The organism is Pseudoduganella rivuli, assembly GCF_009674485.1.
GTDB classification, from domain to species: domain Bacteria; phylum Pseudomonadota; class Gammaproteobacteria; order Burkholderiales; family Burkholderiaceae_D; genus Rugamonas; species Rugamonas rivuli_B.
Genome location: NZ_WKJJ01000007.1, coordinates 286,520 through 344,190 on the forward strand (window position 1 = coordinate 286,520; position 57,671 = coordinate 344,190).

Annotated in this window: 45 protein-coding genes (2 of these 45 running past the window's edge); 25 read left to right on the plus strand and 20 right to left on the minus strand. The window is 65.0% G+C overall.

The annotated features are described in order from the left end of the window. The 3 genes in view from xylB to GJ700_RS13390 are tightly spaced (at most 2 nt apart) and all read left to right on the plus strand, a layout consistent with a single transcriptional unit that may run on beyond the window. A protein-coding gene (gene xylB / locus GJ700_RS13380) for a D-xylose 1-dehydrogenase (protein ID WP_154374650.1) crosses the window boundary here: on the plus strand, positions 1-406 show its 3' portion. It extends 380 nt beyond the left edge of the window; only the last 406 of its 786 coding nucleotides appear in the window; the start codon falls outside the window, past its left edge; its stop codon occupies positions 404-406. A 2-nt stretch (positions 407-408) separates the two neighbouring features. Then, positions 409-1,284 carry an SMP-30/gluconolactonase/LRE family protein gene (locus GJ700_RS13385; protein ID WP_154374496.1) on the plus strand — a complete coding sequence of 292 codons (876 nt, stop codon included), beginning with the start codon at positions 409-411 and terminating at the stop codon, positions 1,282-1,284. Between the two features lies 1 nt (position 1,285). Next, on the plus strand, positions 1,286-3,070 hold the full coding sequence (locus GJ700_RS13390; protein WP_154374498.1) for an IlvD/Edd family dehydratase: 1,785 nt from the start codon (positions 1,286-1,288) through the stop codon (positions 3,068-3,070). 120 nt (positions 3,071-3,190) lie between these two features. On the opposite strand, the gene GJ700_RS13395 is transcribed toward GJ700_RS13390, so the two are convergent. After that, entirely contained in the window at positions 3,191-3,895 is a 705-nt protein-coding gene (locus GJ700_RS13395) for a hypothetical protein (RefSeq protein WP_154374500.1), read from the minus strand. A 98-nt stretch (positions 3,896-3,993) separates the two neighbouring features. On the opposite strand from GJ700_RS13395, the gene GJ700_RS13400 reads away from it, so the two are divergent. The 3 genes from GJ700_RS13400 (at position 3,994) to GJ700_RS13410 (ending at position 8,654) form a co-directional block, all read left to right on the plus strand. Continuing rightward, the gene (locus GJ700_RS13400; protein WP_154374502.1) at positions 3,994-4,839 is read left to right on the plus strand and encodes a hypothetical protein; all 846 of its coding nucleotides are present in this window, start codon (positions 3,994-3,996) and stop codon (positions 4,837-4,839) included. Between the two features lie 51 nt (positions 4,840-4,890). Further along, complete coding sequence (locus GJ700_RS13405; protein ID WP_154374504.1) at positions 4,891-7,119, plus strand: acylase; 2,229 nt, start codon at positions 4,891-4,893, stop codon at positions 7,117-7,119. A gap of 68 nt (positions 7,120-7,187) precedes the next feature. Then, positions 7,188-8,654, plus strand: coding sequence for a hypothetical protein (locus tag GJ700_RS13410; protein WP_154374506.1), 1,467 nt, complete (start codon positions 7,188-7,190; stop codon positions 8,652-8,654). A 53-nt stretch (positions 8,655-8,707) separates the two neighbouring features. Here GJ700_RS13410 and GJ700_RS13415 read toward each other — a convergent pair whose 3' ends face one another. Together GJ700_RS13415 and GJ700_RS13420 are read right to left on the minus strand one after the other, a co-directional pair. Then, complete coding sequence (locus tag GJ700_RS13415; RefSeq protein WP_154374508.1) at positions 8,708-9,880, minus strand: trans-sulfuration enzyme family protein; 1,173 nt, start codon at positions 9,878-9,880, stop codon at positions 8,708-8,710. Next, complete coding sequence (locus tag GJ700_RS13420; RefSeq protein WP_154374510.1) at positions 9,881-11,254, minus strand: pyridoxal-phosphate dependent enzyme; 1,374 nt, start codon at positions 11,252-11,254, stop codon at positions 9,881-9,883. 197 nt (positions 11,255-11,451) lie between these two features. Here GJ700_RS13420 and GJ700_RS13425 point away from each other — a divergent pair, with 197 nt between their 5' ends. From GJ700_RS13425 to GJ700_RS13440, 4 genes are all read left to right on the plus strand, one after another. After that, on the plus strand, positions 11,452-12,021 hold the full coding sequence (locus GJ700_RS13425) for a thymidine kinase (RefSeq protein WP_154374512.1): 570 nt from the start codon (positions 11,452-11,454) through the stop codon (positions 12,019-12,021). Between the two features lie 11 nt (positions 12,022-12,032). Continuing rightward, positions 12,033-12,572: a hypothetical protein gene (locus GJ700_RS13430; protein WP_154374514.1), complete on the plus strand. Its 540-nt coding sequence runs from the start codon at positions 12,033-12,035 to the stop codon at positions 12,570-12,572. Between the two features lie 190 nt (positions 12,573-12,762). After that, positions 12,763-15,021, plus strand: coding sequence for a carboxy terminal-processing peptidase (locus GJ700_RS13435; RefSeq protein WP_154374516.1), 2,259 nt, complete (start codon positions 12,763-12,765; stop codon positions 15,019-15,021). Between the two features lie 300 nt (positions 15,022-15,321). Next, positions 15,322-17,421, plus strand: coding sequence for a response regulator (locus tag GJ700_RS13440; protein WP_154374518.1), 2,100 nt, complete (start codon positions 15,322-15,324; stop codon positions 17,419-17,421). A gap of 6 nt (positions 17,422-17,427) precedes the next feature. On the opposite strand, the gene GJ700_RS13445 is transcribed toward GJ700_RS13440, so the two are convergent. Further along, entirely contained in the window at positions 17,428-20,334 is a 2,907-nt protein-coding gene (locus tag GJ700_RS13445) for a ligand-binding sensor domain-containing diguanylate cyclase (RefSeq protein ID WP_154374520.1), read from the minus strand. Positions 20,335-20,563: 229 nt separating this feature from the next. Here GJ700_RS13445 and GJ700_RS13450 point away from each other — a divergent pair, with 229 nt between their 5' ends. The 10 genes from GJ700_RS13450 to GJ700_RS13490 all read left to right on the plus strand — a co-directional run bounded on the left by GJ700_RS13450 (position 20,564) and on the right by GJ700_RS13490 (position 29,659). After that, positions 20,564-20,830 carry a hypothetical protein gene (locus tag GJ700_RS13450; RefSeq protein ID WP_154374523.1) on the plus strand — a complete coding sequence of 89 codons (267 nt, stop codon included), beginning with the start codon at positions 20,564-20,566 and terminating at the stop codon, positions 20,828-20,830. A gap of 89 nt (positions 20,831-20,919) precedes the next feature. Then, complete coding sequence (locus tag GJ700_RS13455; RefSeq protein WP_154374524.1) at positions 20,920-21,297, plus strand: nuclear transport factor 2 family protein; 378 nt, start codon at positions 20,920-20,922, stop codon at positions 21,295-21,297. A 55-nt stretch (positions 21,298-21,352) separates the two neighbouring features. Next, positions 21,353-21,541 (plus strand): thioesterase family protein, encoded by a 189-nt coding sequence (locus tag GJ700_RS36270; RefSeq protein WP_371867946.1) that lies wholly within the window; start codon positions 21,353-21,355, stop codon positions 21,539-21,541. Positions 21,542-21,671: 130 nt separating this feature from the next. Next, entirely contained in the window at positions 21,672-23,912 is a 2,241-nt protein-coding gene (locus GJ700_RS13460) for a gluconolaconase (RefSeq protein WP_371867940.1), read from the plus strand. Between the two features lie 210 nt (positions 23,913-24,122). Beyond that, the gene (locus GJ700_RS13465) at positions 24,123-24,923 is read left to right on the plus strand and encodes a glycine-rich domain-containing protein (RefSeq protein ID WP_154374526.1); all 801 of its coding nucleotides are present in this window, start codon (positions 24,123-24,125) and stop codon (positions 24,921-24,923) included. A 137-nt stretch (positions 24,924-25,060) separates the two neighbouring features. Then, positions 25,061-26,251 (plus strand): acyl-CoA dehydrogenase family protein, encoded by a 1,191-nt coding sequence (locus GJ700_RS13470; RefSeq protein ID WP_154374528.1) that lies wholly within the window; start codon positions 25,061-25,063, stop codon positions 26,249-26,251. 9 nt (positions 26,252-26,260) lie between these two features. After that, positions 26,261-27,406, plus strand: a complete 1,146-nt coding sequence (locus GJ700_RS13475) for an acyl-CoA dehydrogenase family protein (protein WP_154374530.1) — start codon at positions 26,261-26,263, stop codon at positions 27,404-27,406. An 8-nt stretch (positions 27,407-27,414) separates the two neighbouring features. After that, entirely contained in the window at positions 27,415-27,891 is a 477-nt protein-coding gene (locus tag GJ700_RS13480) for a MaoC family dehydratase (protein ID WP_154374532.1), read from the plus strand. Beyond that, entirely contained in the window at positions 27,884-28,336 is a 453-nt protein-coding gene (locus GJ700_RS13485) for a MaoC family dehydratase (RefSeq protein WP_154374535.1), read from the plus strand. Before GJ700_RS13480 ends, GJ700_RS13485 begins: the two co-directional genes overlap by 8 nt. A gap of 126 nt (positions 28,337-28,462) precedes the next feature. Beyond that, complete coding sequence (locus GJ700_RS13490; protein WP_154374537.1) at positions 28,463-29,659, plus strand: DUF4382 domain-containing protein; 1,197 nt, start codon at positions 28,463-28,465, stop codon at positions 29,657-29,659. Here GJ700_RS13490 and GJ700_RS13495 read toward each other — a convergent pair. Continuing rightward, positions 29,643-30,098: a GNAT family N-acetyltransferase gene (locus tag GJ700_RS13495; RefSeq protein WP_154374539.1), complete on the minus strand. Its 456-nt coding sequence runs from the start codon at positions 30,096-30,098 to the stop codon at positions 29,643-29,645. The genes GJ700_RS13490 and GJ700_RS13495 overlap by 17 nt on opposite strands. A 194-nt stretch (positions 30,099-30,292) precedes the next feature. Between GJ700_RS13495 and GJ700_RS13500 the strand changes: the two genes are divergently transcribed. The 5 genes from GJ700_RS13500 (at position 30,293) to GJ700_RS13520 (ending at position 41,254) form a co-directional block, all read left to right on the plus strand. Beyond that, positions 30,293-33,544, plus strand: a complete 3,252-nt coding sequence (locus GJ700_RS13500; RefSeq protein ID WP_195763889.1) for a ligand-binding sensor domain-containing diguanylate cyclase — start codon at positions 30,293-30,295, stop codon at positions 33,542-33,544. A gap of 211 nt (positions 33,545-33,755) precedes the next feature. Next, positions 33,756-35,549, plus strand: coding sequence for a patatin-like phospholipase family protein (locus tag GJ700_RS13505; RefSeq protein WP_195763890.1), 1,794 nt, complete (start codon positions 33,756-33,758; stop codon positions 35,547-35,549). After that, positions 35,504-39,388 (plus strand): non-ribosomal peptide synthetase, encoded by a 3,885-nt coding sequence (locus GJ700_RS13510; RefSeq protein ID WP_154374545.1) that lies wholly within the window; start codon positions 35,504-35,506, stop codon positions 39,386-39,388. Before GJ700_RS13505 ends, GJ700_RS13510 begins: the two co-directional genes overlap by 46 nt. After that, entirely contained in the window at positions 39,378-40,070 is a 693-nt protein-coding gene (locus GJ700_RS13515; RefSeq protein ID WP_195763891.1) for a TVP38/TMEM64 family protein, read from the plus strand. Before GJ700_RS13510 ends, GJ700_RS13515 begins: the two co-directional genes overlap by 11 nt. A 68-nt stretch (positions 40,071-40,138) precedes the next feature. Further along, positions 40,139-41,254 carry an acyltransferase family protein gene (locus GJ700_RS13520; RefSeq protein WP_154374549.1) on the plus strand — a complete coding sequence of 372 codons (1,116 nt, stop codon included), beginning with the start codon at positions 40,139-40,141 and terminating at the stop codon, positions 41,252-41,254. Between the two features lie 2 nt (positions 41,255-41,256). Here the strand turns inward: GJ700_RS13520 and rodA are convergent, their stop codons facing one another. The 15 genes from rodA to GJ700_RS13595 form a co-directional block, all read right to left on the minus strand. Continuing rightward, positions 41,257-42,354, minus strand: coding sequence for a rod shape-determining protein RodA (rodA, locus tag GJ700_RS13525; protein ID WP_154374551.1), 1,098 nt, complete (start codon positions 42,352-42,354; stop codon positions 41,257-41,259). Between the two features lie 26 nt (positions 42,355-42,380). Beyond that, on the minus strand, positions 42,381-42,527 hold the full coding sequence (locus tag GJ700_RS13530; protein ID WP_154374553.1) for a hypothetical protein: 147 nt from the start codon (positions 42,525-42,527) through the stop codon (positions 42,381-42,383). Positions 42,528-42,627: 100 nt separating this feature from the next. Then, on the minus strand, positions 42,628-43,551 hold the full coding sequence (locus GJ700_RS13535; RefSeq protein ID WP_154374555.1) for a diguanylate cyclase domain-containing protein: 924 nt from the start codon (positions 43,549-43,551) through the stop codon (positions 42,628-42,630). Next, a complete protein-coding gene (locus GJ700_RS13540; RefSeq protein ID WP_371867942.1) occupies positions 43,551-48,104 on the minus strand; it encodes a PAS domain-containing protein in 4,554 nt (1,517 codons plus the stop codon). Before GJ700_RS13540 ends, GJ700_RS13535 begins: the two co-directional genes overlap by 1 nt. A gap of 145 nt (positions 48,105-48,249) precedes the next feature. Next, positions 48,250-49,509 (minus strand): acyl-CoA dehydrogenase family protein, encoded by a 1,260-nt coding sequence (locus GJ700_RS13545; protein WP_154374559.1) that lies wholly within the window; start codon positions 49,507-49,509, stop codon positions 48,250-48,252. A gap of 12 nt (positions 49,510-49,521) precedes the next feature. Beyond that, the gene (locus tag GJ700_RS13550) at positions 49,522-50,589 is read right to left on the minus strand and encodes a phosphotransferase (RefSeq protein WP_154374561.1); all 1,068 of its coding nucleotides are present in this window, start codon (positions 50,587-50,589) and stop codon (positions 49,522-49,524) included. Between the two features lie 85 nt (positions 50,590-50,674). Then, positions 50,675-51,268 carry a prepilin-type N-terminal cleavage/methylation domain-containing protein gene (locus tag GJ700_RS13555; protein ID WP_154374563.1) on the minus strand — a complete coding sequence of 198 codons (594 nt, stop codon included), beginning with the start codon at positions 51,266-51,268 and terminating at the stop codon, positions 50,675-50,677. A gap of 24 nt (positions 51,269-51,292) precedes the next feature. After that, positions 51,293-51,973 (minus strand): hypothetical protein, encoded by a 681-nt coding sequence (locus GJ700_RS13560; protein ID WP_154374565.1) that lies wholly within the window; start codon positions 51,971-51,973, stop codon positions 51,293-51,295. After that, complete coding sequence (locus GJ700_RS13565) at positions 51,973-52,746, minus strand: ABC transporter permease (RefSeq protein WP_154374567.1); 774 nt, start codon at positions 52,744-52,746, stop codon at positions 51,973-51,975. The genes GJ700_RS13560 and GJ700_RS13565 overlap by 1 nt, the downstream gene beginning before the upstream one ends. After that, a complete protein-coding gene (locus GJ700_RS13570; protein ID WP_154374569.1) occupies positions 52,743-53,456 on the minus strand; it encodes a type II secretion system protein in 714 nt (237 codons plus the stop codon). The genes GJ700_RS13565 and GJ700_RS13570 overlap by 4 nt, the downstream gene beginning before the upstream one ends. Before the next feature lie 2 nt (positions 53,457-53,458). After that, positions 53,459-54,190: a hypothetical protein gene (locus tag GJ700_RS13575; protein WP_154374571.1), complete on the minus strand. Its 732-nt coding sequence runs from the start codon at positions 54,188-54,190 to the stop codon at positions 53,459-53,461. Beyond that, complete coding sequence (locus tag GJ700_RS13580; RefSeq protein ID WP_154374573.1) at positions 54,177-54,611, minus strand: hypothetical protein; 435 nt, start codon at positions 54,609-54,611, stop codon at positions 54,177-54,179. Before GJ700_RS13580 ends, GJ700_RS13575 begins: the two co-directional genes overlap by 14 nt. Continuing rightward, positions 54,608-55,324, minus strand: coding sequence for a hypothetical protein (locus tag GJ700_RS13585; RefSeq protein ID WP_154374575.1), 717 nt, complete (start codon positions 55,322-55,324; stop codon positions 54,608-54,610). The genes GJ700_RS13580 and GJ700_RS13585 overlap by 4 nt, the downstream gene beginning before the upstream one ends. Further along, positions 55,321-56,928, minus strand: coding sequence for a hypothetical protein (locus GJ700_RS13590; RefSeq protein ID WP_154374577.1), 1,608 nt, complete (start codon positions 56,926-56,928; stop codon positions 55,321-55,323). The genes GJ700_RS13585 and GJ700_RS13590 overlap by 4 nt, the downstream gene beginning before the upstream one ends. Before the next feature lie 14 nt (positions 56,929-56,942). After that, positions 56,943-57,671 carry the 3' portion of a type II secretion system F family protein gene (locus GJ700_RS13595; protein ID WP_229506984.1) on the minus strand. 483 nt of this gene lie beyond the right edge of the window, so the window shows 729 of its 1,212 coding nt (coding positions 484-1,212); its start codon lies beyond the right edge, outside the window; its stop codon occupies positions 56,943-56,945.

A 57,671-nucleotide genomic window follows, 5' to 3' on the forward strand; every position in this document is an offset into this window, starting at 1 on the left:
CCACCAATTCTTTTGCGCGCAAGCCGTGGCGCCGGGCATGAAGGCGGCCGGCACCGGCGTGATCCTGAATTTCGGTTCGATTTCGTGGTACCTGGCGCTGGGCAACCTGACGTTGTACATGACGGCCAAGGCCGCGATCGAAGGCTTGACACGGGGACTGGCGCGCGACCTGGGCGCGGACGGCATCCGCGTCAATTGCGTGATCCCCGGTTCCGTGCGCACGGAACGGCAAATGACGCTGTGGTATTCGCCGGAAGCGGAACAGCAAATCCTCAACGCGCAATGCCTGCCGCAGCGGGTGGAACCGGAAGACGTGGCGGCGCTGGCGCTGTTCCTCGCCTCCGATAACGCGGGCCGCTGCTCGGGCCGCGATTACTTCGTCGACGCGGGATGGTACGGCGCATGAGCATGAACAGCCATATCCCGGAATGTATCTGGCCGCTGGGCGCGACACTGGCTGAAGGGCCGTTCTGGCACGCGCAGCAGCGCGCGCTGTATTTTGTCGACATCAAGGGCCATACCGTGCACCGCTGCGCCGAAGACGGCAGCGCGCGCACCACGTGGACCTTGCCGGACCAGGTGGGCTTTGCGCTGCCGATGATCGATGGCGGCCTGCTGTGCGGCTTGCCGGGCAAGGTGGTGCGCTTCGATCCGGCCAGCGGCGAATTGCAAACGCTGTTCACGCTGGAAGCGGACATGCCGGGCAACCGCAATAACGATGGCTATATCGATACGGCCGGACGCCTGTGGTTCGGCACCATGGACAACGGCGAAAAGGCCGCCACCGGCGCGCTGTACCTGTGGGATGGCAAGCGCCTGCAGCAAAAGGATGACGCGTACATCATCACCAATGGCCCGTGCGTCAGCCCCGACGGCCGCACGTTTTACCACACCGACACGCTGGCGAAGCAGATATACGCCTTCGACCTGGCGCCGGATGGTACGCTGTCCAACCGCCGCGTGCTGATCCGCACTGCCGCACCGGGCCACCCGGACGGCACCGCCATCGATGCGGAAGGCACGCTGTGGGTGTCGATGTTCCGTGGCGCCCGCATTGACCGCTATGCGCCCGATGGCACGCTGATTGGATCGATCCCGATGCCGTGCTCGAACATCACCAAGATCACGTTCGGCGGCGCCGATTTGCGTACGGTGTTTGTCACCACCGCCCGCAAAGGGCTGACCATCGATGAATTGAGCCGCGAACCGCTGGCCGGCGGCATTTTCCGCTTCCGCGCGGATGCGCCGGGTCTTCCACAAAACCATTTTTTGGCAGAACACTGACATGACCGACAATAACAAGCCAGCGCGCCGATTCCGCTCGCAAGACTGGTTCGATAATCCCGACCACATCGACATGACGGCGCTGTACCTCGAGCGCTTCATGAATTACGGCATCACCCCGGAAGAATTGCGCTCGGGCCGCCCGATTATCGGCATCGCGCAAAGCGGCAGCGATATCAGCCCGTGCAACCGCATCCACCTGGAACTGGCCAAGCGCGTGCGCGACGGCATCCGGGACGCCGGCGGCATCGCGATGGAATTTCCCTTGCACCCCGTGTTTGAAAATTGCCGCCGTCCGACCGCCGCGATCGACCGCAACCTCGCGTATATGGGACTGGTGGAAATCCTGCACGGCTATCCGATCGACGCGGTGGTGCTGACCACCGGCTGCGACAAGACCACGCCGGCGCAGCTGATGGCGGCCGCCACGGTCGACATTCCCGCCATCGTGCTGTCCGGCGGTCCGATGCTGGACGGCTGGATGGACGGGGAACTGGTCGGTTCCGGCGCGGCGATCTGGAAAGGCCGCAAGCAACTGGCGGCGGGACAGATCGATAACGAAAAATTCCTGCAGATTGCCGCCGCGTCGGCGCCGTCGGCGGGCCACTGCAACACCATGGGCACGGCATCGACGATGAATGCGCTGGCCGAGGCGCTGGGCATGTCGCTGACGGGCTGCTCGGCGATTCCCGCGCCCTACCGCGAGCGGGGGCAGATGGCTTATGAAACCGGCAAGCGCATCGTCGCCATGGCGCATGAGGATTTGCGGCCATCGAAGATGCTGACGCGCGACGCGTTCCTGGACGCCATCGTCGTCAACGCGGCGATCGGCGGCTCGACCAATGCGCAGCCGCACATCATGGCGATGGCGCGCCACGCGGGGGCGGAACTGCATCCGGACGACTGGATGGCGTACGGCCACGACGTGCCGCTGCTGCTCAACATGCAGCCTTCCGGCAAATTCCTCGGCGAGCGCTTCCACCGCGCGGGCGGCGTGCCCGCCATCATGTGGGAGCTGGAACAGGCGGGCAAACTGCGCTCGAACCGCCCGACCGTGACGGGCCGCACGATGGCGGAAAACCTGTCGGGCCGCGAAACCAATGACCGCGAAGTGGTGTATCCGTATGCCGCGCCGCTGCGCGAACATGCCGGTTTCATGGTCTTGAAGGGCAACCTGTTCGACTTTGCCATCATGAAGACGTCGGTGATATCCGAACAGTTCCGCTCGCGCTACCTGAGCCGTCCAGGCCATGAAAACGTATTTGAATGCCGCGCGGTCGTGTTCGAGAGCTCGGACGATTACCACCAGCGCATCAACGATCCGGAACTGGGCATCGATGAAAATTCGATCCTCGTCATCCGCGGCGCGGGGCCGGTGGGCTGGCCCGGTTCCGCCGAAGTGGTCAACATGCAACCGCCGGATGCGCTGATCAAGCGGGGCGTGATGAACTTGCCGACCCTGGGCGATGGCCGCCAGTCGGGCACGTCGGATAGCCCGTCGATCCTGAACGCGTCGCCGGAAAGCGCCGTGGGCGGCGGACTGGCGTGGCTGCGCACGGGCGACATCGTGCGCGTGGACTTGAACCAGGGCAGCTGCAATGTGCTGGTCAGCGACGAGGAACTGGCCGAACGCAAGAAAGCCGGCGTGCCGGCCGTGCCGCCGAGCCAGACGCCGTGGCAGGAACTGTACCGCGCGACGGTGGGGCAACTGGCCAGCGGCGCCTGCATGGAACTGGCGGTGCCGTATCGCGGTGTCGCGGAGAACATGGCGCGGCACAACCACTGACGGTAGTCACTGACGCACCGTGTCAACGTAGGGCGGTTTCCGCGCAGCGGAACCCGCCGTGCACGCGTCGCGTTGACGCATGCTGGCGGCTTTGTAAAAGCCGCCCTACCGAGTGACGTCTCACTTGAGGAAGCGGAACGTCGGTTCGATATTCTTTGAGTGCAGGTATTGCACGATCTCTTCCAGCGTGGCGTCTTTCAGCAACAATCCGGCCGGAGCAACGCTGCGCACCGGCGCGGGTGCCGGCGCTGAACCACGTAGCTGTCCCCACAAATCGGCAAACTGCCCGGCGGAGATGCTGTGCAATCCCTCAATGAACGCCGCCTGTCCGGCCAGCGGCGGCGCAATTTCCAGTCCGGACCCGTCGGCGAACGACGCTCCCATGCCCGGGTGTATGAACGCGCTCCAGCGTTCCGTGTCCGGGTGCTGGCACGGCGGCAGCGGGACCTCGGCGTCCACGGCTGGAATGTCCGGCATCACGGCGGCGCGCAGCGACGCCACCAAAGCCCGCATCTCCGCCTCGGTAACCGGCTGTTCCAGCGACAGCCACAAACAGTAACCGTCGTCGCCCGACACGCTGACAGCGGGGGCGGGCAGGCCGAACCGGGTTTGCAATTCATTGGCCACGTCGCACAGGCGGCTCCAGTGGTGGCCTTCGCCGTGGTCGCGCATGACGGGGAAGGACAGGGCGGCGGCGCGCACGCCGCCATTCGCGTCCGCCAGGGCCAGCGGCGCCAGGCCTGCCATGTGCGCCTGCAACGCGTCCTCGGAGACGGCGCCCGAGGGCAGGTACAGCCTGGCCAGCTCTGAGTTCAATTTTTCCATGGGCGAAGCATAACACCGGCCGCCAAATGTCGTATCATGCCGGTCGACATCCGGCGGCTCATCTAGACAACTGCCGCCGCAGCTTTTTGTGAACATTTATGCAAATCCAAATCAACGATACCCTGCGCGCCTATATCGATCCACTGACCGAGGCGGAATATACGGCGCTCGAACGCAGCATCCTGGCCGAAGGCTGCCGCGATGCGCTGGTGCTGTGGAACGACGTGCTGGTGGACGGCCATAACCGTTATGCCATCTGCCAGCAGCACGGCATCCCGTTCAAAGTCACGCAAAACACCACATTCCGCAGCATGGAAGACGTCATGCTGTGGATGATCGACAACCACCTGGGCCGCCGCAGCGTGACGGATTTCCAGCGCGGCGTCCTGGCGCTGCGCCGCAAGGATATCCTGGAAGCCCGTTCGGCCGAGGCGGCCGCGCAAAACGCCGAGGAAGACGCAAAGATCGCGCCGCCGGAACCGACCGCGGCGGAAGAGGCGGCCGTTCCCGCCAAGGTGCGCACGTCGCGCGAAGACGTGGCGCGCGCGGCGCGGCTGTCGACCGCGACCATCAGCCAGATCGAAAAAATCCAGAAGCAGGCCACGCCGGAACTGGTGGAGGCGGTCCGCGCCGGCACCATTTCCATCAATGCCGCCGCCACCGTTGCGTCGCTGCCGCAGGAAGAGCAAGTGCTGGCGGTCGCAGGCGGTAAAAAGCAATTGCAACAGGCCGCCAAGGAAGTGCGCGAACAGCGCGCCGCCAACCGTCCCGCCAAACAGCCGAAGGAAGACAGCGCGGAAGCGCTGGCCGCGCCGGCCGCATCGCTGTCCGAAGTGGAGTTGCTGCGCGCCGAAGTGGCCCGCCTGACCGAGCGTAACGCCCAGTTGCGCGCGGAAAACGCGGAACTGCGGGAACGCATCGCGTCGCTGGTCGACGCGTCGTAATGACAGGCCGGCAGCCAGCGCCGGCCATGTTCTGATCCAGGGAGCCGTCTGATGGCGAAACTGCCGACACTGGGCCCGGTGCTGCTGTGCGCGCTGGCTGCCGTTTATTCTTCCCATGCCGCCGCGCAGGATGGCCGTGTCGGCCATAGCGGGGTGCATGCACCGGCGGCCGCCGGCAAGGCCGAGGCGGCGCGCCTGCGGGGGCTGGCGCAGCGCGTCACCATCGTGCGCGACAAGTGGGGGATTCCCCACGTATTCGGCAAGACGGATGCGGACGCCGTGTTCGGGCTGTTGTACGCGCAGGCGGAGGATGACTTCCGCCGGATCGAACTCAATTACATCAATGCGCTGGGTCGCCTGGCCGAAGTGCAGGGCGAGAGCGAGATTTACCGCGACTTGCGTATGAAGCTGTTCATCGATGAGGACAGCCTGAAAGCGCACTATGCGGCCAGCCCCGCGTGGCTGAAGCAATTGATGAATGCCTTCGCGGACGGCTTGAATTATTACCTGCTGACGCATCCGCAAGTCAAACCGCAACTGATTACCCGTTTCGAGCCGTGGATGGCGCTGAGCTTCACGGAAGGGTCGATTGGCGGCGACATCGAATCGATCGACGTCAAGGCGCTGGAACGGTTTTACACGAAAGCGCCGGTGCCGCAGGACGCGCTGCTGAAGCGGGAGAGGGAACCTGCCGGTTCCAACGGCTTCGCCATCGCGCCGGCCATCAGCAAGTCCGGCCACGCGCTGCTGATGATCAATCCCCATACGTCGTTTTACTTCCGCCCCGAAGTGCACATGGTCAGCGAAGACGGCATGAATGCGTATGGCGCCGTCACGTGGGGCCAGTTCTTCGTTTACCAGGGGTTCAACGACCGGCTGGGCTGGATGCATACGTCCGGCGGCGGCGACGTGATCGACGAATTCGTGGAAACCGTCAGCGCCAAGGATGGCAAGCTGACTTACCGCTATGGCAAGGAAGAGCGTCCCGTGCGCGCCGTGCCCGTGCGGCTGCCTTACCGCACGGCGTCCGGCATGGCGGAAAAAACCGTGTCTGCGTATTACACGGTGCACGGCCCCGTGGTGCGGGAAGCGGATGGCAAGTGGATCAGTGTCAGCCTGATGAACGAACCGCTGAAGGCATTGCAGCAATCGTACCTGCGCACCAAGGCCCGCAATTTCGCCCAGTTCCGCCGGGTGATGGACTTGCGCACCAATTCATCCAACAACACCGTGTATGCGGATGCGGACGGCAATATCGCTTATTTCCACGGCAATTTCATGCCGATACGCGATGTGCGCTTCAATTACCGCAAACCGGTCGATGGCAGCGACCCGGACACCGCATGGAAGGGATTGCACCCTGTATCAGAGACGATCCAGCTGTTCAACCCCGCCAACGGCTGGATCCAGAACACGAATAACTGGCCGTTTTCCGCCGCGGGCGCCTACAGCCCGAAACAATCCGACTATCCGGCGTACATGTCCGTGTACCCGGAAAATGCGCGCGGCATCCACGCAGTGCGGGTTCTGGAAAACAAAAAAGACTTCACCTTGGACAGCCTGATCGCGGCGGCCTATGACAACCAGCTGCCCGCGTTCGAGCCGCTGTTGCCGAAACTGTTCGCGGCATGGGAAGCGCTGCCCGATGGCGATACGCTGAAGTCCGGCATCGCACCGCAGGTGCACGTGCTGAAACGGTGGGACATGCGCTATGCGCTGAACTCGGTACCGACGTCGCTGGGCGTGTTCTGGCTGGAAGACTTGAAGAAAATGTTCGAACCGGCCGCGAAAGCGCTGGATATGCCGTTGACCGTGTTCATCGAGACCCGGCTGGCGCCGCAGGAACTGGTGTTTGCCATGGCGCGCGCCAGCGCAAAGCTGGCAGCGGATTTCGGCACGTGGCAGACGCAATGGGGCGAAATCAACCGGTACCAGCGGCTGACGGGCGACATCGTGCAACCGTTCGATGACAGCAAGCCCAGCATTCCCGTGCCGTATGTGTCGGGTAACTGGGGCGCGCTGGCCGCGTATGGCATGACGTCGCCGCAAAAGACCAAGCGGATTTATGGCGAGCGCGGCAACAGCTTTGTCGCGGCCGTGGAATTCGGCAAGCGGGTCCGCGCGAAAAGCATCCTGGCCGGCGGCCAGAGCGGCGATCCCGCATCGCCGCACTTCAGCGACCAGGCGGAAATGTATGCCCGTGGCGAGTTCAAGGATGTGCTGTTTTACCCTGAAGACATCGATAAGCACGTCGAGCGGCGCTACCATCCGGGCGAGTAATCTGCGATTGACGGGGCGCAAATGCGCGAATGAGCACGGGGCCATGCTGTGGACAGGAGGACCGCGCCATGGCAACCCTGGAAGACCAACGCGGCGGTACGCGGCCGCTCGATATCCGCGACTTCATCTTTGTGCGCGAGCTGGCCGAAGTCTACCTGCTGCTCGACCATATCTCCGGCCGCTGGGACAAGCCGCTCGATGCGGAAGGCGAGCAATTGCGCGCCGCCGTCTGCGCCATCGGCTGGCCGCCGAACGGCAGCCGTCCCGACGCGGCGGAACAAGCGACGACATTGTTGCGGGCCAAAGACCGCTTGAATGCGCTGGCCCGGCCCGCCAGCGGCGCGACCATCGCCTTTACGTTGCTGGTGGTGGGGGAGGAAGATCCGCGCCGGCAGCACCGGCGGTGGTGGCGCCGTCTGTGGCGGTGGGGATGGCCGGGGAAACGGCGCTGCGAGTGGCGTGCCTTGCCGCATGGCGGTGCCAAGTCTGTGGCTCCGCCGATTACGCCGCAGGGCGCAGTGGGAGCCGCTGCTGTGGATGGCGCCGTGGCTCAGACGCCGATCCCGCCGTTTACCGCGCCAACGAATGGCGATTTGATCGTCCCCGGCTGCGGCTTCACCCGCCCGCCCACGCGCATGTCGCTGGCCCGCACCGCCTTTCCCGGCCTGATCGGCCCGGCCGGGCACTTCAACCGGGGTATCTGGCGCATCGTGCTGTTTCTCGTCATGTGGATGGTGCTCACTTGCGTGCTGTCGTGGGATATCACGGCGGGCAACGTGGTGTTGACGCACCTGGATACGCTGCGTACCCAGCAAGGCGAACTGGCGCGCAAAATATCGTCCGCCGAAGCAGCCGATGAACTGGCGCGCCGCAGCAAGGCGGGGCCGGCCGCGGCGGTGGAGTTGCCGCCGGTGCAATTCTGCGAACCCGTCATTCCCAGCGCGCCGCGCAAATACCGCACCGTCGAAGAGCTTCAACTCTGCACCGACAAGGAACGCCTGGAAAACGAGCGGGTCGTCACCCAGCGCAACCTGCACGTGTGGATCAAGCCGTGGGAAAAGCTGTACCGCCTCGTCACGTTCGAGCCGTCGCCCGGTGCGCCACCGCAGCGCGCCGGCGGCATACCGGATTTCGCCGGACCCTATGGCGGCGATGAGGAACCCGCGCGGGTGCTGACCCACGTCATCGGCTGCGCCGTGCTGCCGCTGTGCTACGGCATTCTCGGCGCGGGCGCGGCCGCCGTGCGCAACCTGTGGGCCAAGCTGCGCGAGAGCATGCTGATGCCGCGTGACTACACGCTGGCGCTGGGCCAACTGGCGCTGGGCGCCACCATCGGCGCTTGTATCGGCTTGTTCGTGAATCCTTCCGGCTCGTCGTCCGGGGCGGGGGCGGCGCTGGCTAGCAGCTGGACCTTGAGTGGATCGGCGCTGTCGTTCATCGCGGGGTTTGGTGTCGAAGGGGTGTTTTTAGCGCTGGAAGCGTTCGTGCGGCGGGTGTTTGGTGTGGCGGGGCAGGGCGATGGGCGGCGCACCTGAGTAAGTGGAATGCGCGTGGAACGGCAGGTTCCACGCGTGTCGTGCCGATAACGTTAAATCGCGTCCAGCGCCGCCTGCAAATCCGCCCGCAAATCCTCCACGTCCTCGATCCCGACCGACAGCCGGATCAAGCCGTCGCCGATGCCCAGCACCGCGCGCTGTTCCGGCGGAATCGTCGCGTGGGTCATCAGGGCGGGGTGCTCGATCAGGCTTTCCACACCGCCCAGGCTTTCCGCCAGCGCGAACACTTCGCACCGTTCCAGGAAGCGGCGCGCCCCGGCCAGGTCGGTGTCGAGCGTGATGGAAATGATGCCGCCGAAACCGTCCATTTGCCGTTTGGCCAGCGCGTGCTGCGGATGGGTTTCCAGGCCCGGGTAATAAACCTTGGCGACTTTCGGCTGGTGCGCCAGCCATTGAGCGAGGTCCAGCGCGCTGGCGTTGTGGCGGGCGATGCGCACGGCCAGGGTTTTCACGCCCCGCAGCGCGAGGAAACTGTCGAACGGGCCGAGGATGGCGCCGACCGCGTTTTGCAAGAAGCCCAATTGCTCGCGCCACGCCTGCTGGTGCGGTTCATTGCCCACCACTGCCACGCCGGCGATCACGTCCGAATGGCCGTTCAAATATTTGGTGGCCGAGTGCACGACGATGTCGAAGCCGTGTTCCAGCGGGCGCTGCACCAGCGGGCTGGCAAACGTGTTGTCGGCTACGGCGATGATGCCCCGCTCGCGGCAGATTTTGCCAATCGCGGCCAGGTCCGCCAGTTTCAGCATCGGGTTGGTCGGCGTTTCCACCCACACCATGCGCGTGTCGGGACGCAGCGCGGCCAGCAGGTTTTCCGGGTTGGTCAAATCCACGTAGGAAAACGTATGCCCGGCGCTGCGCTTGCGCACCCGTTCAAACAGGCGATAGCTGCCGCCATACATGTCGTCGCCAGCGATGATGTGCGAGTTGGCGTCGGCCAGTTCCAGCACGGTGGAAATTGCCGCCAGGCCGGACGCGAAGGCAAAACCCTGCGAACCGCCTTCCAGGTCGGCAAGGCAGCGCTCGAAGGCCCAGCGCGTGGGATTGTGCGAGCGGCCATAGTCGAGGCCCTTGTGCACGCCGGGACTTTCCTGCACGAAGGTGGACGTCGCGTAAATCGGCGGCATGATGGCGCCGGTGGACGGGTCCGGGGATTGGCCGCCGTGGATGACGCGGGTGGCCAGCGCAGCTTTTTTCTTGGTCATTTACAGCGTCTTTCTCAAGTGGTTGAGCAAATCAAAGCGGGTGATCAAGCCATAGAACGTGGCGCCGTCCGCCACCACGGCCGTCAGGCCACGGTCCAGCGTGCTGCGCAGCGCCTGGATGCTGGACGTCGGCGACAGGGTTTCCAGGCGCGACGTCATGGTGGCGCCCACCAGGCTGGAAAACTGTTCCGCATGGTTGTCGACTTTCATCAGCAAGTCCGATTCATCGATGATGCCCACCAGTTTGCCATCCTGCAGCACGGGCAGTTGCGCCAGGTCGGCAGTGCGCATGCGGTTGAACGCCACCAGCAGCGTATCGGTCGGCGACACGCTGACCACGTCGCCCTCGTCATAGCGGCGGCCGATCAGGTCGCGCAAGTCGCCGGTTTTCTGGCGCTGCACCAGGCCCTGGTCGACCAGCCAGTTGTGGTTGTACATCTTCGACAGGTAGCGCGTCCCCGTATCGACGACGAAGGTCACCACGCGCTTGGCTTCGGTCTGCTCGCGGCAGTATTTGAGGGCGGCGGCCAGCAGGGTGCCGGTCGACGAGCCGCCCAGGATGCCTTCGGCCTGCAGCAGTGCGCGGGCGCTTTCAAAACTTTCCTGGTCCGTGATGGTGTATGCCTTGTGCACGGACTTCATGTCGGCGATCGAAGGAATGAAGTCTTCGCCGATGCCTTCCACCGCCCACGAACCGCTGGTGTCGTTGACCTTGCCCGTGTCGATGTATTCGGCCAGGATCGAGCCCTTGGGGTCGGCCAGCACGAATTCCAGTTCCGGCTGGACCTTGCGGAAGAAGCGCGTCAGGCCCGTCAAGGTGCCGGAGGAGCCGACACCGACCACGATGGCGTCCACGTCGTGCTGCATTTGTTCCCAGATTTCCGGCGCCGTCGTGGTTTCATGGGCGGCCGGGTTGGCGGGGTTGTTGAACTGGTCGGCGTAAAACGCGCCGGGTATCTCACTGGCCAGGCGCGCCGCATAGTCCTGGTAATACTCCGGGTGCCCCTTGCCGACGTCCGAGCGGGTCATGTGTACTTCGGCGCCCAGCGCCTTCAAATGCAGCACTTTTTCCGTCGACATCTTGTCCGGCACCACCAGCACCACGCGGTAGCCCTTGATGCGGCCCACCAGCGCCAGGCCCAGGCCCGTGTTGCCGGCGGTCGCTTCAATGATGGTGCCGCCCGGCTTCAGGCGGCCATCGCGCTCCGCGGCCTCGATCATGGCGCGGCCGATGCGGTCCTTGATGGAGCCGCCCGGGTTTTGCGATTCAAGTTTCAGGAACAGGCGGCACGGACCGGTGTCCAGCCGGGTGACTTCGATCAGCGGGGTGTCGCCGATCAGGCTGAACAGGGCAGCCTCTTTGGGAGTGTTCATGGCGTTCTCCTTTGCAAGGGGACCCGCACCGCCGGTTGTGCCGGCAGCCAGGCCCGTGAAAAACGCGGATTTTCAGCCGCACGGTTCACTTCGGGAACGAATCTTAATAAATTTGTATATGCATTTTATGCACAGGACGGGAAAAGTATGCGCCTTTTTCAACACCCGCGCCGTATAATCCGCGTCATGAACGCAGCATGATTGGTATTGAAGTGGCTAAGCTCTATTTCCGTTACTCGGCAATGAATGCCGGCAAGTCGACCGCAATGTTGCAGGTCGCGCACAACTACGAAGAACAAGGCCAGGCCGTGCGGTTATTTACCGCCGCGATCGACGACCGCTATGGCGTGGGCCACGTGACGTCGCGCCTGGGGCCGCAGAGGGCCACCGAAGTGTTTGACGCCGCGACGGATTTTCTCAACGTGGTGGACCAGAAAGTCGCCTGCGTGCTGGTCGACGAAGCGCAATTCCTGTCCACCGTGCAAGTCCAGCAATTGCACAAGCTGGCACAGGTGCGGGGCATTCCCGTGATCACGTATGGGTTGCGCACGGATTTCCGTGGAGAACCATTTCCCGGTTCGGCCTACTTGCTGGGGCTGGCCGATGACATCGAGGAAATCAAGAACATTTGCACGTGCGGCAAAAAAGCCACAATGAATATCCGCGTGGATGAACACGGCAAACGCATCCGCGACGGCGAGCAAATCAGCATTGGCGGCAATGAGCGCTACCGCCAGGCGTGCGGGCGCTGTTTTTATTCCGAGTAATTCTCTTCATCATGCCCGATTGCAACGTCATCGCCCCCGCCTGGATCTGCCAGTACCGGGGCGCGGTGTTCGACATGCTGCTGTACCTGGCGCCTTCCTTCATGCTGGCGCTGGTGATCCAGCGACTGGCGGCCTGGCATCCATTTTTCCTGCTGTTCCGGCTGGCCGGCACGATTTGCCATGAACTGGCGCATTTCTTTGTCGGCCTGGTCACGTATGCGCGGCCTGCCGCGTTTTCCGTCATGCCGCGCCGCATGGCGGGCGGCTGGCAACTGGGTTCCGTCAGCCTGACGCGGGTGCGCTGGTATAACGCGGCGCCCGCCGCGCTGGCGCCATTCCTCGTGGCCGGCGTGCCGCTGCTGGTGGCGCTGTGGCGTACCCGGCCCGGCTGGCAGTTCGAAGGCATCGACTTGTTGCTGGCGTTTGCCGTGGCGCCGCAATTCCTTGCCTGCTGGCCATCGGCAGCCGACTGGAAGATTTCCCTGCGCTCCTGGCCCTACCTGTTGATTGGCGCCCTGGTATGGGCCGCGCTGCGTTATTGGCGGCTATAGCCGCCCAAGCCTGCCCTGGCGGACTGACTGTCTGCCAACTTTAATCCAGCCTTAAGGTTTCAGCCCGTATTCCAGGGGGAAATAGGCTGCGCTGCCGCTATACGCGCTGTAGAATAAGCCGAAGCGCCGGCCCATATACAGTGCGCCGGTTCCATGAAAAGTTTCAGTCTTAATGTACGGGGGTATGCCGATGAAGAAGCAGATGCTGTTGAGCGCTATCGCGCTGGCGATTTCAGTCCAGGTGGGCGCCGCTACGCCGGAGAAGGCCGACGTCAAACCGGCCACCGCGCAAAGCCAGGCTGCCGTTGCGGCCTCCCATGTGCTGTCCCGCTTCCATTACAAGGCGACGCCGCTGGACGACGCCATGTCGGAAAAGATTTTCGACCGCTATTTCAAGCTGCTTGACAGCGACCGCCTGTTTTTCGTGCAAGCGGACGTCGACCAGTTCGCGCCGGCCCGCACCAAGCTCGATGACGCGATCATGCAGGAAAACCTACAAATTCCGTTCGCCATCTACAACCTGTACCAGCAGCGCTTCAACGAGCGCATGGCCTATGCGCGCGAACTGTTGAAGGGCAAATTCGACTTCACGGCGGAAGAGACGTACCAGATCGACCGCGAAAAAGCCGACTGGCCGAAAAACGAAGCGGAAGCCAAGGACTTGTGGCGCAAGCGCGTCAAGAATGACTGGCTGCGCCTGAAGCTGGCCGGCAAGGATGACAAGTCGATCCGTTCGACCCTGGACAAGCGCTATGAAAACTATGTGAGCCGCTCGCGCAAGCTGTCGACCGAAGACGTGTTCCAGACCTTCATGAACGCGTACGCGATGTCGATCGAGCCGCACACGAATTACCTGGCGCCGCGCGCCGCGGAAAACTTCGACATCGCGATGCGCCTGTCGCTGGAAGGCATCGGCGCGCAATTGCAGCAGCGCGACGATTACACGGTGGTGCGCGAAATCGTGCCGGGCAGCCCGGCCGCCTTGTCCGGCAAGCTGAAAGTGGGCGACCGTATCGTGGCGGTGGCGCAGGGCGACAGCGGTGCGTTCCAGGACGTGGTGGGCTGGCGCATCGACGACGTGGTGTCGCAGATCCGCGGCGCCAAGGGTTCCACCGTGCGCCTGCAAGTGCTGCCGGCCGACGCGGGCCAGGATGCCAAGCTGTCGCAGATTTCGCTGGTGCGCAACAAGATCAGCATGGAAGAACAATCGGCCAAGAAATCCATCTTTGAAGTGCGCGACGGCACGGCCAAACGCCGCATTGGCGTGATTTCGCTGCCGACGTTCTACCAGGACTTCGAAGCGCGCGCCCGTGGCGACCGCGATTTCAAATCCGCCACGCGCGACGTGGCGCGCCTGCTGACGGAACTGAAGCGTGAAAAAGTCGACAACGTGCTGATCGACTTGCGCAACAATGGCGGCGGCTCGCTGAACGAAGCAGTGGAACTGACCGGCCTGTTCATCGACAAGGGCCCGGTCGTGCAGCAGCGTAACGCGGCCGGCCGCGTGGAAGTGGAAAGCGATACCCATGCCGGCCTGGCGTGGGACGGTCCGGTCGGCGTGCTGATCAACCGTTCGTCGGCGTCGGCATCGGAAATCTTCGCCGCCGCGCTGCAGGATTATGGCCGTGGCCTGGTGATTGGCGAGCCATCGTTCGGCAAGGGCACCGTGCAAACGCTGTGGAACCTCGATGGCCACAACCCGACCGACAAGCCGAAATACGGCAAGCTGAAGATGACGGTGGCGCAATTCTTCCGCATCAATGGCGGCACCACGCAGTTGCGCGGCGTGCAGCCGGACATCAGCCTGCCGTCGATGTCGGACCCGGACAACTTTGGCGAATCCAGCTACGACAATGCCTTGCCATGGACGTCGATCAAGCCGGCGGTGTATATCCCGGCGGGTGAACTGAAGGAAATCGTGCCGCTGCTGGACAAGAAGCATGAACAGCGCGTGGCGCGCGATAAGGACTTCCAGTACCTGGAGGAAGATATCGCCACCGTGAAGAAGCTCCGCAAGGATAACGTCATCTCGCTGAACGAAGCGGCGCGCCGCAAGGAACGCGACCAGCAGGAAGCGCGCGCCAAGTTGCGCGAACAGCGCCTGGCCACGGCGGCGCTGTCGCCGGACGATCCCGTGCTGATTCCCGATCCGAAAGACGTACAACTGAAAGCCGTTGCCGCGTCGGCTGCCGCTTCCGCCAGCGCGAAAAACGGCAAGCCGGAAAAGAAAGTCGCCGGTGTCAAAGGCGCGCTGCGCACCGATGACGGCTTGCAGGCCGATGAACGTGGCCTGGCTGCCGACATCGACGCGGAAAAGGCCGCCAAGGCTGCCAAGGACGTGCTGCTGATGGAAGCGGTGCACATCCTGTCCGACGAAGTGGGCTTGCTGAAAACCGATACGCGCCTGGCCGCGCGCGTGCTGCCATATGTCGCCGACCTGGGCAAGTAACTCCTTGTCGTTGCGATATCGATAACTATACGCGCCGCTTATTTCCGACATCATGAATCTAAAGTGGAAATAAATGGCGCGGTGCAGCATAATGTTTATGTCTCCTCTATTCTCCCTCAAAGGAAATAGATTCAGCCCGCTCCAGCAGCGGGCTTTTTTTTGTCGCCGGTGTGCTAAAGTGATATGCGTTTTTGATAATGGTCATTATTGATGGCGTATTTGATTTTGCTCAAACTTGATCTGGCAGCAATATGGCAGATCGGTTAGAGTCGTCCATGTTTGCCGCCGGATGACTGAATTATGGAATCGACAATTCAAAGTGAAGAGTTCATCAGACTGAACTTCCCACGGCTGGCTGCCGCGCTGGAATTCATGCCTGTTGGCGTGACCATTGTCGATCGCGACCTGACCATCCGCTTCTGGAATCCCGCGTTTTGCGAACTGCAAGGCTTCCCCATCGACGTGATGCATCCCGGCGTCACGATGGCCGAAGTATTCCGCTACATTGCACAGCGCGGCGATTACGGGCCCGGCGATATCGAAACGCTGGTGGCTGCCCGGGTCGACCTTTGCCTCAAGTTCGAACCGCACAGCTTCACCCGCTCCCGGGCGGACGGCGTGCTGCTGCACATCGTTGGCCGCCCCACCTATGACGTGGATGGCACGGTCAGTGGTTTCGTGACGATTTACCACGACGTCACGTCCGAGCGGCGTTATGAAGAGCAGCTGGAGAACAAGAACCGGGAACTGCAGCAGGCCAAGCAACTGGCCGAGGCGGCCAGCGTGGCCAAGGGTCAGTTCCTGTCCAATATGAGCCACGAAATCCGCACGCCGCTGAACTGCATCATCGGCATGGCTTACCTGGCGTTAAAGACCGAAGTCGACCCGCGCCAGCGCGACTACCTGGAAAAAATCCGCTTCGCCGGCGAGCACGTGCTGGGCGTCATCGACGACATCCTCGACATTTCCAAGATCGAGGCCGGCAAGCTGGAAATCCAGCACATCGATTTTTCGCTCGACCACGTGGTGCAGACGCTGACCACGGTGGTGGCGCCGAAGGCCGCCACCCGCAACCTGGAACTGGTGTTCGACATCGATCCCGCGTTGCCTCCGACGCTGGTGGGCGATCCATTGCGGCTGGGGCAGGTGCTGATCAACTACGCCAACAACGCCATCAAGTTCAGCGAGCAGGGCAGGATCGAGATCCGCATCCGCAAGATGGTCGGCGACGCCAACGATTGCCTGGTGCGATTCGAAGTGAGCGACCAGGGTATCGGCCTGACCAGGGAAGAGATGGCCAAGCTGTTTGTGTCGTTCCAGCAGGCCGACACGTCGACCACGCGGGAATATGGCGGCACCGGCCTTGGCCTGGCCATCTGCAAGGAGCTGGCGCAGCTGATGGGCGGCGATGTCGGCGTCAACAGCCAGCACGGCGTCGGCAGCACGTTCTGGTTCACGGCCCACTTGGGCGTCTCGTGCAAGTCCATGCCCGCGCTGATCAACCAGATCGGCGACGCCGCCGGCGAACTGCTGGCCAGCGCCCGCACTTCGGCCATGATGGCGGCGCTGAAGGTGGCTCGCATCCTGCTGGTCGAGGACAATACCTTCAACCAGCAAATCGCGCGGGAAATGCTGGAGGAAATGGGCGCCACGGTTTGTCTCGCCCACAATGGCGTCGACGCGCTGGAACAATTGCGCGGCAGCGATTTCGATTGCGTGCTGATGGACTTGCAAATGCCGCAGATGGACGGGCTGGAAGCAACCCGCCGCATCCGCGCCGACCCGCAACTGGCGCATTTGCCGGTGCTGGCGATGACGGCGACAGCCACCACCGAAGCCCGGATGCGCTGCATCGACGCCGGCATGAATGATTTTATTTCGAAGCCCGTGCAGCCGGCCCTGATGTACCAGACCATCGCCAACTGGCTGCCGCAGCGCGTGCCAATGGCAGGCTTGCAGCCGCCGCGCCAGGCGGCGCCGGCCCCCGTTTCGTCGCCTGGCGGCGATATGGCCGCGATCGACATGTCGGTGCTGGCCACGCTGCTGGGCAACGACTCGCAAAAGGTGCGTAAATTTGCCTTCAAATTCCTGCAAAGTTCGCAGGAGGGCGTGCGCGACATGGAGGCCGCCCTGGCGCGCGGCGAGGTGCAGGTGGTGCGCGAACTGGGGCATCGCACCAAAGGCGCGGCGCGCAGTGTCGGCGCTTTCCGCATGGCGGATGTGTGTGAAGAAATGGAGCAACTGGCGCCGGGGGAGGCGGGCGGCGAACTGACGCGCGCGCTGTCGCTGGTGGCCCAGTTGAGGGGCATACTGGAACAGGTGACGCGGCAGGTGATGCAGGAGACCGCCTGCGCCGCCGATGACGGAGCTGTCGGGTCAGGCAACGCGTTTTTGGCGTGACGTGATTCAGCAGTGCGTGGCCAGCGTGGGGATCGACGCCGGCGCATAACTGATGCGGTCCCGCCCTGCGTGCTTGGAGGCGTACAGCGATTCGTCGGCCAAGCGCAGCAATTCCATTGCACCCGGCTGGTGCCGGGGCGTGAAAGCGGCGGCGCCAAAGCTGGCGGTCACTTGCAGCAATTTCCCGCCGCCGATATCGACGGGTATGGCGCGCACATCCTGGCGCAGCGCTTCGATCCGGTGCGCGCCGTCGGGCAAGGTCAGGCCCGGCATCAGCACCACGAATTCCTCGCCGCCATAGCGGCCCACGGCGTCATAGGGCCGCGTGGCTTCCTTTAGCCGGCGCGCCACTTCGACCAGGACGGCGTCGCCCGCCAGGTGGCCATGCGTGTCGTTGACGCGCTTGAAGAAATCGAGGTCCAGCAATACCAGCACGAAGCTTTCACCGGTCCGGCGGCACTTTTCGATTTCGCGCTCCAGCAATTCCATCACGGCGCCACGGTTCCATGCCTTGGTCAAGCCGTCCTTGAGGGCGCGCATGCGCAACTCTTCCTGCGACAGTTCCAGTTCGCGCGTGCGCTGCTGGACCAGGACCGCCAATTCGATCTGGCGCAGTGTCATCGCGCGCAGGCGGTAGCGGTGTACGCCCCAAAAGCCCAGCAGCACGGCGGCCCCGCACAGCGCATAAAACGGATAACTGCGCCACCATGGCGGCGATATCGAAAACGTGACCTGGCCCAGCGGCGACTGGTCGCCACTGGCGCTGTTGATGGCCTGGTATTCAAAGCGGTAATCGCCGCCGGGCAGCGCGGCATAGCGCACTTCAGGCGCCGCCGTCACGCTCCATTGCTGTTCGCTGCCGGCCAGCCGGTAGCGGTATCGCAAGCCCTGGCGGTCTTCGTAGGCGAGGCTGGCCAGCCGGAACACCAGCGGGTCGGAAGACCACTCCAACGCACCGCTGTCGAGCCGAACCGGATCGCCGCCGCGCAGCGTGTCTTCCAGCACGGCGTGCGGCGCCGCCGCATCGAACAGCCGGTTGGGACGCGCCAGGTGCGACAAGCCGTTGCTGGTGGCGATCCACATCGAACCGTCGCGGTCTTCGTAAAAGCCGCGCCCATTGATGTCGTCCCACGCCAGGCCCAGCGACTGGTTCACGCTGCGCCAGCGTTTGCCGTTCCACACGGCGAAGCCGGCATCGGTGCCGACCCACAGCCAGCCGCGGCTGTCGGTGTACAGCATTTGCACGGCCCGTTCCCTCAGCACGGCCGCGTCGACACGCTGGGCGGCGGGTGCGCCGCGCACTTGCAGGCGCCACAAGGTATCCGTGCTGCCGGCCCACAGGGAGCCATCCGGCGCGCACGCCACCGTGGTGAGGTCCGCCTTGCCGGTATGCGCGCCAAAAGGCAGGATGCGCCACGTGGCGCCGTCGTAATGCAGGATGTCGTCGCCGCCGACGAACCACAGGTGGCCCAGACGGTCGGTGCAGCCATGTACCACCTGGGCGGTGGGATCGTGCCCCGCGACGTCCGGCAGTGGTGCGCGCTGGGCCGCGGCGCCGGCCGGCGCCGATTCCGGCATCATGTATAAGCCTTGCGTGGTGGCGAGCCAGAGCTGCCCCTTGCCATCGGCGATGATCTGCGTCACCAGCGGCAGCCGGGTTACCAGTTCGGTCTTGCCGCTGTCCGGCAGGTAGCGCATCAGCAGGCCGGAGTAAGTGCCGGCCCAGATCCTGCCTTGCCGGTCTTGTTGCATGCTGGCCCACTGGTGGCCGGCAAGCTCCGGCGGCGTGGGCGCCACGTCGAAGCGGCTCCCGTCCGCGGCCATCAGCGCATGGCCGGAACGGGTGCCGACGTGCATGTGGCCATCGCGGTCGCGCAGCATGGAAATGATCACGTCGTCCGGCAGTCCCTGGGCCGTGGTCCAGTTCTCCCAATTGCCATAACCAAGCCAGTGCACCAGGCCGCGGCCGCGCGTGGCCAGCCACGTGCCCTGGCCGTGGTCGGTCAGGATATCCGTGACGCCGCCGGCCCCGTTCAACCCATTGCGCTGGCCAAACGCCTGCCAGCGGCCTTCTTCCCAGCGCATCAGGCCCGGGTCGCCGTTGGTCAGCATGCGTCCGTCGCCATCGGCATGCAATTCCGTCCGCACATGGGTCTTGCGGAACTGATCGCCCGGCGGCGTGCGGTCTTCGAAGCGGTCCGCGTCCGGACGCAGCACAAACACGCGCCGCGCGCTGCGCACCCACAGGGCGCCGCCGGCGTCGCGCGCAATGCTGGTCCAGGGCCCAGCCGGCAAGCCTTGCGCCTCGCCGTAGCGGACGATGCCGTCTCTGGTGGCATGGCACATGGCGTCCTTGCACGACAGCCACAGGGTGCCATCCGGGTCGGCATAAATCGCGCGGACCGACGCCAGCTCCGGCTGTTGCGCCAGCTGGGCTGCGCTGAAGTAGTGGCGGGCCACGGCGCTGTCGCCGGTGACGGCAAACAGGCGGGCCCTGGAAATGACCAGCATGTCGCCGACGGCCGTTTGCGCCATGGTCTGCCCGGGCCAGACCGGCAGCGCCTTGCCATCCGCTGCCAGCGGCAGCAGGCGGCCCTGGTGCATCCGATACAGGTTGTCGTAACTGCCGACCCACAAAGTGCCGGCGCGGTCGCTATAGACTGCCGTGACAATTTGTTCCGGCAACCCTTCGGCCGCCGCATAGCGCCGGAATGCCGCGCCATTGAAGCGGAACAGGCCGTTTTCAGTGGCGGCCCACAGATAGCCTTGCTGGTCCTGCGCCAGCGCGTTCACCGACAGGTTGCCCAAGCCTTCCTTCTGGCCGAAATGCTGCAGCGCCAATTGCTGGGCGGCGGCGATTGGCGCCAGCGACAGCAGGGCAAGCAGCAGAAGGCGAAGGAGAGGCAGTCTCATGGGGGAAACGCTTGCTATTCGTTTCCTCTAATGTACACAAATTATTGTGGTTTCAAAGTAAGGAATTCCTCAAATATGGGGGGCCGCCGAGCTCTAGGGCGACGGGTCCAGTCCTGGCAACTGTGTCAAGTGTGACAATTCGTGGATTTTTCCCCTTGGTAAGATGCTATCCTGAGCGCCCCCGGCAGTCCTTGTACTGCGCGCCTGCCGATCCACCTATAAAGAAATTATGAAATTTTCCATTCTCGCGCTTGTTTCTGGCGTGTCATTAATTGTGGCGCCTCTGCTGGTGTACGCATATCAGTTGCATGTATCTGAAACATTGGCCATGGCTGCCATTGCGGCACATGGTTCTTTCACTTTTCCAGAGTTGCCGGTCCGTATGTTCTTCTTCTCGAGCGTTGCAGGGGTGGCGCTTGCGGTGCTTGGGTATCGTGTTGAAAAACAGGTGGTACAGGCTTCTGGGGGCGCTGATAAACAGGCTATTCCGAATTGACATTTGTTAGCCGGAAGCAATACAAAAGACAATGGGTAGATGCTAAGCCGCGACGCTCAACTTTTCAATCACACTCAGTTAGGAAACAAATGAAAGACACCTCGCCGCTCCTCGTCGTTCAGGCCCAGCTCGACGCCTTCAACGCCAAGGATATCGAGGCGCTGATGTGCACTTATGCGCCAGACGCCGAGCAGTTTGCGTTACATGGCGAGCGCCTGGCAAAAGGACATGATGAACTTCGGCCACGCTATCTGACGCGCTTCGAGGAGCCCGATCTGTTCGCCCGGCTGCTGTCGCGCACGGTCATTGGCAATATCGTGACCGATCTTGAACTTATTACCCGCAACTTCCCGGAAGGCTTGGGTACGCTCGAGATGTTGTGCATTTACGAAGTTGTCGACGGGCGCATCCAGCGTGCTTCGTTCGCGTCCGGGGCGAAGACTCTCCGCGCGCCGAGGCCTGCTTGAGTCAGTGGATTACTGAATCCGTGCGGCTACAACCCTGACGAGGCTCTGGCCGCCGCTGAACAAGTGCGACCGGTTTGCGGAGGTCACCGCCACCGTCGAACTGATCGCCGTCGAAGGACGGAAACTCACTTTCACCGTCGAGGCCCATGACGGCGTGGATTTGATTTCACGGGGCCGGCACGAGCGGCATGTCATCAACCGGGACAAATTCGTGGCCAAGGTCGGAGCCAAAGCTGCGAGGTAGCGTGAGGTAGTGCAGGGCAGCGCGTTTTAGTAAGGGATAGCGGAAAATAGTAAAACGGCGAAAACAGAAGGGCCCTCGCTGCGGGTTCTCGCCTTAAAATAACATTTCTGCAATTCTTTTCTGGCTGGCCGTGGGAACTAATAAACCGATTTTATTGGCGCTGGGCGCCGCGGCCGCGATTGGCGGGACCGTGTATTGGTACGCTACGCGTGACGACCGGGCGCCGGCGCCGCACCGGGCCGAGGCGCCGGTCGACATGGGGCCGCAGGCGACGCCCGTGTTCTGGAGTGGCAAGGTCTCACTGGTGGCGGGCAAGGACGGGCTGTTTGCCGACCCTTATGGCGTCGCCCTCGATGCCAACGGCAACGTGTATATCGCGGACGGCGGCGACGCCAACCGCATCCGCCGCATCGCCCCGGATGGCACGGTGACAACGCTGGCCGGCGGCGCGGAAGGCTATGCGGACGGCCCCGCCGCACAGGCGCGCTTCAATACGCCATCCGGGATCGCCATCGACAGGCAGGGCAACCTGTACGTGGCCGACACGGGCAACCACGCGATCCGCAAAATCACGCCGGACGGCACGGTCAGCACGCTGGCCGGCAGCGGCGTGGCCGGTACCGCGGACGGTATCGGTAAAGCCGCGCAATTCAATGGCCCGGTGGGCCTGGCTGTCGATGACGACGGCACGGTGTACGTGGCCGACACCTATAACGATACGATCCGCAAGATCGCGCCCGATGGCGTGGTGTCCACGCTGGCGGGCACTGGCGTGCCCGGCGACGCGGATGGCCCGGCATTGCAGGCGTCGTTTGATACGCCGTGCGCGCTCGCCATCGATACGGACGGTGCGCTGCTGGTGGCCGATACCCGCAACGACGCCATCCGCCGCATCGGCAAGGATGGTTCCGTCAGCACGGTGGCGCGCGCGCCGGAAGACGAGCGGCGCCCGTTGCTGCGCCGCCCGCTGGCGCTGGCCCGCACGCACGACGGCCATGTGTATATCGCCGTGCACGGCGGGCGCATTTTGCAACTGACACCGGCTAACGGCGTCGAAGCGCTCGGTGACGTCGACCAGGTGGTGCAGCCCGGCTATGGCAGCGACGGCAAGGTGCAACTGTTCCAGTTGCGCGGCCTGGCGCTGGCCGCCAATGGCAGCATCGTCGTGACGGATGCGGCAACGCAGCGCGTACACCGCATTACCCGCGAGGATGGCGCGCAGCCGTCATCCGCGCCGGGCGCGCCGCGTCCCATCAACGCCGCCTTGCTGGCCGCACTGCCGCTGCCCGGCGCCCAAGCCGCACCCATACCCAATGAATCCCGTGCACCGACAGCCGCAGCCAATATGAAGCCGATGCCCTGGCCCCTGTCCCCGCAAACCGGCCCCCACGAAGTGGTGGGCTTGATGGGCGAAGTACGCGGCAATTTCGAAGGCGATCCGCGCGACCACTTCCATTCCGGCCTCGACATCCGCGCCGACGTGGGCCAGCCGGTGCTGGCCATCGCGCCCGTCAAAGTCAGCGACCCTTTGCCGAACTGGGGTTATGGCACGCTCAGCGAAGGCATCAGCCTGGGCAATATCTCATACATCCACATGCGCGTGGGCCGCAACGCGAAAAACGCGCCGCTCGACGAGCGCTTCCAGCTGCTGCGCAACAGCCGTGGCAAGCCTGAGCGCATCCGCGTGCGCCGTGGCGCGCGCTTTGAAACGGGCGACACCCTCGGCATGGTCAACGGCATGGCCCACGTGCACCTCGATTATTTCCGGCAGGGCGGAGCACTCAATCCCCTCAGCCTGCCGTTCCCCGGCCTGCGCGACACCATCGCCCCGCGCATCGCCGGCATCACACTGTTCGACATGCAGGGCAAGCCGCTGGGCGCGCCCAGGGAGCGGGCCAAAGGCAAGGCCGGCAAGAAGGGCAAGGCGCCGGCCGAAGTGAAACCGCTGGTGATCAAGCGGGAACTGGGTGAACTGGCCATCGTGGCCGACGCGTGGGACCAGATGGATGGCAACGAAGCGCGCCGCCGCCTCGGCGTATACCGGATCGGTTACCAGTTGCTGAACGCCGACGGCTCGCCGGCGCCGGGTTACGCGCAGCCCGTCATCACGCAACTGTACGACCAGTTGCCCCGCAACCGCGACGCCGTGAAATTCGCCTATGCGCCCAACAGCGGCATTACCGTCTACGGCAGCAAGGCCACGCGCTTTGCTTATACCGTGACGAACCGCCTGGAACACGGCCAGGTGACGCCGGGTACGTGGCGCATCGCCGACATCGCGCCGGGCCCGTATCTCCTGCGCATCCACGCGTACGATTACGCGGGCAATGTGGCGACGGAAGGGCGCGATCTGCCGCTGTCGTTCGAATAGATGCACGGCTGAGCAACAGCGCCGGTCTATCAGCCGGGATCGGCTCATGATAATAATTGTGTGCACCTGTGAGTATTGGTGAGAATTCCCCTATGTGATTGAAATAGCATTGTTAACACTGATAACAACTTGAATAAACTGGTGCGGCCGCGTTGTGGCCGGCGCGGCTGGATCCAGCCGAGTCAACGGTCACAACACGGAGGATTCGCCATGTCCAAAAATACAGAGGCACGACTGAATGAGACGCAGCGGGAATTTCTGCAAAAACTGAACAGCCTGGATTTCGGCCCGTTGGCTTACAAGCTGATGAACCCGGAAGACCGCCCCGGCTTGTCGCTGGAACAGACAGCGGACGCCATCACGAAATACAAGGGCTTCCTGTTCCTCGTCAATAACGCGCAAGGCAAGCCCGTATCGCCATCGCGCTACATCGATTACGTGTGGCATACGCACGTGCTGGACACGGAACTGTACCTGACCCAGACCGCCACGCTGTTCGGCCGCCAGCTGCACCACTTCCCCTTCTTCGGCAAGCGCGGCGCCGCCGATGAAAAAGAATTGTTGGCCGCCGCAGCCGCCACCAAGGAACAGGCCCGCGGCTATTTCGGCTGGGACGACGATGACTGGTGCGGCACCCGGCCCAAAGGGCCTCGCCCGTTGCAGGAACTGGCCAGCATCATTTATCCGTCCGGGCTGCCGCAAGCCGGCGTCGCCCAGGGGCAGGACACCATCAGCATCCAGGTCGGCAACTTCCTGCACACGGTGCAGCATATCGGTTCGCCCGCGCCCAACCTGTTCGGCGCCAGATTGTCCCACCTGGACGTGCTGGAAAAACTGTTGAAACTGCCAATCTGGGTGATTGTCTGCATGCCGGCCGACCTGGCCACACTCAGTGAAGTGGTGCAAATCCGGCGCGACAAGCTGGTCGAAGTCACCAAGACGCTGCTGGAACAACGGCCTGAAGCCGCTGGATTCAAAGCCGACATGGTGGCGCTGAACAGCATCCACTAGGTTTCACGGCAAGGCGGCACTGTTGCCCGCCTTGCCACACTGCACAAAAATCCCTGTTGATCTTCCCATAGTCTGCTGTACAATTAATTGAACGGTCGTGCTTTTTTAATCGGGCCGAAAAAATTAAGGGAGACAGCATGGATCTGAATTACTCGCCGGAAGACCAGGCGTTCCGCGCCGAGGTGCGCGCGTTCCTCGACGCGAACCTGCCGGCGGATTTGCAGCGCAAGGTGCAGCGCCACCTGCGCCTGACGCGTGACGATTACGTCCGCTGGCACAAAATCGTGGCCAAACAGGGCTGGGCCGCGCCGGCCTGGCCGGTCGAACACGGCGGCCCGGGCTGGAATGCCGTGCAGCGCCACATCTGGGAAGAAGAGTGCGCCCGCGCCGGCACGCCGCCGATCCTGCCGTTCGGCGTCAACATGGTGGCGCCCGTCATCATGGCCTTCGGCAATGACGAACAAAAAGCCCATTACCTGCCACGCATCCTGCACTGCGACGACTGGTGGTGCCAGGGGTATTCGGAACCGGGTTCGGGCTCCGACCTGGCGTCGCTGAAAACCACGGCCGAGCGCGTGGGCGACCATTACATCGTCAATGGCCAGAAGACGTGGACCACGCTGGGCCAGCATGCCGACATGATTTTCTGCCTGGTGCGCACCGATACCAGCGTGCGCAAACAGGAAGGCATTTCGTTCCTGCTGATCGACATGAAAACGCCGGGTATCACGGTGCGCCCGATCATCATGCTGGACGAAGACCACGAAGTGAATGAAGTGTTCTTCGACAACGTGAAAGTGCCGGTGACGAATTTGATCGGCAAGGAAAACAAGGGCTGGACTTACGCCAAGTACTTGCTGGGCCATGAGCGCACCGGCATTGCCGCCGTGGGCCGCTCGCGCAAGGAACTGCATCTGCTCAAGCGCATCGCCGCCAAACAGATGAAGAAGGGTAAATCGCTGCTGGAAGACCCGCTGTTCGCGGCCAAGGTCGCCAACCTGGAAATCGAACTGATGGCGCTGGAAACCACGGTGCTGCGCACGATTTCGCAGGAAGAGCACGCGCCGGGACCGCAAGCGTCGATGCTGAAGGTGCGGGGCTCGGAAATCCAGCAGTGGCTGACCGAACTGATGATGGAAGCGGTGGGCCCCAACGCGCTGCCGTTCGATCCGGCCTACCTGTCCGGAGACAGCGACCAGTCGGCGGGGGGCGACGACGATGCCGCGCCGCTGGCCGGCCACTACTTCAATTTCCGCAAGACGTCGATTTACGGCGGCTCGAACGAAATCCAGAAAAACATCATCACCCAGATGATCCTGGGCCTGTAAGGAGACAGCATGGACTTCCAATTCAATGAAGAACAGCAGCAATTTGCCGACGCGCTGCGCCGCTGGACCACCAAGGATTACGATTTCGAGACCCGCAAGCGCATCGTGCATTCGGAAACGGGCGTGTCCGCCGACGCGTGGGCGACCCTGACGGAACTGGGCATGCTGGCGCTGCCGGTACCGGAAGCGCAGGGCGGCTTCGACGGCACCGCCATCGATATGCTGGCCGTGATGCAGGAACTGGGCCGCGGCCTCGTGGTGGAGCCGTACTTTGCCACCGTGCTGGGCGCCCAATTCCTGAAACTGGCGGGCGGCCATGAAGACTTGCTGGCGCAGGTGGCCGCGGGCGAACTGAAACTGGCTGCCGCGCTGGGCGAACGCCATTCGCGCCACGACCTGCACGACATCGCCGTCACGGCCAGCCGCGCGCCGCACGGCGACGGCTACGTTATCGACGGCCTGAAAACCGTGGTGCTGCACGGCGCCCAAGCCGGCGTGCTGATCGTTTCCGCCCGCAGCGGCGGCGGCCAGCGCGACAAGGGCGGCATTTCCCTGTTTGCCGTGCCGGTGGGGACGCCGGGTGTGGACATCACGGATTGCCGCACCCTGGACGGCATGCGCGCCGCCACCGTGCGCTTCACGCAAGTGCAAGTGCCGCCGTCGGCGCTGGTGGGCACGGAAGGTTCCGGCTGGGACGTCCTGGAAGCGGCGGCCGATTACGGCGCGGCGCTGCTGTGCGCGGAAGCCGTGGGCGCGATGGACGCGGTGTTTGCCGCCACCCTGGAATACCTGAAAACGCGCCAGCAGTTCGGTGCGCCGATCGGCAAATTCCAGGCCCTGCAGCACCGCATGGCGGACATGTTCATCCACCTGGAACAAGCGCGCTCGATGGCCATGCTGGCGGCCGTGAAAGTGCAGTCGCAGGATGCCGAAGAGCGGCGCCGCATCGTCTCCGCCGCCAAGATGCGGGTGGGGCAGGCCGCGAAATTCGTCGGCCAGCAAGCGGTGCAACTGCACGGCGGCATGGGCGTGACGGACGAATTGCCTGCTGCGCACCACTTCAAGCGGCTGGCCATGATAGATTTGACGCTCGGCGATGCGGACCACCACCTGGAACGCTTCATCGCCCAACCGGGATTCAAACACGCCGCATAAGGAACAACATGGCCGCCACCAAGCACTGGACTTTTGACGATTTCGAACCGGGCCAGGAATTCGTTCTTGGCACGAAACTGGTGACGGAAGAAGAAGTCATCGCATTCGCGCAGCAATTCGATCCGCAACCGTTCCACGTCGACCACGCGGCCGCTGCAAAGTCGATTTTCGGCAAACTGGCGGCCAGTGGCTGGCACACGTGCAGCATGATGATGCGGGTGGTGGTCGACAACCTGCTGTCGAACTCCACCAGCCTGGGTTCGCCCGGTGTCGACGAAGTGCGCTGGCTGAAGCCCGTGTATCCGGGCGATACGCTGACGGTGTCGTATTACACGAAATCGGTTCGCGCATCGCAGTCGAAGCCGGACCGGGGCGTCGTGGTGTCCGTGTGGAAGGCGGTCAACCAGCATGGGGAGCTGGTGGCCACGGTGGAAGGCATGGGCATGTTCGGCCGCCGCGCGGCCGGGGAGGGGAGTGATGCGTAATATCGCCACGCTGGAGGAAATGAAAACGCTGGTCGGGCAGGAAGTCGCGGTGTCGCCGTGGTTCGACATCACGCAAGAGCGCATCAACCAGTTCGCCGACGCCACCGGCGACCACCAGTGGATCCACACGGACATCGAACGGGCGCGGCGCGAATCGCCGTTTGGCGGTCCCATCGCGCACGGTTTCATGACCATCGCGCTGGTGCCGGCCATGCTGGAGTCCGCCGTGACCATGGTGGACATGAAAATGGGCGTCAACTATGGCTTGAACAAGGTCCGGCTGCCGGCGCCGGTCCCGGCCGGCAGCCGCGTGCGGGCGCGGCTGACCATCCAGCGCATCGATGACATCGAAGGCGGCGCGCAAGTGGAGTGGGGCGTCGTCATCGAGCGGGAAGGGGGCGACAAGCCCGTGTGCGTGGCGGAGTTGTTGATGCGGCGTTACTGAGCGATTGGTCGCGGTTGCCCGAGCTCAGCAATATGTAACAGTCCGTTACTATGTGCGCCAGCGCACTTTTAGTATGCAACCAGGAATCGATAATGGCCTCACAGCACAACCACGATGAGGCACATTATGAAGTTCACCGTTCCTGCACTTTCCCTGGCTGCCATGGCCGGCCTGCTGACCGCTTGTGGCGGCGGTGGCGGCGGTTCATCGACGCCCACACCAACGCAAATGGGCAGCGTCGCCGTCTCGCTGACCGACGCGCCCGCTTGCGGCTTTGACGCGGTCAATGTGACGGTTTCCAAAGTCCGTATCCACCAGAGTTCTTCCGCCAGCGATACCGATAGTGGCTGGACCGACATCACGCTGTCGCCGGCACGGAAAATCAATCTGCTCAATCTGAACAACGGCGCGCTCGAAGCATTGGGGACGGCGTCGCTGGGCGCGGGCCACTACAGCCAGTTGCGCCTGGTGCTGGGCAGCGGTACCAATGCCAACACCGTGGTCAAAACCGGCACAACCACGGAAGTCGCGCTCGACACGCCAAGCGCGCTGCAGAGTGGCATCAAGCTGGTCAACGAATTCGATGTGGCCGCAGGGCAGCGCGTGGACCTGGTGCTGGACTTCGACGCGTGCAAATCCGTGGTCACCCGGGGCAACAGCGGCGGCTACAACCTGAAGCCGGTGGTGAAAGTGGTGCCGACCGCATTGAACGGCATCAGCGGCTTTGTCGCCACTGCGGCGCTGGGCAGCCACGTGGCCGTGTCGGCGCAGCAGAATGGCGTCATCGTGGCGTCCACCGTACCGAATGCCACCACTGGCGAATTCAACCTGGCCCGCCTGCCGGCCGGCAATTACGACGTGGTGATCACGGGCGACGGCTATGCGGCCAGCGTGGTGGGCGCCGTGCCGGTGACTGCCAGCGCCATGACCCAGCTCAGCACCGTGGCCGCGCCGATCGTGCCGGCCGTGTCGCTGGGCCGCAACATCAGCGGCAGCGTGACACAGAATCCGGTCAGCAGCACCGAACCTGCCGTGGTGGCGGCAATGCAAGCCATCAGCGGCGGGCCCACGGTCACGCTGAAATACACGCTGACGCCGATCGGCGGCGGCGCCTATACGCTGGCCGGCCTGCCGGTGGCGGCGCCGCGCTACGTGACGTACAGCGGCACGCTGCCGCTGGTCTTCGGCGCCGCAGCGACGGTTCCACTGCCAGGCCAGTACCGCGTGGATGCCTCCGCCATCGGCTACACCAGCAAGTCCGCGCCGCTGGTGGACGTCAGCACCGCCGATCAGGCCAACGTCAACTTCACGCTGACGCCGTAAACCGCAACACGTGCGCCGTGGCGGCAAACCGCTCGTTGCCGGCCAGTTTGCCGCTGACGGTTTCAACGATATGGAAACCTTCGCTCTGGTACAGCGCCAGGGCGGCGGCATTCCCGGCCAGCACGTCCAGCGCCAGCGGCCTGGCCGCAGCGCGCAGCACCGCCCTGAGCAGCGCCCGCCCAACGCCATTCCGGCAGCGGGCGGGATCGACGTAGAGCCATGTCAACTCGTCTCCCGTATAACCGGCAAAGCCGGCGACGACGCCATCCAGCACCGCCACGAACAGCGTGGCGTCAAACAAGCCTTCGGTTTCGCCGGTTTCTTCCAGCGTCAGGAAGGCGTCGGCCAGGCCGCTGGCTTCCAGTTCGAACCGGCGCGCCGCGTCGTGGATTTCGCAAATGCGGGGCCAGTCGGTATGGTGATATTGTCGGATGTGCATAGAAAATTGTTTATATTGCAATTATATGCAACTGTAGCATAGCCGCGTGCCCGGCACATTACGTACCAGCTAAGGGGTTCCCTTAAAGGAATATATAAGAAGCACCTTATTTGTTGCTAGTAGGCATGTAATAATGGGATTTTTTCCCTGCGCCGATGGTTGAATCTATCCGGGCGCGCCCCCGGCGGCGCGGTATGTTGTGTGTCTTGCTGGCGGCATCGCTGCTCGCGGTGCATCCCCACGCGGCTGCGCAAACCCGCCCCGGCCTGGTGTCATTCCAGCGCATCGCCATTCCCGACGACGTTCCCGCCCATTTGACGACTGCCGCGGTGCAGGACCAGCGCGGCATGCTGTGGTTCGGCACGCAGGATGGCCTGGTGCGGTATGACGGCTACAGCTACAAGGTGTTCCGCGCGCGGCCCGGCGATCCGGCGGCGCTGGGCGGCAGCTATATCCGGTCGCTGTTTGTCGCGCGCGATGGCCGGATCTGGGCCGGCACCATCAGCGGCGGCGTGTCCGTATTTGACCCGCGCAGCGAACGCTTTACGCAGTACCGCCACCAGCAAAACGATAGCGGGCTGGCGCACGACCGCGTGGAAAGCATCGCGGAAGACCGCGCCGGCATGATGTGGCTGGCCACCGACGATGGCCTGGACCGGCTCGATCCCGGCAGCGGCGCCATCACGCATTTCCGCCACGATGCGCTGGACATGTCGACGCTGGCCAGCAACCAGGTGCGCAGCGTGCTGGCGGACCGGGAAGGGCGCCTGTGGGTGGGCGGCCAGGATGGCTTGCAGCTGTGGCAGGATGGCCGCTGGCTGCGCGTGGCGTCGGAACCTGGCGCACCCGGATCGCTGGCGGGGCAGCACATCACCCGGCTGATGCAGGATGCGCGGGGCCGCATCTGGATCGGCACGCACAAGCATGGCGCAGCCATGCTGGACCCGGCGCGCCTGCCGCAAACGGTGGCGGAGGGCGTAACACTGCCGCCCGCCAGGGAGCTGCTGGTGCGCTGGCTGCCGTCGGACAAGCCGGATTCGCTGTCCCTGGGCGCTTCGAGCCTCAGCCACTACTGGGTTTATTCGATGGCGCAGGCGGCCAACGGCGAAATCTGGATCGGCACGTTCGGCAACGGTATCGACGTGATCGATCCGGTCTCGTTGAAAGTGGTGGACCGGCTGCGGCATGACGCGGGCAACACCAGTTCGATCGGCGCCAGCCGCATTGGCGCGCTGTTGAGCGACCGCAGCGGCACCATGTGGACCGGTTCTTGGGGCGGCGGCATCGCCCAGCACCATCCCGCCACCCGCGCCTTCGTGAAAATCCGCCACAGCGCCATCAATCCCGATACGCCGGGCCACCCGGGCATCGTGCGCGCCCTGGAAAGCGCGGATGGCAAATTGTGGCTGGGCACCAACGGCGAAGGTGTCGACGTGCTGGACGCGGACGGCCACGTGGTGGCCCGCCACCGCGCGCGGACTGCGGATCCGGGCGCGCTGGCGGACGGTTCCATCACGTGCCTGGCGCAGGACGCGCAGGGCGGCATGTGGATCGCCACGCTGGATGGCACCTTGCACCACCTGCCCGCGGGGGCAACCGGCTTCCGGCGTTATGGCGAAACGCAGGGGTTGCCGGGCGGGCCGATCCGCGCCATGGCGTTCGGCCCGGACGGCGCGCTGTGGGTGGGTGCGCAAAAAGGCCTGGGCCGGATTGCGCCAGGCGGCAAGGCCACCGTGTACCGCCACGTGGAGGGCGACGAGCGCACCCTGTCCGGGCGCGAAGTGGAATCGCTGGCGTTTACCAAAGACGGCACCTTGTGGGTAGGCACGGAAAATGGCGTCAATGCGTTCGATACGGCGCAGGGAACGGCCGTGCGCATCCGGCGCGACGCGAACCGCGCCGACAGCCTGCCGGACAACTGGGTGCCGGACTTGATGGTCGACCGCCAAGGCCGGCTGTGGCTGGCCACGCAGTCCGGCGTCGCCATCCTGAATACGTGGAATGGCAGCGAAGCGCGCTTCGATGTGGTGTCGCGCCGCATCGGCCTGCCCGCGCAGCCGGCCGAATCGCTGCTGGAAGATGCGCAAGGCATGGTGTGGCTGAACGGCCGCACCCGCATCGATCCCGCCACCTGGCAATTCCAGACGTATGGCCCGGCCGATGGCGCCGATTTCCGCACCCGCTATATCGCCAGCCGCAGCATGACGCGCAGCGGCGATTTGTTGTTTGGTTCGCCGGAAGGGCTGTTGATCGTGCGTCCCGCCTTGCTGCGCCAGCGCGGCGAACCGCTGCGCGTGGTGGCGGCGGCGCTGTCGGTGGCGGGGCGCGACGTGCCGGGCGCCGGCGAACTGGCGCAACTGGCGCTGCAGGCGCCGCAGCGCAGCCTGCGCGTCGAATTCGCCGCGCAAGGCGCCGGCGCACCGGACCAGGTGCGCTACCGCTACCGGCTGGAAGGCTACGACGCCGACTGGGCCGAGGTGGACGCGCGCCAGCGCGTGGCCGCCTATACCGGCTTGCCGCCGGGGGAATACACGCTGCGCGTCCAGGCCGCGGCCGGCGACATGCCATGGGCGGCCACCGGTGCCGCGCCCGGCGAATGGCAACTGAACGTGACGGTGGCGCCCGCGTTTTACCAGACCATCCAGTTCCGTGCGCTGATGTGGCTGTTGGGCGCATTGAGCGTATTTGGCCTGTTCCGCCTGCGGCTGCGCCAGTTGCGGCGGCGCGCGGCGTGGCTGGAGCGCACGGTGGCGGAACGTACGGCGGCGCTGGAAACGGCTTACCGCGACATCGAACAAGCCAGCCTGACCGATCCGCTGACGGGCTTGCGCAACCGCCGTTTCCTGGAGCAGTCGTTCCAGGCCGACCTCGACCTGGTGGCGCGCCGCCATGCGGGCGGCGACCCCGGCCCCGGTTCGGATTTGCTGCTGTTCATGCTGGACCTCGACCACTTCAAGTCCGTCAACGACCAGTATGGCCACGCGGCGGGCGACGCGGTGCTGGTGCAGGCGGCGGCCGTGCTGCGCCAGTGCATGCGCGGATCGGACTACATCGTGCGCTGGGGCGGCGAAGAATTCCTGCTGCTGGCGCGTTTTGTCGACCGCGCCCAGGGCCCGGCGATGGCGGAAAAGATCCGCACCGCCATCGCCGGTCACCCGTTCGTGCTGCCGGATGGCGCGGTGCTGCACAAGACCGTGTCGATCGGTTACGCCGCGTGCCCGCCGGTGCCGGGCCGGATGGATGACGTGACGCTGGACAGCCTGCAGCAACTGGCCGATACGGCGCTGTACGCGGCCAAGCGCAGTTGGCGCGACGCGTGGGTCGGCGTGTCGCTGGATGCCGGGATGCAGGAGGGCGCGGTGCGCCGCTTCCTGGCCGATCCGGCCGCCAATGCCAGCGAGTGGCGCGTGGAAGCGTCGCGGCCGGACGGAATGCAGTGGGGATAGTTAAATAAATTGATATCAGGCAACCAATGTGTATATAATAATACGTAATCTGAGACAACTTTGCGCCAGGTGAATGCCAGATTGACAAACCGCGCTCGTGTCGCTCATCATAGGGAATGCTTTGATGCATCTCTCTATGGTCGGCTGTGTTCTATGGCAGTGCCGCACCCTCCGATCCGGTGCGGATCCGTTTAACAAATGAATGGCTCATATGGACTTGCATGAAAAGGCAATCAGGGTGTTGCGCGCGAGTCGCGGATTTGGCGTCCTGGATGACGCCGTCCTCAACGACCTTGCCGCTGCCCTGGTGTTCGAAGATGTCGCCGGCGGCACCCAGGTCTACAAGGAAGGCGAGATATCGGACAGCATGCTCTTCGTCGTCAGCGGCGGCATGCGTGTATCGCGCGGCGTCGGCGCGGACCTGAACCTGTACAACGAAGTGCGTCCCGGCCAGAGCGTGGGCGAAGTGGGCCTGATCCTGCAACAGCCCCGCACGGCGGACGTGACGGCGATCCGCGATTCCACCGTGGCGTACCTGTCGCGCGCCAGCTACGAAGCCTTGCTGGCCAAGCACCCGCTGGCGCTGAACCAGGTGTTCGTCAAGACCGTCTATAACTTCATGCGCCACACGCCCGTGGCGCACCAGCAATATGCGCAATCGTTCGCCGTGGTGCCGCTGCATGCCGGGGCCGATGCGGCCGAAGTCGCGCAGCGCCTGGCCGACGCGTTTGCCACCATGGGCAGCGTGCACCATTTGCGCCCGCCGGCCAATGGCGGCCGCCACGTGGGCCGCCACGCCGATGAGCTGGAAGGCGAATATGAATTCCTCGTCTATGAAGCGGAAGGTTCGCCGTCCGAATGGACGCGCCGCGCGTTCCGCCAGGCCGACCAGGTGATTTTTGTCGCCAGCGCAGGCGCCACGCAAGCCATCGGTGAAATCGAAGAGCGGCTGACGCAGGAACCGGGTTTCCACCTGAAACGCAAACACCTTGTGCTGCTGCACAAGGATGAAGCGCGGATGCCGATCGATATCGGCCTGTGGCGCGGCGTGCGTGAATTCGAGCGGACTTATCCGGTCCGCGAAGGCCGGCCGGCCGACTTTTCCCGCCTGGCGCGCTTCCTGACCGGCACCGCCGTGGGCGTGGTGCTGGGCGGCGGCGGCGCCCGCGGCTTTGCCCACCTGGGCGTGCTGCGCGCGCTGGAGGAAAGCGGCATTCCGGTCGACCTGGTGGGCGGCAACAGCATGGGCGCGCTGATCGGCGCGCAATTCGCGTGCGGCATGCCGCTGGAAGAAATCCGCGAGCGCACGCAAGTCTTCGCGGGCGGCGGTGAACGCCTGACCTTGCCCGTGATTTCCATCGTGTCCGGCCGCCGCGTCGAGCGCGATTTGAAACGCATGTTCGGCGACACCACGATGGATGACTTGTGGACGCCGTTCTTTGCCGCCGCATGCAACCTGTCCAAGGGTATTACCAGTGTCCAGGATCAGGGGCCGCTGTGGCGCGCCGTCCTGGCCAGCAATTCGCCGGCCGGCCTGTTCCCGCCGGTGCTGGACCGGGGCGACTTGCTGGTGGACGGCGCCATCCTTGAAAACGTGCCGGTGGAAGCCATGCGCGTCCGCCTTGGCACGCCGCTGGAAAAGCGGCGGGGCAATGGCACCATCATCGCCATCGACGTCGATGTGCGTGAAGGTCCAGGCGCCGATCCGAGCCTGCACCGCTTATCCGCATGGAAGACCGTAAAAGGGTATTTCAAGGCGGACGGCAATCCCACTCCCAGCATTGCATCCATCCTTTACAGCGCCGGGCATATCGGCGGCGCCGCACAACGCGGCCGCACGATTGCCCAGGCCGATCACTATTTGGAGCCGCCTGTCGCGGAATTCTCGCTGATGGGCTATAGCCGCTCGCGGGAAATCGTCGAGGTGGGCTACCGTTATGCCATCGAAAAAATTGAAAAATGGACGCATCCAGTAACGTCAGGCCGCGCGTCAATGAGGGGCTGAGCCGGTCCGAGCCGGTTGAAGATACGCTGCGTCTGTCGCTGAGTCAAAGGGAAGTCTGGCTGGACCAGCGCGCCTGGCCCGAATCGCCGCACCTCAATATCGGCGGCGGCGCTTACCTTGAAGGTCCGCTGAACCTGGCCCGGTTCCGCCAGGCGCTGGTGTGCCTGGTCGCGGAGAGCGAAGCCTTGCGCCTGGCCCCGCAGTCGACCGGCAAGCAGGTCTTGCTGCCCGTGTTCGAACGGGACCTGGAAATCGTGGACTTGTCCGCCAGTCCTGAGCCCCGCAAGGCCATGCGCCAGTGGTGGTCTGCCCGCATCCGCGAACCGTTCGTGCTGGACGGCACGCCGCCGTGGCGTTTCACGCTGCTGCGCGGCAGCGACGAACTGTATGGGCTGACGATCCAGTTCCACCACCTGATCATGGATGGCTGGGGCACCACGCAAGTGATGCGGCGCTGGAGTGAAATCTATAACGCGCTGGAAACCAGCGTGATTTGCCCGCCGTCCGATGCCCCCGGCTACCGCAAGTTCATCGCGGAATCGCACGCGTACCGCGATTCGCCCGCCTACCAGGACGATGCCGCCTACTGGCGCACGCAAGTGCCGGAAGTGCCGGCGCCGCTGATCGAGCGCCGCTACGACTACGGTGGCATGGCGGTGGGCCAACTGCCGCAATCGCGGCTGGTCGAGCAGCGCATTCCCCGCGCCGATTATGAGCGGGTGGAACAGCAGGCGGCCGGCGCCGGGCTTACCGTGTTCAACTACGTGCTGGCGGCGCTCGCGCTGTATTTTGCGCGCGTCAACAATGTGCAGGAAGTGGTGATCGGCGTACCGAGCCTGAACCGGTCCGGCCGCGCGTATAAATCCACGCTGGGCATGTTTGCCGGCGTGCTGGCCGTGAAAATCGGCGTGCATCCGGATATGCGTGTCGATGAATTGCTGGGCGCGACCCGCATCGCCATGCGCGGCGCGCTGCGCCACCCGCGCTATCCGCTGTCGGACCTGGGGCGCGAACTGGAAGTGATCCGCCATGGGCGCGACGGCTTGATGGATATCTTCCTGTCGTTCGAACGCCAGGATTACACGCTGAGGTTTGGCGATACGCCGCTAGTCGATGCGCGCCAGCTGTTCTCGGGTTCGGCGCGCTATCCGCTGGGCGTGACGGTGTGCGATTTCCATCCCGGCGAAGACCTGGAACTGGTGCTGGACGCCAGCGAAGCGTGCTTCGCGCAGGGCGAACCGGAGTTGCTGGGCCGCCGCCTGTGGCACCTGGTCGAATCGATGCGCGCGCATCCGGAAGCCGGTATCGCGCAATTGTCGATCGTGCCGAACGAAGAGCAGTGGGCCATCCTGTACGGCCTGCACCGCGATATCGCCACGCACGAATATCCGCCACCGTTCATTTCACTGTTCGAGCACCAGGTCGCGCTGCGGCCGGAAGCGCCGGCCGTGGTGTGGGACGACGGTGACATCGATTACGCGACGCTGAACCGGCGCGCCACCATGATGGCGCAGCGCCTGACGGCATTGGGCGCGGGCCGCGACAAGGTGGTGGCGATGGCGATGGCGCGCACTTGCTCGATGGTGGTGGCGATGCTGGCCGTATCGAAGACCGGCGCCGCGTTCCTGCCGCTGGATCCCGACGCGCCGCTCGAGCGCCTGGCGGACATCCTGGAACAAAGCCGCGCCTGCGCACTGATGATCGACCCGGCCGCCGGCGGCCGCCTGGGCCAGTTGCATCCGAACATCGTGCGGGTGCGCTGGAACGAGCCGTTGTCCGACACCGAGTCCACGCTGCCGCCGCTGTCGGCGAAACCGGCGCCGCGCGACCTGGCCTATGTCTTGTTCACGTCCGGCTCCACCGGCCGCCCGAAAGGGGTGATGGTGGAGCATGCCGTGCTGTCGCGCCGGCTGGCGTGGCTGTCGCGCGCCTATGGCGTCGACTGGCGCGATTGTTCCGGCCAGTCCACGCAATACACGTTCGATCCGTCGCTGATCGAATTGCTGCTGCCGCTGATTAACGGCGGCAGGGTGGCGCTGCCGCCGCCGGGACGCTTGTTGCCGGAAACCTTGCCGGCCTTCGCGGCCCGCCACGGCGTGACGTTCATCGCCTTTGTCCCCACCACGTTGCAGCGCTATCTGGATGGCGCGGCCGGCGTGCAGGGATTGAAGTTGCGCGTGGCGTGCTGCGGCGGCGAAGTGCTGTCGCCCGCGCTGGCGCGCCGCTTCGTCAACGAGACGGGGGCGCGGCTGTTCAATGTTTATGGCCCGACGGAAGCGTCGATCTTCGCCACCGCGTGGCAATGCCTGCCGTCGGACGACGATACGCCGCTGCCGATCGGCCGCCCGATCGACGACACCCGCATCTATGTGCTGGACGCGCAATTACGCCCCATGCCGCTGGGCATACCGGGCGAAATCTATATCGGCGGCGATACGCTGGCCCGAGGCTACCTGCACCGGCCGGAACTGGACGCGGCCGTGTTCCTCGACGATCCGTTCCAGCCGGGTTCGCGCATGTACAAGACGGGCGACCGGGGCTGGCTGGGCGTCGAAGGCAACCTGCACTTCGTGGGGCGCCTGGACCGCCAGGTCAAGTTGCGGGGCTACCGCATCGAACTGGGTGAAATCGAAGCGGCCTGCCTGCAGGTGCACGGTGTGTCGCAGGCGGCGGCGCGGCTGGTGGAAATGGGCGGCAAGCCGCAAATCCACGCATGGGTCGGCGCGGCCGACCACGTGACGGCGCAACGCCTGCAATCGGTGCTGCGCCAGCGCCTGCCCGACTACATGATCCCCAGCGCCATTTGCGTGCTGCCGCGCCTGGCCGACAGCAATGTCGGCAAGATCGATTACGACGCGTTGCCGGTGCAGCAGCCGGGCGCGCTGGCGGAACCCGCGCGTCCGCCCGGCACGGCGCTGGAACGGGAACTGGTGGCGATCTGGGAAAGCGCGCTGACGGCGCGCCCGATCGGCATCCAGGACAATTTCTTCGACATCGGCGGCGATTCGCTGGCCGCCGTGGCGATCCTGTCGGCCATCGACAGCCGGCTCGGTTGCAGCGTGCCGATGTACACGCTGACGGAACACCCGACCATCGAGCGGCTGGCGATCGCGCTGGGCAAAAAGATCACGCCGCCCGACATGATCATTTCACTGTCGGCGGAAAACGGCCGCACGCCGCTGTACCTGGCGGCGTCCGGTCACGGCGACCTGTTGCGGTTTACCGAGCTGGCCAAGCTGGTGTCCAACACCTATGACGTCTACATGCTGCAACCGCCGATGGAAGGCAAGTTGAAGGACGTGGTCAGCCTGGCGGAACTGTACGTCAATTGCATCGTGGCGCAGGGCAGGGAGCCGGGCGTCGTGGCGGGATTCTCGGTGGGCGGCGTGGCTGCGCTGGAAACCGCGCGCCTGCTCAAGAGCAGCGGCGCGCCGGCGCGCATGCTGGTGCTGCTCGATACCATCCACCCCCGCTCGATCGTGGGCGGCGTCGGCTCGTGGCGCGCGCTGGGCTGGCTGGTGCGCACCTTGCGCATCCAGGAACTGAGCATGAACGGCCGCCGCCTGGGCGGCCTGGTCGGCGACCCGGGACTGGTGGCGCAAGTGATGGCGCTGCGCGGCTTCCACCCCGGCGAGTTCGACGGGCATACGTGCCTGGTGCGCTCGTCGGGCCTGGCCAACTGGGACCGGCTGTTCTTCGGCAAATGGCGCCGACTGTTGAAAGACCGCCTGTCGGAGCGGCGGGTGCCGGGCTTGCATGGATCCATTTTCGAGGCCAACAACATCAATGAGCTGGCGGCGGTACTGGGCGGCATCATGGAAGAACGCCATGCCGCCTGAGGAGCGCAGGGAGCGGGTGCTACGCCGGCGCTTGATCGGCCTTGGCGTGGCGATTGCGCTGCTGCTGGCGCTGGCGGCCAGTTGGGCATGGTCGCCGATGAAATCCATGCTGGACCTCGACACCATCGTGGCCGCGCTGCGGGGATTCGGCCAGTCGTTCGGCGTGCCGGCCGCCATCGCCGGGTTTGCGCTGGCCGTGGCCACCGCCGTGCCGCTGACGTTTCTGACGCTGGTGGCTATTGTCGCGTTCGGCCCATGGACCGGGTTCGCCGTGGCGTTGCCGGGCGCGCTGGCCGGCTCGGCCATCAGCTATGGTCTTGGCATGCTGCTGGGACGCGAAGCGGTGGCGCGGCTGGCGGGGGCGCGCATCAACATGGTCAGCCAGCGCCTGGGCGAACGGGGCTTGCTGGCGATCGTGCTGATCCGGCTGGTGCCGGTGGCGCCTTTTCCCATCGTGAACATGGTGGCGGGAGCCAGTCATATCCGCCTGCGCGACCTGTTGCTGGGCACAGCCATCGGCATGGCGCCCAGCACGCTGTTCATGATGTTCTTCGTCGATACCATCATCGCGTCAATGAAACAGCCGTCCGGCTTCGGCTTCGGACTGCTGGCCGTGACGGTGTTGCTGCTGGCGGCCGGCGGCCTGGGCCTGAAGCGCTGGATCAGCCGGCAGGGCCGCTGATCTTGTCAATATGGCCATGCGGCCATTCCACGTTACAATAGCCGGGTTTGCCCGACCCGGTCCCCGATATGCCACGCACCAACGCTCCGTTACCCACCGCATTTTCCCTGTACCTGGACGCCGTGCGGTTTTGCGCCGCCGTCATGGTGGTCTTCGCGCACTACGTGCAGCACAAGCTGGTCAGCGCCCCGGTTGCCGCCGTCTTGCCGAATTGGGGCCGGGAAGCCGTGATGGTGTTTTTCGTGCTGTCCGGGTTTGTGATTGCCTACACCACGGAAAACAAGGGCGCATCGGCGCGCGAATATGTGGTGGCGCGCTGCGCCCGCATTTATTCCGTGGCGTTGCCCCTGCTGCTGGCGTCGTTCGTGGCGGCCGGCATCGCCGCGACGTGGCTGGGCGTGGACGTGCCGGCCGGCTATGAATTGCGCCGCGCATACTTTTATATTCCTTTCCACCTGATGTTCATGGGGGAACTGTGGGTCATGTCGGAAACCCCGCCATGGATGCCGCAATACTGGTCGCTGGGTTACGAAGTCTGGTACTACGTGCTGTTCGGCTGCGCATTTTATTTGCGCGGCTGGTGGCGCTATGCCGTCACCGCCGGTGTGTTCGTCTTGCTGGGCCCCAAGCTGTGGTTGCTGCTGCCGGTGTGGCTCAGCGGCGTGGCGCTGTATCACGGCTTGAAGCGCTACAGCATGCCGGTAATGGTGGCGCGACTGGGCTGGCTGCTGACGCTGGCGCTGCTGGCGGCGTTCCATGCCACCGGCAGTGAACAGGCGTGGCGCCCGGTGGCGCAGCACCTGTGGCCGTTCCCCGGCATCCGCATGGGCAGCGCGGACCGCTTCCTGTTCGATTACGTGGTGTGCGTGCTGGTGGTGGCGAACTTCGCCTGCGCCCGCTTTGCCGAGTTCGCCGCGCTGGCCCGGGCGGCGCAACCCATCCGCATGCTGTCGGCCTACACCTTCACGCTGTACCTGGTGCATGAACTGGTGATCTCGTGCTGGCGCACCTTCCATGGCCACGATCCGGACAGCACGGCGCACATGGTCACGCTGACCTTGCTGATCGCCGCCACCACGTGGCTGGCGGGGATCGTCACGGAAACCCGCAAGCACTGGTTCCGCGCACCGTTCGAGGCGCTGCTATGGGCCAGGTCACCGGCGCGGAGCGCCGCGCCCAAGTAAGTTCAGCGAACGGCGAGCGATGCGCGCCGTATGCTCATCAGCATCCCGCAACCGGTCCCCAGGGTCATCAGGGCGGTGCCGCCGTAGCTGAAGAATGGCAGCGGCACGCCGACCACCGGCACGATGCCGCTCACCATGCCCAGGTTGACGAACGCATAGGTGAAAAAGATCAGCGTGATGGCGCCCGCCAGCAGGCGGGAAAACACGGTGGGCGCGTCCGCCGCGATTTGCAGGCCCCGCACGATCAGCAGCGTATACAGCACCAGCAAGACCAGGTTGCCGGCCAGCCCGAACTCTTCCGCGAACACGGAAAAGATGAAGTCGGTGGACCGCTCCGGCACGAACCCCAGGTGGCCTTGCGTGCCTTCCAGCCAACCCTTGCCGGCCACGCCGCCGGAACCGATGGCAATGCCGGCCTGCTTGACCTGGAAGCCTTTGCCCAGCGGGTCCGCTTCGGGATTGAGCAAGGTCAGGACGCGGTTGCGCTGGTAATCGTGCAGCAGCGGCCACGCCAGCGGCACCGCCGCCACGCCCGCCAGCACCATGCCGGCCAGCGCTTTCCACGACAGGCCCGCCAGCAGGATCACGTAGACGCCGGCCGCCAGCACCAGCAGCGCCGTGCCCAGGTCCGGCTGTTTCATGATCAGGCCGACCGGCATGGCCAGCATCACGCCGGCCACGGCAAACAAGTGCCGGCGCTTCATGGCGCCGAACTGGTGGAACAGCCAGGCCAGCATCAGCGGCATGGCGATCTTCATCATTTCCGACGGCTGGAATTCAAAGCCGATCCAGATCCAGCGCTGCGATCCCTTGCGGCTGATCCCGAACAGGAACACGGCCAGCAGCAGCGCCACGCCCGCGCCGTAGACGGGCGCCGCATACCGCATCAGCGTGGGCGGCGGGATATTGGCGGCAATCCACATCAGCGACAGCGCGATCAGCACATTGCGCAATTGCAGTTCGAAGCGGCCGGGAAAATCCAGCGCGGCGGAATACAGGGTGCCAAGGCCGGCGGCCAGCAGCAGGCCGACCAGCAGCGCGAGGCGCGCGTCGACGGCGATATACGAGCGCACGTGGCGCCACAGCGGTAACGGGGTCATACGGGATCGGGGAGGGAATCGGAAAATCAGAAAGCTTGCAGCCAGGCCAGGCGTGCCGTCAGCGCGGCCAGGCCGATGAGCGCAATGGCGCCCAGCAGCGCGAGGCGCTTGCGGAAGCGTGCAGCATCGGTGGCGTCGGACGATGGAGGAAGCGGTGAATTCAAGTCGCTCATGGCTGGTACGTGGTAGTCAGCCATCATTATAACGTTGGCAATGAACCCGTAGGGCGGTAATCCGCAGGATTGCCGCCATGCCGGCGCCGCTGAGAACGTATCAGTTCCCGCTACCGATGCAATACCGGTTGCGTCCCGTTTCCTTGGCACGGTACAGCAGCGCATCGGCGGTGCGGATCAGCGCTTCCGGGTCGTTGTCGTCGCTGGGGTGTACGGCCGCCACACCCATCGATACCGTCACCTGGTCCGAGACGGACGACGCCGAATGCGGCAAATCCAGGCTGCGCACTTCTTCGAGGATGCGCTTGGCGACCACTTCCGCGCCGTCGCCGCCGACCGCCGGCAGCAGGATGATGAATTCCTCGCCGCCATAACGCGCCAGCAAGTCCGGCGGGCGGCCGGCGCAGCGCTTCATGGCGGCCGCCACCTGTTGCAGGCACTGGTCGCCCTGCTGGTGGCCATAGGCATCGTTATAGTTCTTGAAATGGTCGATGTCGATCATGATGACCGCCAGCGGCTGTTCCGAACGCGCGCAGCGGCGCCATTCATTGTCCATCGCTTCATTGAAGCTGCGGCGGTTGGCCACGCCCGTCAGCACGTCGGTCAAGGTCAGTTCGCGCATGGCGTCGGCCTGGCGCTTGATGGTCAGTTGCGTGCGCACACGGGCCCGCACGACGGCGGAATTGAATGGCTTGCTGATGAAGTCCACCGCGCCGGCTTCCAGGGCGCGCGTCTCATCTTCGGGGTGGGTCAGCGCCGTGACGAAGATCACGGGGATGTCGCGCACGGCGGCCGAGGCCCGCAGCGCGGCGCACACTTCATAGCCATCCATGCCGGGCATCACGGCATCGAGCAGGATCAGGTCGGGCAACTGGTTGTGCGCAATCTGCAGCGCTTTTTCACCGTTGAGGGCAAACAGGACATCGTGTTCGTCGCGCAGCGCGTGATGCAGGATCTGGATATTTTCCATCGCATCGTCGACGATCAGGATGCGGCCATTCATGGCCAGGTCGGACCAGCTCATTATGCGTTTTCCTTTCGCTTCAACAGGTCGCGCACCAGTGTTTCCGCGGCGGCGAAATCCAGCGTTTCGATCGCATTGGCCAGCGCCAGCACCGTGCCGTGGCCGCTCGATTCCAGCGACGGCCGCACGGACTGGAAATGTGTCAAGGCTTTCATATTGTTAGTCTGTAATAAGGATACCAGTTCCTGCAACGCTTGCGTCAGGTCCATTTCCGCCCGTTGCTCCGGCACCGCCGTACCGGCCGGCAGCGGCAGCGGCAACGTACGGGCGGCCGCCGTCACCACGGCGATCGATTGGTCCAGTGCCGTCAGCATAAATGCCAGTTCGGCATCGCTATCTTGATGCAGGGCAATTTCCGCCTGCGCGCTGATACGGGCAATATCGCCGGCGCCCAGGTTGGCCGCCACGCCGCGCAGGCGGTGCAGCAGCTTGGCGGCTTCTTCCCGCTTGTTGTGTGCCAGCAACGTGCGGACATCCGACACGGTGCCACCCTGCGAATTTTCAAAGCGTTTCAGCAAACCCACAAAGGCCGGGTAATTGCCGGCCAGGCGCTTCAACGCCGCATCGAGGTCGATGCCGGGCACTTCCGCCGGGCGGTCGTCGCGTTCGACCGCCCAGCCGCCCGCGGTGGCCGCCGCCGGGTCGCTGCGCACGGACGTGAAGCGCAGCAGCGTGTCGATCATTTCTTCCACGTCGATGGGTTTCGGCACGTGCGCATCGACGCCCGCTTCGATGGCGAGGCGGCGGTCCTCCTCCATCGCGTTGGCGGTCATGGCAATGATGGGCAAGTCGCGCAAGCCCATGGCGCGCAAGGCGGCCGTCGCCTCGTAGCCATTCATGACCGGCATTTGCAGGTCCATCAGGACCGCGTCGCAGCGGGCGCCATCGGCTTCCAGCATGTCCACCGCAATCTTGCCATTGGCGGCGATTTCCACCCGGGCGCCCGCGTGCAGCAGGATGTACTGGGCCATTTCCTGGTTGATTTCATTATCTTCCACCAGCAGCACGCGCACACCCGCCAGGCGTCCGGCCAGCGGCGTGGAAACGGGCATGGCGGACGGCTGCGCGGTCCCGGTGCGCACTGCCGTGATGGCGGCCATCATGCGGCTCGGCGTGGACGGCTTGGCCAGCACGGATGCGATGTGCAGCGTATCGGCCAACGCCTGCATTTCTTCCGTCAGGTGGTCCGGCGCCATCATGATGGTGGGCGGCAATTGCAGGCTGTGGTCGGTGTGGGCCTGGGTCAGCAGGCCGATGCCGTCCATGTCCGGCAGCCGCGCATCGAGCAGCAGCATGTCCAGCTGGCGCGGGCCGACCGAGCGCGCCAGCTTGTGCAGCAATGCCAGCGCGGCGGCGCCGCTGTCGGCGGTCCACACGCTCCAGCCCAGCGACAGGCAATGCCGGGCCAGCATGTCGCGCACGGTCGCGTTGTCGTCCACCACCAGCAACGCCAGGCCTTGCAGCGCGTCGGGCAGCGGGGCCGGCGTCGGAACGCCGGTGACGGCCCGTTCCAGCACCAGCGTGAAGCGGAACACGGAACCGCGTCCCGGTTCGCTCTGCACCGTGATGGAAGACCCCATCAGGTCGACCAGGCGGCGGCAGATCGCCAGCCCCAGTCCCGTGCCGCCGTACTGGCGGCTGGTGCTGGTGTCGGCCTGGGAAAACGCGTCGAACATGTGTTCCTGCTGGTCGTGCGGGATGCCGATGCCGGTATCGCGCACGGAAAACTCCAGGCTGACGTGAGTGGGGCTGGAACCGACCAGGCGCACGCCCAGCACCACTTCGCCCTGCTGCGTGAATTTCACGGCGTTGCTGGCCAGGTTCAGCAGCACCTGCTGCAGCCGCATGGCGTCGCCCACCAGTTCCATCGGCACGTCCGCGCCGACCGCAAAGATCGGTTCCACGCCCTTGTCCCATGCGGCCTGGCTGATCACCACGCCGATGCTGGTGAGGATATGGTCGAGGTTCAGGCGGTTGATGTCGAGTTTCAGCTGGCCCGCCTCGATCTTGGAAAAGTCCAGCACGTCGTTGACGACCGCCAGCAGCGATTGCGTGGCCAGCTGGATCTTGCCGACGTAGCTGCGTTCGCGCCGTTCCAGCGGCGCCTCTTCCAGCAGCCGCGCCAGGCCCAGGATGGCGTTCATCGGCGTGCGGATTTCGTGGCTCATGTTGGCCACGAATTCGCTCTTGGCGCGGCTGGCCGCTTCCGCACGGTCGCGCGCCCGGATCAGCTGGTCGTTCAAGTCGTGCAGCCGCAATTCGCCCCGCTTCAGCTCCGTCACGTCGGAGACCATGACAAAGAAGCCGCATACCTTGCCCTGGTCGTCCAGGTCCGGGAAATAGCTGGCCCAGACAAAGCGCATTTCGCCGTCGGCGCGCAACCGGTCCTGGTAAAAGCTTTGCGGCGTCCCCGCCATGACGCTTTCGATGTGGGACAGGTTTTCCTGGTACAGGCGTTCACCCAGCACATCCCGGATGGTGGCGCCGAGGATGTCTTCCACCGGGCGGCCCATGAACTCCGCAAAATACTTGTTGGCGAAGCGGCAGCGCATCTGTTCATCCCAGTACACCACCATGCCGGGGACATTATCGGCAATGGCCCGGATAAACGCATTACTGCGCTCCAGGCTGGCCGACGTGGCGCGCAGCACTTCGTCGGCGCGCTTGCGTTCCGTGATATCGATGGCAATGCCCAGCAGGTGGGTGGGCTTGCCGTCGTCGTCGCGCAGCGCCACCTTGCGCGTATGCAGGTAGTGCAACTGGCCGTCCGCGCTGGTCAACGGCTCTTCCGGGATTTCCACCACGTCGCCGGACGCCAGCACGGCGCGGTCGGCCGCGGTAAACGCGTCGGCCTGGTCGGCGGGGAAGAAGTCGTAATCGTTCTTGCCGATGAAGACTTCGCGCGGCAGGCCGAACGTCAGCTCGCCCTGGTGGTTCAGCATTTCAAAACGCAGGTCGCTGGCCCGTTTCACGAACAGCGAGACCGGCATGTGTTCGACCACGGATTTGAACAGTTGCTTGGACTGGCGCAGTTCCTGTTCCGTGCGTTTCTGGTCGGTGATGTCCAGCAGCAGGCCGGTAATGCCGATCAACTTGCCTTCAGCCGAACGTACGGGGAAATAGCCGGTCAGCCAGTGCCGCACGTCGTCCGGCTTGCCGGGCGCAGTCCCGGTCAGTTCGATGCCGGAAATCGCCTCGCCCGTCGCCATCACCTTGCGGTAATCCCGTTCCACGTCGCGGATCACTTGCTCATCGCGGATCACGTCGCCGAAATGGCGGCCGATATGTTCGCTGACGGGCTTGTCGTTGATGGCGGCCAGGTATTCATTGATCATCACGATGCGCAAGTCGAGGTCGACGAACGACAGGCCGACGGGCGCGCTGGCATACACGTTTTCCAGCAGCGCCTTGGAGGCGGCCAGTTCGGCCGTGCGTTCGGCCACCAGCAATTCGAGCTGGTGGCGGTGGCGCTGGATGTCGCCTTCGACCTGGCGCAGCGCCGTGGCGACTTCTTCCGCTTCCAGGAAATTCGACGGCGCCAGCACCATGGGTTCGCCGGTGGCCAGCGCATGGGCCGGTTGCGTCAGTGCGCTGACGGAACGTCCGATCTGTCCGCCCATCAGCCACGACATGGCAAAGCCGGCCAGCACCAGCAAGGTGACCGCGCCCGTCACCAGCGGCACCGATGGCATCATGCCATCGAGCGCATGCTCTTCCGGCATGGCCACGGCGATGCGCCAGTTGTGGTGCGGCAGCTTGGCAAAGGCGGCATAGACCTTGATGCCTTCCATCGAGACCGTGCGCATGGCGCCTTCATCGCCATCGCGCAGCGCATCCAGCACGTCGGGTGGGGCGGATTGACCGACAAACCGCGGGGCATCCTTGTTGCGGGCCAGGATCACGCCATCGCCGTCGAGCAGGCTGGCAATCATGTGGGGCGGCAGGCGCTGTTCGGCCAGCAGGTCCGTCAGGCGGTCATGGCGCAGGACGGTAGTCAGCGCATAGGCGACTTTGCCGTTGACCTCGACCGGCACGTCGATGGCGAGCCAGCGCTGGCCATCGCTGGCGCTGGACGGCAGGTTGGCCGCCACGGTGCGGCCTTGCTCGAACAATGGACGCAGGCGCGCCGGCGGGCCCGCGGCTGGTATGGCGGAAGAGGGGCGCTCCGCGGCCAGGGCCGGCGCAGTGGCGCCGGCGGCGACGGACAGTACCTGACGGCCCGCGGCATCGGTCAGGATAAACCGGGCGCCGGGGAAGTTGGGCCGCAACTGCTTGCGCGCCTGGGCGGCGAACGCCGCCAGGTCGCCGGCGGCCAGGCTGGGTGAGGCGGCCAGCGCCAGCGCCGTGCTTTCCGCCTCGCTGATGTCGTGTTCGATGGCGGCCGACACGGCGCGGGCGGTGACCAGCGCGTCGCGCGACACCTGCACGGTTTCGCGCTGATAAAAATGCTGCACCATGACGCCCAGGCCCACCACGGACGGCAATGCGCAAACCAGCACCAACAGTGCGATTTGTGAACGTATGGTCGGTAATTTTCCGTTGTCCGTGGTCACCGCTGCATCTCCCTGTTGGTCCGGTGGCCATTGGATCATACCCGCGTGCGGGGATTCGGCAAAATGCTTTTGTGCTGGACAGCAACACCCCGCTGTGACTGGCGGTCACAGCGGGGTGTTGCTTGTACTTGGATAGTGAGTGGTTTCAGCTGCGCGTGACAGGCAGCGCCAGGTCTTCCTTCAACGGCATGTGCTTGGCCAGTTCCAGCTTGGCGATGGCGTTGCGGTGCACTTCATCGGGACCGTCGGCCAGGCGCAACGTGCGGTTGCCGGCCCACTGGTACGCCAGCGGGAAGTCGCCCGACACGCCGCCCGCGCCATGGGCCTGGATCGCCCAGTCCAGCACTTGCTGCGTGACTGTCGGCGCCAGCACCTTGATCATGGCGATTTCCGCCTGGGCGCCCTTGTTGCCGACGGTGTCCATCATGTATGCCGCTTTCAGCGTCAGCAGGCGCGCCGTATCGATCTGGATGCGGGCTTCGGCGATGCGTTCGCGCCACACGCCCTGATCGGAAATCTTCTTGCCGAAGGCAACGCGGCTGTTCAGGCGCTTGCACATCAGTTCCAGTGCGCGTTCCGCCACGCCGATGGCGCGCATGCAGTGGTGGATGCGGCCCGGTCCCAGGCGGCCCTGGGCGATTTCAAAGCCGCGGCCTTCGCCCAGCAGGATGCTGGAGGCGGGCACGCGCACATTGTCGTAAATGATTTCGCAGTGGCCGTGCGGCGCATCGTCGTAGCCGAACACGGGCAGCGGGCGGACGATGGTGATGCCGGGCGTGTCGGACGGCACCAGGATCATCGATTGCTGCTGGTGGCGCGGCGCATCGAAATCGGTCTTGCCCATCGTGATGAACAGTTTGCAGCGCGGGTCGCCGGCGCCGGAAATCCACCATTTGCGGCCATTGATGACGTATTCGTCGCCGTCCCGGTCGATACGCATCTCGACGTTGGTGGCGTCGGACGACGCCACCGCCGGTTCCGTCATGGCGAAGGCCGAACGGATTTCACCGCGCAGCAGCGGCTCCAGCCATTGCTGCTTGTGTTCTTCGGTGCCGTAGCGCTCGAGGGTTTCCATGTTGCCCGTGTCCGGTGCGGAGCAATTGAATACTTCCGGCGCCCACGGCACGCGGCCCATGATTTCGCACAGCGGTGCGTAATCCAGGTTCGACAAGCCTTCCGGCGCCCGTTTCGACTTGGGCAGGAACAGGTTCCACAGCCCCTGTTCGCGCGCCAGCGGTTTCAACTGTTCGACGATTTCGGTGGGAATCCAGCGGTTCTGCTTTTCGCGGCCGTTGCGGTCGACTTCTTCATAAAACACGTTTTCAACGGGGTACACGTGCCGGTCCATGAAGGCCAGCAATTTGCCTTGCAGTTCTTTGCAGCGGTCGGAGTATTCGAAGTCCATGCTGGTTCCTTGTCAGATTGGTTTGCCGTTTGCGTACGCCCATGCCAGTTCAGCCATGGGGCGCGCCATCTTGCCCGATTCCAGCGCCTGGGCGCTGGAGGCGGTGCCGTCGACGTAGCGTTTCATGATGCCTTGCATGATCGACGCCAGGCGGAACATGTTGAAGGCGAGGTAGAAATTGAAGTCTTCCAGGCGCAAGGTGCGGCCGGTGCGCTCGGTGTACATGGCGATGTATTCCTGCTGCGACGGGATGCCCAGCGCTTTCAGGTCCAGCCCGCCGATACCGCGGAACTGGCCCGGTTCGATGTTCCAGCCCATCGCGTGGTACGAAAAGTCGGCGAACGGGTGGCCCAGGGTCGACAATTCCCAGTCCAGGACCGCCAGCACGCGCGGCTCGGTCGGATGGAAAATCATGTTATCGAGGCGGAAGTCGCCGTGCACGATCGAGGTTTCATCGCCCGGCGGGATATTCGCGGGCAGCCACGCGATCAACTGGTCCATGGCGGCGATGGATTCCGTTTGCGACGCCACGTATTGTTTCGACCAGCGTTCGATCTGGCGCTGGAAATAATTGCCCGGCTTGCCAAAATCGCCCAGCCCGATGGCGTTGTAATCGATGGTGTGCAGCAGCGAGATGACGCGGTTTTGCTCGGCGTAGATGGCTTGCCGTTCGGCCGGTGTCATGCCGGGCAGCGCCTGGTCCCACAGCACGCGGCCTTCGACGAATTCCATCACGTAAAAGGCGCGGCCGATGATGGCTTCGTCCAGGCACAGCGTGTACTGGCGCGCCGCGGGGAAACCGGCCTTGTTCAGGGCATCCATGACGCGGTATTCGCGGTCGATGGCATGGGCCGAAGGCAGCAGCTTGGCGGCCGGCGCCGGCTTGGTGCGCAAAACGTAGTGCTGGTCGCCCTTGGAAAGCTTGTAGGTGGGATTCGACTGGCCACCCTTGAATTGCACAACCGTCAACTCACCGGCCGGGTAGCCGTCGATATGCTGCGCAAGGTAAGCGTCCAGCGCGGCCACGTCGAACTGGTGGCGCGCCGACACTTCCTTGGTGCCCATGAATTCTTCGAACATCTTCCATCTCCTGGGTATGGGAATAACTGCGTTTTTTTATTCTAGCCCAAAAAATAGAACGTGCGTGCGTTTTTATTGCGGGATGTCAGAAAAATATCGCGGTACGGGTGACAATCGCACCCGAACTGGTGTAGGCGCCGGCGGCTGTGCCGGTATTGGCACGTACGCTGCCGGTGCCGGGCTTGCCGTCATCGAGCTTGGCGTCGATTTGTTCGGCAAATGTGTCGGGCAGGTTGTCGAAGCGGATGCCGTTGCCGCCACGGCCGCCCACCACGTCGTTGTAGATGTAGACGGCGCCGCCCTGGGCGCTGGTCATGAAATCGGTGGTGCCGTTGTACGAACCCGTGATGAAGCCGCCCAGCGCCAGGTGCTGGGGCGCCAGGTGGTACTCGGAAATCTGGCCGTCGCCATTGCCGTTGCCGGTGGCGCCGGGTACGTGCGTGGTGGCCAGCGGATCGTCGCCCGGCAGCGCGCGGAATTTATCCTGGTAAGCGTTGACCGCCGCCGTCAGCGAATTCGATTGCTGGATGATGTTTTTCACCTTGGCGCTGTCGATCAGGCCCTGGCCTTTCAGCACGCCGCCCAGCAGCAGGCCGATGATGACCAGCACGATGGCGATTTCCACCAGCGTGAAGCCGCGTCTGTGCGAGATTGATGGGATGGGTAGGGTGGTTTTCATGGTGTGTGCTCCGGGATGGAAAAATCAGGGTTGGTGGCGTTCGAGGCGGCGCTCGAGCCATTGCAACTGGGCGGCGTCCTGTACCTGGCCCGAGACCAGCAAGCCGCCCGCGATGGCGCGCGCCGCGTCGCGTTCCGACGCCTGCGCCAGCAGCGGTTCCAGTTCGCGCGCCCAGGCCGGCACGCCGGGACCCGTGGCATGCAGCCGGATTGCCTGCGCATAGCGCTGCGCCAGCGCCGCGTCGTGCAGGCGATGGCGCGCCAGCAGAGCGCCGTGGGCCAGCCATGGCCAGCGCCGGTCGGGGTCTTCGGCAAAGCGGCGGGCGATCCAGTCCAGCATGATGCGCACGCGCACCGGGTCGTGCACGGCGCCATAGACGTCGGCCGCCGCCAGCAGCGGAGCCTGGCCGCGTGGGTCGAGGTCCAGTGCGCGGTCCAGCCAGGTGGCCAGCGCGGCGTAATCGAGGTCGCGCCAGCGCTGTCCTTCATCGAAGGTCTGCATGTGCAGCATCAGCAGGCGCGCGGCCACTTCGGTTTCGCCCAGGCTGGCCACGCGCAGCCATGCCGTTGATGGCGCGGCGGGCACGGGTTCCGGCTTGCCGCCGGGCGGCGGCAGCCATGCCGCATACAGGCAGTGTGCCGCCAATGTGGCCGCCACCAGCAAGTGCGGCCGGCAGGCCTGCAACAGGGAAGAGCGCGGCGTCATCACAGTTCCTTGCGGCGCAGATCAAACAGCGCCGCCGCACCCAGCAGCGCCAGGTAGAGGGCGGTCTGGCCGCCGATCGACGCCACCGTGGCCCAGGTGGCGTCGCCGTAAATCAGCCAGCTGGCGCGCGTATACAGGTCGAGCCGGGGCAGCAGCGTGGCGATGGCGTCAAAGCCCAGTACCAGCCAGTGGCGCAGCGTATTGTCCGGCTGCAGGCTGTGCTGCGCAGCCAGATGCAGTGCGGCCCCCATGCGCGCCAGTAAATAGAACGCCGTTGCCGCCGCCAGCGCCGGCAACGGATGGGCCAGCGCCAGCGCGCACAGCAGGCCGAAGCCGGCGGCCAGCCACAGCTCGCACAGCAGCGACACGGTCCACAGCACGGTTTGCTGCGGCGCCGCGCACACGGCCAGCAGCACGCCGCTGGCCAGCGCCATGGGCACGGCCAGCAAGGCCAGCCCGGCAAATTTGCCGGCCACATAGGCGCTCCGCGGCAGCGCCATTGCCATCAGCATTTGCATGCCGCGCCCCAGGGTTTCCCGCATCACCGACAGTACGGCAAAGGCGGCGATGGCGCCCGCGCAGGCCAGCCGCAGCAAGGCGCCCAGCAATGCCGTGTACAGCGCGTCGCCTTCGGCCAGCGCCAGCAGGCGGGCAAATCCGGCTATTCCCAGCGCCGCCGCGCCCAGCGCCGCCATGACCCAGGGCAGGCGCCCGCGCCACGCTTCCAGCACAGTGCAGCGGCCGATGGCGCGTATGGCGAGCATGGCGTTCATGGCAGCACCTGCGCGGCCACCATGCGGTTGAACAGGATATTCGGCGACACCCACACCACGATGTCGTCGAATTCGCCCCCTTGCTGCGCGCGGTTGTCGCTGGGCTGGCGCGACACGAAATTCACGTCCGATTGCGCATTGTTGCGCTCATCCTCATTGCCGCGAAAGCCGCCGGGGCCGCCTGCCGCCGCGACACCCAGTTCGCTGTACGCGCCCGCGCCATTGGCGCCATGCGACACGATCACGGCCGGCACGTCCTGCGCCGGCGCGGCATAGGCCAGCGCCCCGCCGGCGTCGCGCGTGTAGACCGTGATATCGCGCGGCGTGACGATCTTGAAGCGCTGGCCGCTGTCGGCAAAGGCCGGTGTCACGCTGTAGCGGTACAGGTGGTTCCACGCATCGAGTTTCGGCAAGCCCAGCGTGGCCCATGGCAGGAAACCGTCGCGCCGCTCGTCCGTGCAGCGGTAGCCGTTGCGGTCTTCCTCGCCGTTGGCGGCCGATATCGCGGGGCAGGGCAGGTGGCCATGGCGCACCGCGTAGCCGACCAGCGCCTCCTTCGCTTCATCGAGCATGCGCCGCGTATCTGCCACGCGGCGCTGTTCCATCTGCACCGATAACGGCGTCAGCAGGCCGCCTATCATCAGGCCGACAATCACCAGCACGATGGCGATTTCCACCAGGCTGAATCCGGCTTGTGTTGTTTTTTGCATAATCAGTTTGGCAAGGTGCGGGCCGCGCGCATGCGCTGGTACAGCAAGTCCAGCGGCAGCCAGGCCACCAGGTCGTCGAATGGTCCACCCGCCCGGCGCGGGTCCGTGGTGGCGGGGCGGCTGATGAAGTGCAGCGCTTGCACGGCGTTGGTTTGTTCATCGTCGTTGCCATCGGCGGCGTTGGCGCGTTCCAGCCCCGCTTCGCTGACGCCGAGGTTGTAGCGCCCGTGCGACAGCACGACAAACGGCGCGCATTGCGCCTGCACCGAGCAGGCCGCGCCGCCGGCGACATAGCGCAATTCGCCATCGCTGTCGCGTGTCTGCACGGTGCGGTTGGCCACGGCGGTCGACGCGGCATAGGCATAGGTGGTCAGCGCAGGCGTGACGCTGTAGCGCAACCGCTGGCCCCAGGCGTCGGCGCCGTCGATGCCCAGTGCTGCCCACGGCAGGAACCCCGTGCAATCGGCATCGCTGGCGCAGGGCGTGGGACGTTCCAGGCCGTCGAATGCCGAGGCGGCCGGCAACGGCAGGCGCCCGTTGACGGCGGCGAAGCCGGCCAGCGCATCCTTGGCCTGGGCCAGCACCATCAGGGTTTGCTGTTCGCGGCGCGCCTGCGGATGGACGCCGCCGAAGGCCGACATCAGCAGCGACGAACCGGCCAGCGCGAGGATGGCCAGCAGGATCAGCAGCACGGCGCCGTGCTGGCGCCTGGCGAGCTTCTTAGCGTGTTTCATCTCGCACCTCCCCCGTGGTTTCATCGTAGCGCTGGCCGGGTTTCAGGGTGACGCGCTGGCCGGACGGCAGGATCAGCGTGACCTTGCCGTCGCGCCTTACGATGCGGCGGCTGTCCGGCAGCGCTTCCTGGTTCAGCCACACGGTGGCGGCGCCGCGCGCGGGACGCACCACCCCGTTCAATACCAGCGGCGCCGGTGGCGGCGGAGGCGGGGGGGCTGGCGATGTTGCTTCCACGGGCGCGGCGGGCTGCGCCGCGCCGTAGCGCTGCGCATCGAGCTGGGCACGCTGCTGCGCTGTGTTGAACAGCCGGCCCAGCGGCGGTGGTTCCGCTGCGCCGGCGGGCAGGGCAAGCAGCAGCGTAACAAGGGCGGCGATCGGCGCGCCGCGCAGTATTCCCGGCAATGGCGGCAGGCGGTTCATGGCCGTTCTCCCGTTGCCGCCAGGGCTGCGGGTGTGGCGGACACCGAAGCGAGCGTGCCGGCGGAACGGTTCAGATCCGGTGTCGCGGCGTCGGCCAGCGTCACCCAGTTCAATGTGCACGACGCCGTCACCGTCGGCGCCAGCGGCGTGTTGGGCGCGGATGCCGGGCGTTTCAGCGTACATTCCTGAACAGTGCTGTGGCCGTGCGTGCGCAGGCCCGACAGCAGCGCGAACAGGTCGCCTTCGTGCAGCAAATCCATTTGCAGCCGCATGCGCGTCGTGTACAGGCTGTAGCGGCCCAGTTCCATGGCGGGCGACACCACCACCGGCTGGCGCGGGGCGATGTCATACGCGATCGGCGGCAAGCGGTACTGGTCTTGCATCTGGCGCAGCGCGTCGATCCAGTCCAGCCGGTTTTCCGTGCCAACCAGGCGGCGCGCCAGCAATTGCCGGTAAATCGGCTGGAACAGGGCGATGTCGCGTTTTTCCTGCTCTACCTGCGCAAACTGCCGGTGCGCCAGGTCGCGCTCATGTTCCGCCTGCACCTGGCGGTCGCGAGCGTCATGCCACAGTGCGCGCGTGGACACGACAGCGGCCGTGGCGCAGGCCCCCGTCACGGCAAATGCCAGCACCGCCAGGCGCAGGTGGCGGAAGTCGCGCAGCCACCAGGGCAGCACGCGTGGCGTGGTGGCCGCATTCATGGCGGCGTTCATGGCGCCAGCTCCAGCCGCAGGATGAACGGCGAGGGCGGCGGGGTGTCGCCCGTGGCGCGCCCGGTCAGCTTCACGTCCGGCCGCACGTCCAGCACCGGTTGTTCGATGGCCACCGTCATGCGCGGCTGGCGCGCGAGTTCCTGCGCGAACGCCTGCATGCTGTCGACGGCGCCCCGCGCGTCGGGCCGGGCCAGCCGCACTTCCGCTTCCACCCGCAGCGACTGGCGCGGCTTGACGGGGATGCCCAGCAGGGCCGACGGCACGGATTCGGCGCCGGCCGCGCTTGCGGGCAACCCGCTTTGCCCTTCGCGCCCGATGGCGGCAGCGCCGGCCGCTTCGGATCCGGCGCCCCCTGCGGCCCCCGGCGGCGGTTCGACCCGCCACGCCAGCGACACCAGTTGCACTTGCGGCGTGCGTTCCAGCGCCGTGCTGACCATGGACAGCATGTCCAGCGGCGCGGGCCCCTGGTCCGCCAGCAGGCGGTCGACCAGCACGGCGGCGCGCATGTCGGCCGTGGGCGCCGCGACCGGTCCCAGCGGCGCCATTGCGCTGCGGTAGCGCGCCGTGAAATGGCGGGCTTCCTCGGCCAGCGTTGCGGCGCTGATGCTGGCGTCGGCGTACGCCCACACGTTAAATCCCGTCCAGACCAGCGCGCATGCGGCCACCGCCAGCGCCGACGCGTACAGCGACACGCGCGTTTGCCATAGCCGGTAATAGCGGGAATCGGCGCCCGTCGGGTAATGGCTGCGCGGCAGGCCGCGGGCCAGCAAGTGCAGCAACAGCGCGTCGGCCAGCAGGGGAGGCGAATCGCCCGGCGCCATGCCGCAGCGTTCGAACGCCGCCGCCAGCGGCACGAAATGGAACGTGGTTTCCGCTCCGCTCACGCATTGTTCCGACAGCGGCGCGATGGCGTCGTCGTGCGTGACGATCACCGTATGCAGCATTTCCCCACGTTCCAGTAAATGCGCGCTGACGAGGAACTGGCGCGTGCGCGCCGTCTCCGCCGCGCATTCGGCCTGCGGCGGTGCCAGCCGCGAAAACTTCAATTGGCCGTCCTGGAAATAACTCTGGCGCATGCCGCAGCTTTGCCACGTCACCAGCAGGATGTGCGGTTGCGTGAACCCCAGCGCGGGCGGCACATCCGCATACAGCAGGGCGGCGGACCAGACGCCGGCCAGCGGCGCTTCCACCAGGGTCAGCGCTTCGGTCCACAGCTGGACGGCGGCGGGATTGGTCAGTGCCGACATCAGCACGATGTCGTCGCGCCTGGCGGAGCGGGCCTGGCCCGTGTCCGGTTCGCGGCCCTGCAACGCGGCGCGGCGGTACGGCGTTTCCCGGTATTGCTGTTGCAGGCGGCGCGCAAGCAAATTGCGGCCCGCGCGGCCCCGCACGTGTGGCAACAGCAGGCGGTGGAAGTCTTCTTCGACCAGGTCCGCCAGCAAATGGATGGGTGGGCGTCCCAGCGCCACCACGTGGTCGGCAAAGGCGTCGACACCGGCGTGGTCCGGCGCGAACACGGGGCCGGGCGACAGCACGCCGCGCCGCCAGCGCCAGGTTTCCAGCCTGCCGCTGCACAGGTACGCCAGGTGCACGGTTGATGCCATGATATTCATCGTCTTCACAGGCGGATATTTCCGATCGTGTCGTACACGGGGCCCAGCACGGACAGCATGATCCAGCCCAGCAGCAAGCCCAGGATCACCGTCATCGCGGGTTCCATCATGGCCTGGGCGCGGTCCGTCAATTCCTTCACTTCGCGGTCATAGAAATAGCTGACGTTGCGCAGCGCCCGGTCCAGCGCGCCCGTGGTTTCGCCCACCTTCAGCATGCGCACCACCAGTGGCGGGAAAATCCCCGTGTTCTGGAACGCCGAGGCCACGCTGGCCCCTTCGGCAATCAGTTGCGCGGCGCGCCGGAACCCCTCGGCAATGGCGCGGTTGCCGGCAATGCCTTCGGACAGGCGCAGGCATTCGAGCACGGGGATGCCGGCCGCATACATCAGTGCAAAGTAGGTGGCGAAGCGGGCCAGGATAATCTTGTGCAGCACGGGCCCCAGCAGCCATACGCGCAGCAGGAACCCGTCCCAGCGCCGCCGCGCCGCGCCGCTGCGGCGCAGCCGCCAGCGCAGCGCCAGCCACGCCACGACGGGCGCGGCCAGGATCACATGCCACCAGTGGATGAAGATGCCGGACACGAAAATCAGGGCCCGCGTGTGGGCCGGCAGCGTATTGCCCATGTTGCGGATGAACGCCGTCAGTTGCGGCACCAGGTAGATCATCAGGAAAAACGTCACGGCCAGCACCACCACCGCCACGACCAGCGGGTAGGTGAGGATCTTGCGCGTGCG

Excerpts from the sequence above, each read along its gene's own strand:
- GJ700_RS13455 (WP_154374524.1), top strand. The coding sequence starts at position 20,920 with ATGAAAGACACCTCGCCGCTCCTCGTCGTTCAGGCCCAGCTCGACGCC.
- GJ700_RS13520 (WP_154374549.1), top strand. The coding sequence starts at position 40,139 with ATGCCACGCACCAACGCTCCGTTACCCACCGCATTTTCCCTGTACCTG.
- GJ700_RS13495 (WP_154374539.1), bottom strand. The coding sequence starts at position 30,098 with ATGCACATCCGACAATATCACCATACCGACTGGCCCCGCATTTGCGAA.
- GJ700_RS13445 (WP_154374520.1), bottom strand. The coding sequence starts at position 20,334 with ATGAGACTGCCTCTCCTTCGCCTTCTGCTGCTTGCCCTGCTGTCGCTG.
- GJ700_RS13415 (WP_154374508.1), bottom strand. The coding sequence starts at position 9,880 with ATGACCAAGAAAAAAGCTGCGCTGGCCACCCGCGTCATCCACGGCGGC.
- GJ700_RS13545 (WP_154374559.1), bottom strand. The coding sequence starts at position 49,509 with ATGGACTTCGAATACTCCGACCGCTGCAAAGAACTGCAAGGCAAATTG.
- GJ700_RS13505 (WP_195763890.1), top strand. The coding sequence starts at position 33,756 with ATGGACTTGCATGAAAAGGCAATCAGGGTGTTGCGCGCGAGTCGCGGA.
- GJ700_RS13550 (WP_154374561.1), bottom strand. The coding sequence starts at position 50,589 with ATGTTCGAAGAATTCATGGGCACCAAGGAAGTGTCGGCGCGCCACCAG.
- rodA (WP_154374551.1), bottom strand. The coding sequence starts at position 42,354 with ATGACCCCGTTACCGCTGTGGCGCCACGTGCGCTCGTATATCGCCGTC.
- GJ700_RS13400 (WP_154374502.1), top strand. The coding sequence starts at position 3,994 with ATGCAAATCCAAATCAACGATACCCTGCGCGCCTATATCGATCCACTG.
- GJ700_RS13580 (WP_154374573.1), bottom strand. The coding sequence starts at position 54,611 with ATGAACCGCCTGCCGCCATTGCCGGGAATACTGCGCGGCGCGCCGATC.
- GJ700_RS13590 (WP_154374577.1), bottom strand. The coding sequence starts at position 56,928 with ATGGCATCAACCGTGCACCTGGCGTACCTGTGCAGCGGCAGGCTGGAA.
- GJ700_RS13405 (WP_154374504.1), top strand. The coding sequence starts at position 4,891 with ATGGCGAAACTGCCGACACTGGGCCCGGTGCTGCTGTGCGCGCTGGCT.
- GJ700_RS13395 (WP_154374500.1), bottom strand. The coding sequence starts at position 3,895 with ATGGAAAAATTGAACTCAGAGCTGGCCAGGCTGTACCTGCCCTCGGGC.
- GJ700_RS13570 (WP_154374569.1), bottom strand. The coding sequence starts at position 53,456 with ATGCAAAAAACAACACAAGCCGGATTCAGCCTGGTGGAAATCGCCATC.
- GJ700_RS13420 (WP_154374510.1), bottom strand. The coding sequence starts at position 11,254 with ATGAACACTCCCAAAGAGGCTGCCCTGTTCAGCCTGATCGGCGACACC.
- GJ700_RS13385 (WP_154374496.1), top strand. The coding sequence starts at position 409 with ATGAACAGCCATATCCCGGAATGTATCTGGCCGCTGGGCGCGACACTG.
- GJ700_RS13585 (WP_154374575.1), bottom strand. The coding sequence starts at position 55,324 with ATGAACGCCGCCATGAATGCGGCCACCACGCCACGCGTGCTGCCCTGG.
- GJ700_RS13565 (WP_154374567.1), bottom strand. The coding sequence starts at position 52,746 with ATGAACGCCATGCTCGCCATACGCGCCATCGGCCGCTGCACTGTGCTG.
- GJ700_RS13515 (WP_195763891.1), top strand. The coding sequence starts at position 39,378 with ATGCCGCCTGAGGAGCGCAGGGAGCGGGTGCTACGCCGGCGCTTGATC.
- GJ700_RS13470 (WP_154374528.1), top strand. The coding sequence starts at position 25,061 with ATGGATCTGAATTACTCGCCGGAAGACCAGGCGTTCCGCGCCGAGGTG.
- GJ700_RS13510 (WP_154374545.1), top strand. The coding sequence starts at position 35,504 with ATGGACGCATCCAGTAACGTCAGGCCGCGCGTCAATGAGGGGCTGAGC.
- GJ700_RS13575 (WP_154374571.1), bottom strand. The coding sequence starts at position 54,190 with ATGAAACACGCTAAGAAGCTCGCCAGGCGCCAGCACGGCGCCGTGCTG.
- GJ700_RS13440 (WP_154374518.1), top strand. The coding sequence starts at position 15,322 with ATGGAATCGACAATTCAAAGTGAAGAGTTCATCAGACTGAACTTCCCA.
- GJ700_RS13425 (WP_154374512.1), top strand. The coding sequence starts at position 11,452 with ATGATTGGTATTGAAGTGGCTAAGCTCTATTTCCGTTACTCGGCAATG.
- GJ700_RS13530 (WP_154374553.1), bottom strand. The coding sequence starts at position 42,527 with ATGAGCGACTTGAATTCACCGCTTCCTCCATCGTCCGACGCCACCGAT.
- GJ700_RS13560 (WP_154374565.1), bottom strand. The coding sequence starts at position 51,973 with ATGACGCCGCGCTCTTCCCTGTTGCAGGCCTGCCGGCCGCACTTGCTG.
- GJ700_RS13465 (WP_154374526.1), top strand. The coding sequence starts at position 24,123 with ATGTCCAAAAATACAGAGGCACGACTGAATGAGACGCAGCGGGAATTT.
- GJ700_RS13410 (WP_154374506.1), top strand. The coding sequence starts at position 7,188 with ATGGCAACCCTGGAAGACCAACGCGGCGGTACGCGGCCGCTCGATATC.
- GJ700_RS13475 (WP_154374530.1), top strand. The coding sequence starts at position 26,261 with ATGGACTTCCAATTCAATGAAGAACAGCAGCAATTTGCCGACGCGCTG.
- GJ700_RS13390 (WP_154374498.1), top strand. The coding sequence starts at position 1,286 with ATGACCGACAATAACAAGCCAGCGCGCCGATTCCGCTCGCAAGACTGG.
- GJ700_RS13450 (WP_154374523.1), top strand. The coding sequence starts at position 20,564 with ATGAAATTTTCCATTCTCGCGCTTGTTTCTGGCGTGTCATTAATTGTG.
- GJ700_RS13535 (WP_154374555.1), bottom strand. The coding sequence starts at position 43,551 with ATGAGCTGGTCCGACCTGGCCATGAATGGCCGCATCCTGATCGTCGAC.
- GJ700_RS13485 (WP_154374535.1), top strand. The coding sequence starts at position 27,884 with ATGCGTAATATCGCCACGCTGGAGGAAATGAAAACGCTGGTCGGGCAG.
- GJ700_RS13435 (WP_154374516.1), top strand. The coding sequence starts at position 12,763 with ATGAAGAAGCAGATGCTGTTGAGCGCTATCGCGCTGGCGATTTCAGTC.
- GJ700_RS13430 (WP_154374514.1), top strand. The coding sequence starts at position 12,033 with ATGCCCGATTGCAACGTCATCGCCCCCGCCTGGATCTGCCAGTACCGG.
- GJ700_RS13480 (WP_154374532.1), top strand. The coding sequence starts at position 27,415 with ATGGCCGCCACCAAGCACTGGACTTTTGACGATTTCGAACCGGGCCAG.
- GJ700_RS13490 (WP_154374537.1), top strand. The coding sequence starts at position 28,463 with ATGAAGTTCACCGTTCCTGCACTTTCCCTGGCTGCCATGGCCGGCCTG.
- GJ700_RS13500 (WP_195763889.1), top strand. The coding sequence starts at position 30,293 with ATGTTGTGTGTCTTGCTGGCGGCATCGCTGCTCGCGGTGCATCCCCAC.
- GJ700_RS13555 (WP_154374563.1), bottom strand. The coding sequence starts at position 51,268 with ATGAAAACCACCCTACCCATCCCATCAATCTCGCACAGACGCGGCTTC.